The sequence below is a fragment of the Streptomyces sp. NPDC057428 genome (assembly GCF_042803195.1).
Lineage (GTDB): Bacteria > Actinomycetota > Actinomycetes > Streptomycetales > Streptomycetaceae > Streptomyces.
In genome coordinates, this window is sequence record NZ_JBHVCT010000022.1 from 1 (window position 1) to 55,956 (window position 55,956).

A 55,956-nucleotide genomic window follows, 5' to 3' on the forward strand; every position below is an offset into this window, starting at 1 on the left:
GCCTGAGGCTGCCGGGCAACGGGGCCATGTCCGCGCCCCGTCCAGGCCGCGGGACGTTCCGTCACGCCCGACGGTGGTATGCGGCCGTCGCTCAGGCCCGGCCGGTCAGGTAGCCACCCATCGAGGTGAAGTACTCCGTCGCGCCCAGTTCCCTGCCCTCCTGGACGCGGCCGACCGTGTTTTCGTCCTGGCCGACGGCGCGATCCCGCCGAGGACACTCACCGCAACCTCCCCGCCGACGACGAGGCCTACCGCCTCGCCGTGGCACCGTGAACCGAGGAGGCCGGGTGGGCCGAGGCCGCGCGCTGGACAGGGCGTGGCGGGCGGCTCCTGTGGTGCCAGGTGCTGCCAGAGGAAGGTGTGCACCAGCGCACGGTTGTGAGCCGCCTGCTCGTTGTCGGCCGCGCCCGCGTGGCCGCCGCCGACGTTCTCGTGGAACAGGACGGGCAGGCCGAGTTCGCGCATGCGCGCGGCCGTCTTCCGGGCGTGCCCGGGGTGGACACGGTCGTCGCGGGTGGACGTCTTCAGCAGGACCGGCGGGCAGGGGAGCCCGGCCGCCAGCCGATGGTAGGGGGAGAGCTCCCGCAGGTGGACCCGGTCGCTCTCGTCGTCCGGATCGCCGTACTCCGCGATCCAGGACGCGCCGGCCAGGAGCTTGTGGAAGCGCAGCATGTCCATCAGCGGAACGTCCGCGACCACAGCCCCGAACAGCTCCGGGTAGCGGGTGATCATCGCGCCCATGAGCAGTCCGCCGTTGCTGCCGCCCTCGGCCCCGAGCATGGCGGGGGTGGTGATGCCACGGGCTACGAGGTCGGCGGCGACCGCCGCGAAGTCCTCGAAGGCCCGGTGCCGGTCCGCGCCGAGCGCGGCCTGGTGCCACTTCGGGCCGTACTCACCGCCGCCCCGGATGTTCGCGATCACGTACGTACCGCCGCGCTCCAGCCACCCCCGGCCCGTCACCGCGCCGTAGTAGGGCGTGAGTGATACCTCGAACCCGCCGTAGCCGTAGAGCAGGGTAGGGCCTGGGCGGGAGCCGGCGGGGCCGATCACGAAGTACGGCACCCGCGTGCCGTCCTGGGAGGCCGCGAAGTGCTGGGCCACCCGCAGACCTGTCGTGTCGAAGCGTGCCGGGGCCTGCTTGAGGATCTCCATCCCGCCCCCGGTCTCACCGTGGTAGAGCGTGGAGGGCTGCAGGAACCCGGACACGTCGAGGAAGAACTCGTCCGACACGTCGGGGTCCGTGTCCACGACGGTCGCGTCGGACAGAGCCGGCACCTCGGCCAGCGGACTGCGGGCCCACGCGCCGTCGGAGGCCGGGGTGAGCACCTCGATGTGGGTGCTCACGTCGCGCATCGTCGTCAGGATCAGATGGTGACGGGTCCATGAGTGGCCGGACAGAGCCGTGCGCTCGTCCGGGGTGAACAGCACCTGTGGGGTACGGTCGCCCGCCCGGAACGCGTCGAAGCCGAACGCGAGCAGGGAGCCGGCCGGCCGGCCGAGCCAGGCGGACTTCAGCGTGACGACGAGATACCCGCGATGGGCGTAGGCGACGGCGTCGTCGGGAACGTCGATCCGGTCGAGCGTGCCGTCGGGGCCGAGCAGGTGGAGTTCGCTGCGGTAGAAGTCCAGCGTCCGGACGACGAAGTCCCGCTCGAAACCGGGAGTGCTGTCGTGCCAGCCGCCGGCCGAGACGTCACCCGCGTCCCCCTCGAAGACCACGGGGGCCTCGGCTAGCGGTGTTCCGCGCCGCCACCTGCGCACCGTGCGCGGGTAGCCCGAGTCGGTCAGTGAACCCGGCCCGGTGTCCGTGCCGACGAAGACGGTGTCGGCGTCGATCCAGCCGATCCGCGTCTTCGCCTCCTCCACCCGGAAGCCGTCCTCGACGAACTCCAGACTGCCGAGGTCGAACTCGCGCACCACGACCGCGTCACCGCCGTCACGCGACAGGCTCAGGAGCGCGCGGTCGTGGCCGGGATCGCGCACGCGCGCACCCACCCACACCCACTTCTCGCCCTCGGCCGACGCGAGCGCGTCGAGGTCGAGGAGTACCTCCCACTCGGGTGAGTCCTTGCGGTACTGCTCGAGCGTCGTACGCCGCCACACGCCGCGCACCCGCGTGGCGTCCCGCCAGAAGTTGTAGAGGTGCGCGCCCCGCCGAGTGGTGTAGGGGATGCGGTCCGACGCGTCCAGCACCTCCCGCAGGCGCGTTCTCAGTCCGGCGAAGCCGTCGCCGACGGCCAGCGCAGCTTCGGTTTCGGCGTTCCGCCGGGCCACCCACGAGAGAGCGGGCTCCCCCTCGATGTCTTCCAGCCACAGATACGGGTCCTGATCAGTCACACGCTGCATTGTGCAGGCCGAAGCGGCACAGGACCACATCCCGTCCGGCTCCGCGCACGCGGACCACGGCTCTGCTTGCCCGCCCTCCCCGGGGGTAGCAGCGAAGCAGAGTCCAGAAGAAGGAGCTTGTGGTGTCCGAAGCGCATGACGTGGTAGCCGAGATTCTTGCGGACCATCGCAGCATGGAGGAGCTGCTGCGGCGGATGAGGAGTGTCGAGGAGGACCGGCGGGCGGCTCTGAACGACTTCGCCGCGCTCCTGATCGCCCATGGCGAGGCGGAGGAGGCCGAGGTGTACCCCGCGCTCAAACGGTTCCGCGACGTGGACAACGAGGAGATCGAGCACGGGGAGGAGGAACACCACGAGGGAAACGAGGCGCTTCTCGCCCTGATGGAGGTCCGGGACGTCGGCTCCGACGAGTGGGACGAGAAGCTGGAGGAACTGGCGAAAGCGATCACGCACCACCTCGACGAGGAGGAACGCACGATCCTCAACGGTGCCCGGGAGAACGTGCCGGACGAGCGCCGCGCCGAACTCGGCGCCGTCTTCCTCCGCGACAGGGAGAAGCACCTGAAGGCCGGCTGCGGCAGCATCGAGAGTGTCCGCGCGGTCGTACGCGCCCACTGAGCTCCGCGGCTGTGCGCGGACCCGCTCCGGGGAGGCCGGTCGGGGGCCCGCCCCTGGCTGTGGCTCCTCCAGACGGCACAGGTGGAGGACGGTGCGTCGATCGCCGGTGCACCGCCCCCGCCGACGGTCGTGACGCCCGGGCGACGGGGCGGCGCCGGAACCGGGGCGGCTGCGGCTTCGCCCACGACCGTGCCTACCGGCCGGAAGAGCCTTCCGAACCGACGCCGGCCCGGACGCGGTCACCCGGAGAACGGGTGCCCGAGAGGGACACGGAGTCACTGGGAACCCCGGCCCCGGGGAGGGATACGGAGTCATCTGCGAGTGCGGATCCGGCCGGCTCGCGCCGGGTCCTGGCCGCGTGCAGCGCGAGCACGACCATCGCGAGGCCGAGGAAGCCGAACCCGCCCCCGATCGCCCCTGACCAGCCGTACGCGGCGAAGAGCGCCCCCGCGACCGCTGTCCCTGTGGCGCCCCCGGCGAACACCGAGAACATGTACAGGGTGTTGATCCGGGCGCGTACCTCGGGCCCGGCGGTGAAGACGCGGACCTGGTTGGCGATCTGGCCACTCGTCGTACCGAAGCCCAGCAGGTTGACGCCGATGAACAGGGCGACCAAGGAGTCGCCGGCGATCAGGAACAGGGCGAGGGCCAGTGCCACTGCGGTGAGCGAGGCGGCGTTGACGACCGTCGGCCCCCACCGGTCGGCCATCCGGCCGGAGTACCGGGCACCCAGCGCGCCGGGGACGGCGGCGATTCCGAAGAGCCCGACCGCGGCGGCCCCGAGTCCTATCGGCTGCTCGGTGAGGTGGAAGGCCAGCACGGCCCAGAAGCCCGAGAAGGCGGCGAAGACGAGTCCGCCCAGCGCTGCCGAGATGCGCAGTGCGGGGTAGCGCGGGAAGAGGGCCGGCAGAGACCTGAGGAGCCTGCGGTAGCCCAGGGTCTCACCGGTCCCCTGTCCGGCCTTTGCCGGCATGTACCGGGGGAGGATCAGGAGCATCGCCGCTGTGGCGAGTGCTGAGAAGAGGAACCCGGCGCGCCATGTTCCCGTGATCTCGGCGAGGACGCCGGAGACGCTGCGGGAGACCAGCGCACCCAGCGTCAGTGCGGTACCGATCGCTCCGAGGACACGGCCTGCCTGCCCCTTCGCGGCCATGGCCACGGCGGTGGGCATGATCACTTGGGGGATCACGGTCGTGGCGGACAGGATCAGGGCCGCAAGGCTCAGCAGTGTGATCGAGGGTGCGAACGCTCCGGCGACGAGTGCCAGGGTGGTCACCGTGAGCAGTACGGCGGACAGCCGCCGCAGCTTGGCTCCGTCGGCCAAGGGGACGATCGCCACGATGCCCAGGGCGTAGCCGATCTGGCCGGCGGTCGCCACGAGACCGGCGGCCGCGGCGGAGATGTGGAAGCTGCGGGCGATCTGCTCCAGCAGGGGCTGTGTGAAGTAGATGTTCGACACGGTCACGGCGGTGGCGGCGGCGAAGACGGGAATGGTTCCGCGCCTGGCGTTCGGCATGGCGGCTGCTGCTGTGGTCACGATTTCCTCTCTGCGGGGATCGGCTGGAGTGGCGGGCGCGTGCCTCGGCCCGCCCCCGCGCGGGGGCGGGCAGTGCGCCCGTGGGGCTCCGGCCGGCGTGCGGGGCCGGCCCGGGGACGGACACGATGGCTCGTGCCAACCTCCCGGCGCTTCAGTCCGTGGGGGAGGTGACGGGAGCGGTGGTGAGGGACGCCCGTGGCCTGTGGAGTATTTTCGTCATCCACAGTGAGGATGATGTACATCATCCAAAATGGCAAACGGTCCGGCCCGGACAATGGTGCGTGGAACGGCACCCCGCGAGCCATCCGGACCGTCCGGGCCCACCTCGGCCGGGCGCCGCCTGGAGGTACGCCTCGCCACGCCGAGGGGGCGCGGAGGGGCTTCGGTGAAGATCGCGCCCGCGCCGTCCGGCAGCCGGGTGGTCACCGGACGCCCTTCAGGGCGCGCCGACGACCTGGCCCCCGCCGCCCACCGCGTGGACCCGGACCGTGCGCCGCCCGCCCAGGTGCCCTCCGGCCCAGCGGATTCGCGCAGGCGGAACCGGAAGGACGTCGTCGGCGCCGACGGTGGGCCAGTACGGCTGGGGCGGCACGTCCGGGGTCCAGGCGATGGACCGGTCGCCGCCCTGGGTTTGAGGAGCACGGCCTGCCGGGATCGGGCGGGCGGGGACGGTGAGCACCTGATCGCTCAGGCGCCGACTGCCGCCGGCCGATCCGGAGCGCGATCCGGCGGGCTTCGGCCCGCGCGCTCCCGGGTGTTCAGGCGGAGGTGATCGCGCCGGCAACGCGTTCGGGGGGCGGCTACGCCACCCCCCGATGTGCCGGAGCGTCCTCAGGTCTGCGGACGGCTTCCGTGGTTCGCGCCGTTCTTGCGGCGGGCCTTCTTCTTGCGACGTCGCTTCGAGGACATCGAACCCTCCTCCTCTTCGTGTGCTCTTATGAACTTTCCGCCGGATTGTCACTTCCGGTGATCAAGGAGCCCCTTACCCATCAAGGCGTCGGCAAACACTCGATGTGCCCGCACACGAGTGGCGCACGTCACGCGGTGCTACGGCTGATCCACTCGGCGCGAAGGTCGCCTTCAGTCGCTCTTGCGCGTGCGGTGACCTCTCCATCGACAGCCGCCGACCTGCTGTGATGTGATCCGAGCGGCGAAACGGCCCTGTACTGCGCAGGCCACCGCATCAGGTGGCCGGCCTGCGCGCGGCGTACGCTCCTGCTCCGGCCGCCAGCAGGACGACGCAGCCCGTGAAGACCAGCCCGGCCTCACGCAGCCCGAGCCAGGTGGCGAGCGCGCCGACGCCCACCACGGGGACGGAGATACCGGCGTACGCGACGACGAAGAAGGCCGAGATCGTGCCGCCCCGGTGCTCCGGCGGCGCCGCTCCGCTGACCAGGGTGAGTGCCGCACGGAAGGCCAGCCCCTGGCCCGTACCGCCGCACAGGGCGCCCAGGACAAGCAGGAGCAGCGACTCGGCGACGAGCGACGACGCCACGAGGAGCAGGCCGACGACGAGGATGCCGCAGCCGGTGGGCAGCGCGCGGCGGGCGCTGATCCACTGCGTCAGCAACTGCCCGAAGGTCGACGCGAGGAACACCGAGAAGACCACAGCGCCGGACACGGCGAGGTTGTGCACGTCCAGCGTCTGCGCGGCGAAGCTCGGCGCGACCGCCGTGAACAGCCCGAGCAGCGCGAAGCCCGCGAACGCCGCCACCGAGGCGGACGCGAACACCCGCTTCACCTCCGGAGGCACCGCGACGCCCTGAGGCGTCAGCCGAGGCCACCGTTTCGGCGCCGCCACCGTCTCGGGGAGGAGCCAGGTGATCACGCATGCGACGGCCACGAGTCCCAGGTGGACCCAGAACGGCAGGGACAGCGGCCAGGGGGTGTACTGCGCGAGCAGGCCGGAGAGCAGCGGGCCGCAGCCGAGGCCGCCCATGTTGGCCGCCGTCGCCGCGAACCCCGCCCGTGCCTTCTGCCCGGGGCCGGCCAGCTCGATGACGGCCGCGGTCGCCGCACCGCTGAGCAGACCTGCCGCGCACCCGGACAGCACCCGCCCGGCGAAGAGCAGCGGCAGGCCCTTCTCCAGCAGGAAGCACCCGGCGCTCGCGGCCGACAGGGCCATGGCGCACAGCAGCACCGGTCTGCGGCCGACCGCGTCCGAGTAGTTCCCCGCCACCAGGAGCACCGTGATGACCGCCAGCGCGTAGACGGCGAAGACGATCGTCACCATCAGTTCGGAGAACCCGATCTGCTCCTGGTAGAGGCCGTACAGCGGTGTGGGCAGGGTGGTCCCGGCCATCCCGATGGCGAACACGACAGCCGCCGCCGCGTAGCCCGGCCGCCGGCGACCGAGCGTCCTCTTTCCGTCCTCGCGCACGTTCACGCAGGTCACCCTACGAGCGGCGCCTCGCCGCAGCGGCCCCCGCACCGCTCGGCGCGCCGCCCCACGCGAACGCGACCGGTCACCGCTCCGTGGGGTGTCCGGCAGGGCCGCCCGGACGTGGCACGGCCCCACGGGGCTCCGGGGCGTACTGCGCCGCCTGCGTGGTGAACATCGCGGCGTAGCGCCCCCGGGCGGCCATGAGTTCGTGATGGCTGCCGTGCTCGACGAGGCGGCCTCGGTCGAGTACGTAGATCATGTCCGCCTCACGGACACCGGACACGCGATGGGTCACGAGGACCACCGCCCGGTCAGGCCCGGCCAGTCGGCGGACCGCGTCGAAGGCGGCGATCTCGGCTTCGGGGTCGAGGGCCGATGTGGGCTCGTCGACGATGAGGACACTGTCTGCCCGGCCGCTCGCGGTGCGCCAGTGGGTCCGGGCCAGACCGTCTTCTGCCATTCGCCACCGGAGAGTTCGGAGGCCCCACGGAACACACGGGCCAGCAGACTGTCCAGGCCGCGGGGGAGTTTCGCGAGGAGCGGGGCGGCTCCCGCGTAGTCGACCGAGGGCAGCAGGTCCTGGTTTCCGGCGGGCCGGCCGGGGCGCCCGATGCGGATGTTGAGCCCGGCGCGTGACCGGCCAGCGCTGGAAATCCTGGGTGAGCAGCGCCACCCGGTCGAACACCTGTGAACGATCCAGGACGGACAGCTCCGCCGGACCCCAGTGCACCGTGCCGCTCTGCGGGAGCAGCAGTCCGGCGAGCACCTTCATCAGCGTGCTCTTGCCCGAGCCGTTCTCACCCACGACGGCAGTCACCGATCCCATAGGAAGGGTCACCGAGACGCCGTCCAGGGCCGGGTCGCCACGCTCCGGATGGCGGTAACTGACCTTGTCCAGCACGACCTGCCCCACCCGTTCCGGCGGATCCTCCCCGTCGTTCGGGATCGAGCGTCGTGCGGCCCCGGCCAGGAAGCGGTCGTGGTCCTGCACGTAGAGGCTCTCCTCGTGCAACTGGTTGATGTTCATGACGAGGGCGCCCAGGCTCGCCGACCCCGACCGCACGGCGATCACGGCGGTTCCGGCGACGGCCAGACCCATGTGGCCGGCCATGATCAGCCAGAGCGTCACGCCGTACGTGCAGCTCGTGGCCAGGCCGGACAGTGCGGCGGCCTGAATGGTCAGGGTTGGACGCGGCGTAGTGGGGCTGACTCGCCTGGGGCAGGCAGACGCGCCCCGCAGTCCAGAAATGAGCACGGACTGCCGCGCGATCCCCGTTCACACCGTGCGGTGGAGCAGGAATCCGAGCAGGGTCCCGATCTCGCGCGCGGCTTCCGAGGCGAGAGGCACGCTCCGCAGGCACGCCCGGGCGGCGTCGAGGTGGCGGCGGGCCTCCGCCACGGTGGCGGTGCGGCCGCCGCACGCCTCGACGAGTACCGCGGCGGCCTTCGCCCGGTCTCCGTCGAGGGGGCGCGAGGAGTTCAGGAGTGTGAGGAGGTCTGCGGCGTGGGCCGTGCCCGTGGCGAGCGCGGCGAGCACCGGGTAGGTCTTCTTGTGCTGTCGCAGGTCGCTGTGCACAGGCTTTCCCGTCACCTCGGGGTCGCCCCAGATGCCGAGCAGATCGCCGACGGCCTGGAAGGCCACACCGAGATGACGCCCCGCCAGGTCGAGCGTGGTGACGGTCCGCGCGGGAGCCCCGCCCAGCAGTGCGCCGAGAGCGGCCGCGCAGCCCAGCAGGGTGCCCGTCTTGAGCTCCGCCATGGCCCGGTACTCCTCGAGCCGGACCGCCTTGGGACCCGTCCAGGGGCGCGTCTCGAAGAGCAGGTCCTCCGCCTGGCCGCGTACGAGTTCGCCGAGTGTCCCCCACAGGCGTGCGACGGCCGCGCCCGTGTGCGGCGCCGGTACCTTGGCGAGGGTCTGCACGGCGAGGGTCTGCACGGCGAGGGCGAGGAGCGCGTCGCCCGCGAGCACGGCGGGCCCGGTGCCGTACGCCTCACACGGTCTCCCGGCGCCGCCGCGTGGCGTCCCCGTCCATGATGTCGTCGTGCATCAGCGAGAAGGCATGGACCAGTTCGACCGCGACCGCGCCGACGACGGCACTCTTCCCGGGAGCTCCGACGGCCTCGGCGCACAGCACGGCGAGAGCCTGACGGACGCCCTTGCCCTCGAAGGACGGATCCCTCGACGCGCCGCCGACCTCGCACCAACCGAGCGAGAAGGCCGCCATCTCGCCGGTCCACGGGTGGAGCCGTTCAGTCGCGGCGGACAGTGATGGCCGTACCAGCCGGCGGCAACGGGCCAGCGTGCGCCGGGCGTCAGCGGCGGTTGCCGACTGCGTGGCCCCCGGTTGCGTGTCCGAAGGGACGGTGGCCGGCCTGCTGGACTTGGCACCGGCACCGGCCCGCGCGGTCATCGGGGAGCTCATCGCGCCGCCGCCTCCTCGGCGCGCCTGTCCTCGCCCGGGAGGGGCCCCACCCCCAGTTCCGCCGTGGCCCTGTCCACCATGTCCCGTGCGTGCCGCAGGCCGATCCGGTCCAGGATCCCGCGCAGCTCGGCCAGTTCGACAGCCGTCTCGGCCGGATTCCGCCCGAGCCGGGCCAGAGACTTGGCGAGACCGAGCCGGGAGAGCGTGGTGCCGCGCGGTTCGTCCATCTCCCGGAACTCCGCGAGAGCCAGCGTATAGTCGTCGCGGGCCTGCGCGTACCGCCCGGCCCGGTAGCGCACGTTGCCGCGCATCTTGTGGTTGTACGCCAGCGCACTGGACAGGTTCATCTCACGGCACACCGACTCCGCCTCGGCGAGCAGCGTCAGGGCGCGCTCCACATTCCCGTCGCGTACGGACACCACGTCGGAGATTCCCCGCAGCGCCCATGCCCGCCCCCGGCGGTCGTCGGCCCGGCCCGCCGTGTCGGCCGCCTCCTCGAAGAGCGCCAGCGCCCGGTCGTACGAGCCGGTGTTCCGGTGCATCTGGGCTATGCCCTCCAGCGCCCACACCGTGTGCCTGGCCTCTCCGCGCTTCCGTGCCTCGGCGAGCAGCTGTTCGTGCAGTTCGCCGACAGCCTGGTAGTCGCCCTGGATGCGTCCGGTCTCGGCGAGACCGGCCAGCGAATAGCCGCGCACCACCACGTCACCCCCGAGTTCGCCGAGCTCGGCCGCGAGCCCGAGCAGCCGGTAGGCCAGTGCCAGCGATCCCCTCTGGCGTGCGAGTGTGCCCCCGCTCCACAGCGCCCACGCCATCGCCCCGGTGTCCCCGGCCGAGCGCGCCGCGCGATAGCTCGCCTTCCACGCCCGGTCCGCGTCCGTCACGCGCCCCAGCCGCCGGTACGCCTCCGCCACGGCGAGCCCGCAGCGTGCCACTTCCCCCGGCAGCCCCGCGTCCTCGGCCGCCCGCATTCCCCGATGCCCTTCGCCAGTACGTCGGTCAGCGAGGAGTTCACCGACAACGAGCCCAGCGCCCCCTGGTATTCGGGGGCGAATGCCTTGTCCGTCGGTCGCTGCCGCTGAGTCACCGGTGTCACCTGTTCCACTCGCCCGTCCTCGGAGTCGTCGTCCCGGCGGTGGTCGGCCGTCGGGACGATCACGACGCTACGAAGCGGCGCGGGGTAGCCGAATCCCTCTTCGTACGGGTCCTGCGCGTGGTACCTGAGTGCCAAGGGAGGCGTCCGGTCTCGTCAGCGCGGCGGACGACGGAGGGCCGCCGCCCGGTCGCCTCCGCTTTCAAGTGGGCGCGTGGCCAGGGCTGATACGGTCGGTCACCGGTGGCGAAGGGGCGGCGAACGGGGTGCGGTGGACACGACCGAGGTGGTGCCCGAGGTCCGTGAGCGGCTCGTCGTGCGCTTCGGACCGGACGTGCTCGGCTGGTGCGATCGGCTGCCGACGCTGGTGGACCGGCTGTCCGAGCGCTGGGGGCTTCAGGTCCGTGAGGCGGGAGGCGGCGGGACGTCCCGGGTATTCCGCTGCACACGGCACCAGGACGGAAGCGTCGTCCGGCTGAAGCTGACCCCGGATCCGGTCATCGCCGCCGAGGAGGCCGAGGCGCTCGAAGCCTGGGCCGGTACGAGGTCCGTCGTCACCCTCCTGGCGGAGGACCTCGACAGCGGCGCACTGCTCCTGGACGAGGTGCTGCCCGGGGCACCGGTGCGGCGGCCGGGCCGGAGCCTGCCGCAGGTGGCTGCCCTGCTGCGGGAGCTGCGGATGCCCGCTCCCGCCCCGCGGCAGGGCTCGGTGCTGGGCCCCCTCGCCCGCCGCGTGGAGTTCCTCTTCGAACTGACCCGTCGCAGGATGGTCCACGCAGGCTCGGCCGACGCGTACCGCGCGCTCGACCGGTCCGTGATCGAACGCTCCCGTGAAGCCGCTCTGGAGCTCGCGGCCGGCGGCACTGCGGGACTCGTGCACGGCGACTTCCACCCGGGCAACGTGCTGACGGGCCCCGGGGGACGCCTCGTCGCGATCGACCCACGGCCGGCCCTCGGCGATCCCGACTTCGACGCCGTGGACTGGGTACTCGCGGGAGCCGGGGAGATGGCCGGACTCACGGCCGGGATCGACAGGCTCGCGAAGCTGGTGCCCGGCCAGTCGCCTGACCGCGTCCTGGCCTGGTGCCGAGCCCTTGCCGTGGTGGAGGCGGTCCCGAGGCTGCGTACGGGGCGGGACGACCCGACGACCCGATTGCTGCTGAGCCTGAGCCGCTCCTGAACGGACCGCGCACTTCTGCGCGCTGCACGCCGGTGCCGGGACGCGGGTGGGCCTACTTGCCCGAGCCGACGGGCTCCACCGTGATGCGCGGCGCGGAGTCCTGGCCCGCGGGGATGCGGACGGAGAGGGACATGCGGTGCGAGTGCGTCTCGTTCGGCGGTGTCACGTCGGCCGAGGTGAACGTCACTCCGGAGCCGCCACTGTTGTCCGGCGGGAAGTGCACGGGGAAGTTGGTGCCCTCCCCGGGTGCCAGCGTGACCACGGGAACCGGCCGGTCCCCGCGCTCGGCGCTCACGATGCCGTCCTTGCTCCTCAGATCCAGCCCGGGGAACCCGTGCATCGTGCAGGAGGAGGTGCCGGCGTTCTTCAGGTTGATGAGCACCTCGCCCTCGGCCATGCCGCCGGAGCTGCTGAACATCAGCTGGGACGTCCGGCAGAAGCTGCCCTCGGCCGCCGAGGTGCCGGTGGCGGAGGCGGACACCTGAGCGTCTCCCGCTTCGGGCTCCTGGTTCCCGGAGGCTGTGGCGCCCCCCGGATCTCCGGAACCGTTCGGGCTCGCGCTACCACCCGGGCTCGCGGAGGCGCTCGGACTCGCCGGGACACCGGCGCCGGACGACACCCTCGCCGACGCACCCGCGGGCGAGCCGCTGTCGGCTCCACCACCGCTGCAGGCGGCGAGCGAAAGGGCCGCAGCAGCCGCGGCGACGATGACGGACGTCTTCTGAAGGCGCATGAGTTCCCTTTGACGAGGCACCGGCTACTCCGTTCGAGCGTGTACGTACATGTCTTATACACGTGTTCTTGCCGCGGCGGGTTGCCTGCCGGTCGAGATCACTCCGTGCGGAAGAACACCTGCCGGACCGCCACCACGGGTGGCTCGTGCCCGCCGGACGCCCCGCCATGTGCGTACGACCGCGGTTCGCCCGGATGCGGAGGGCCGCGCCGGCGGGCAACGTGGGGGAGTGTCGCAGCGCTTGAGAACCCAGTGGATCCCCGTAGGCCTTATCGTTCTGGCCGTGGTGATCGACCTGGTCACCCCGCACGACGTCACGTCCGCGCCGCTCCTGATGGCGGCACCGGTCGCCGCGGCGCCCCTCCTCGGGGTCCGCGGGATCATCGGGGTCGGAATCACGTCGATGATCGTCCACGCGTTCCTCGCGCGCGTCGACGGCACGTTCGGCTGGCGGGCGGGTCTGGCCAACCAGATCACCCTTGTGGCGGTCACCGCTCTCGCCGTGCTGATCCACCGCACGCTGCGCACCCAGGACGCCCGCGCGAGGCGGGCTCAGCACGTCGCAGCCGTTGCCCAGCACGCCGTGCTGCCCAGGCCGCCCTCACGCCTGGGTGACCTGCACATCGACGCACGGTACGTGCCGGCCGAGAGCGAGGCCCTGATCGGAGGAGACCTGTACGTGGTGCAGAGCACCCCGCACGGGATCCGCGTCATGGTCGGCGACGTACGGGGCAAGGGGCTCGGGGCGGTCAGCGCCGTCAGCGCGGACCTCGGCGCCTTCCGGTACGCGGCGGACGAGGCCGAGGATCTCCCGCAGCTGGTGACCAGGCTGGAACGGGCCCTCCTGCGGGAAGGCGGCCGCCGAGGCGGCCAGCAGCAGGAGGAGGGGTTCACGACGGCGCTGATCGTGGAGTTCTCCACGGACCTGGAGACCGTGCGCCTGGTCAACCGCGGCCATCCACCCCCCGTGCTGCTGGACTCCAAGGGCCGGGCCACGCTTCTGGACGCCTCCGAGGAGGCGCCACCGCTCGGTATGAGTGACCTGGGCGTCTGGTCCGCCCCGGTGGACAGCCACTCCTTCCCGGCCGGTTCCACCCTGCTCTGCTACACCGACGGCATCACCGAGTCGCGGGACGCCGCCGGAAGCTTCTACGACCCCGTGGCCCGTCTGCCCCTCGCCCTCAGCCGCCGGACTCGCTCCGGGGTCCACCTCGCCCCCGGACAGATCCTGGACGCGCTGATCCAGGACGTGAGGAACCACATCGGCGGCCGGCCCAAGGACGACCAGGCCCTCCTCGCTCTGCACCGCGCCCACGCCGGACGAGAACCTCCGCACGGCCGGCCCGCCCCCGCCGCCTCTCCAGGGTGAGGGCCGCGCCGGGCGGCCGTGGGATCCGACCTGTTTGTCCCGCTGCGGGATGGACATGATCCCGGTCGTGACGGAGAGTCCTGACGCATTGACATGGGCGCTGAAGAGCGAGCGCCCGGAGCCGGCCGGTTATCTGAGGGTGAGCTGTCGAACCTACGTCCAGCCCGACGGCAAGGATTCCCGGTGGGACGTCCTCCACGGCTCACCGACGGTCGCCCTCGTCGCGTTCACGGAGGACGGCAGAGGCGTTCTCGTACGCCAGTTCCGGCCAGGGCCCGGCAAGGTGCTGGCGGAGCTCCCGGGCGGCATGGTCGAGCCCGGTGAGGACGTGCTGGACGCGGCGGCGCGCGAGCTGCTGGAGGAGAGCGGATTTCGTGCGGGGACGCTGGAGGTCTTCATGAGGACGTACCTGGCGTCCTACGCGACCCACGTGCGTTACGGGGTGCTGGCGCGCGACTGCCGCAAGGTCGCCGAACCCACACCCGACGCCGAGGAGTTCGTCGAGCCCTTCACCCTGGACCAGGACGCGTACGTCTCCCACCTCCTGGGAGGTGAGTACACCGACGCCGACATGGGTCACGCGGGGCTCCTCGCCGCCGGTCTGCTCGTCAGGAAGGCCTGAGGCAGCGCCGTCGCCCGCAGAACCGCGCGGCCCTCCTGACGTGCGCGGGGGGCGCCCGTCCGGCTCACACTCGGATCATGCGCAGGCACTGCAGCCCTCCGGAGCCCGGCCCGGACGCTGCCGGTTCCCGTGCCCGACAGGGGGCGGCCAACCAGACGCTCGCCGGGTGTGCGTCGGCGGTCGCGGGGGAGGCGTAGCCCATGCACTCATGGACCCTCGACGACATGCCCGACCTCGCCGGCACCACGGCGGTGGTCACCGGCGCCAACAGCGGAATCGGAGCGGTGACCGCGCTCGCCCTGGCACGGTCCGGCGCAAGGACGGTGCTCGCCTGCCGTGATCCCGAACGTGGCCGACGTGCACTGGAGGCCGTACGACGGGCCGCGCCCCGATCGGACACCCGGCTGGTCGGGCTCGACCTGGCGGACCTGTCAGCCGTCGCCGAGGCCGCCGACCACATCGCCAAGGAGACCGACGGCAGGCTCGATCTCCTGGTGAACAACGCCGGCGTGATGGCGCTGCCCCTGATGCGCACGGCAGACGGATTCGAAATGCAGTTCGGCACCAATCATCTCGGCCATTTCGCGCTCACGCTGCACCTGATGCCACTTCTGGGAGCCGGCCGTCCCTCCCGGGTCGTGACCCTCTCGTCGCTGGCTCACCGCATCGGCCGCATCGACTTCGACAACCTCAACGCCGAACGCGGATACGACAAGTGGCGCGCCTACGCGCAGTCCAAGCTGGCCAACCTGCTCTTCACGGCGGAGCTCCAGCGCCGGGCGGACGCGGCGGACAAGCAGGTGATCGCGCTGGCCGCCCACCCCGGTCTGTCCGCGACGGAACTGGGACAAGCGGGGCCACGACTGGCCGGACGGACCTGGGCGGCGAAGATCGAGCGGGCCACACGCGTCTTCACACAGCCGGCTTCCGCCGGAGCACTGCCCACCCTGTACGCGGCGACGCTGCCGGGGGCGCTCGGCGGCAGCTACTACGGTCCCCGGCTGCTCGGAGAGACCAGGGGCGGGCCCGCACTCGCGCGCATGTCAGCACGCGCCCAGGACATGAACATGGCTCTGGCGCTGTGGCAGGAATCGGTCTGCCTGACCGGAATCGCCGGCGACGTCATCTGAGCGCGGGCCTCGGACGCGCCGGGGCCGGGGGCGTGGCTGGGCTCGGGGCACGACGAGGCCTCGGGCGTGACAGCGCTTCGGCACCCGGGTCCGGCCCGTGAGCCCGCCGAGTGAGGCGTGTCTCACCGGGGCCTCGGTGCTTGCTATGCAACGAGTTGCATAGAACGATCGAGGCATGGCGCTCGAACACGCGATCCTCGTCTCCCTGCTGGAGCAGCCGGGTTCCGGCTACGAGCTGGCCCGTAGGTTCGAGCGGTCCATCGGCTATTTCTGGACCGCCACGCACCAGCAGATCTATCGCGTCCTCAAGCGCATGGAGGGCGAAGGCCTGCTCGACGTCCGTGACGTCCCGCAGGAGCGCCGCCCCGACAAACGCGAGTACTCCGTCGCGGGCCCGGGCCGCACGGTGCTCTCCGCGTGGCTGCACGAGCCGATCGAACCCGAGAGTCTCCGTCACGACCTCGCCGTGAAGATCCGTGGGGCGGCCTTCGACGACCCGGCCACCCTGCTCCGCGAGGTCGAGCGCCACCACTCGGTGCACAGCGACCGCCTCGCCCACTACCTCGCCGGGGAACTGCGCGACTTCACCGGCCCCGACGCCCCCGAACCCCTCGACGCCGGCGCGGAGCTGCAGCACGTGGTGCTGCGCGGAGGCATCGCGTACGAGCGCATGACCGTGGCCTGGCTCGACGACGTGCTCGCCACCCTCCGGCGGCTCGACAGCACCCGGCCGCGTACCTGAACCGCCCCGCCCACTCCGTCCCCGACCATCCGGAAGGCGTATCACCATGGCCGACCCGCTGCTGTTCAACCCGCATGCCTACGACCCGGCGCACTTCGACCCCGAGACCCGCAGGCTGCTGCGCGCCACCATCGACTGGTTCGAGGACCGGGGCAAGCGCCGGCTCATCGAGGACTACCGCTCCCGCGCCTGGCTGGGAGACTTCCTCGCGTTCGCTTCGAAGGAGGGACTGTTCGCCACCTTCCTCACCCCCGCGTCCGCCGCGAGCCGGGACGGCCAGCGCTGGGACACCGCCCGGATCGCCGCGCTCAACGAGATCTTCGGGTTCTACGGACTCGACTACTGGTACGCCTGGCAGGTGACGATCCTCGGCCTCGGACCGGTGTGGCAGAGCGGCAACGCCGCCGCCCGCAGTCGGGCCGCTGAACTCCTCGCACAGGGAGAGGTGTTCGCCTTCGGCCTGTCCGAGAAGGCGCACGGCGCCGACATCTACTCCACGGACATGCTGCTGGAGCCCGACGGCGACGGCGGGTTCCTCGCGACCGGATCCAAGTACTACATAGGCAACGGCAACGCGGCCGGGCTCGTCTCCGTCTTCGGCCGCCGCACCGACGTCGAGGGCCCGGACGGCTACGTCTTCTTCGCGGCGGACAGCCGCCACGGCGCCTACCACCTGGTGAAGAACGTCGTCGACTCCTCCAAGTACGTCAGCGAGTTCCGTCTCGACGGCTACCCGGTCGCGCCCGACGACGTCCTGCACACGGGGCGGGCCGCCTTCGACGCCGCCCTCAACACCGTCAACGTGGGCAAGTTCAACCTCTGCACGGCCTCGATCGGCATCTGCGAGCATGCGATGTACGAGGCCGTCACCCACGCGCACACCCGCATCCTGTACGGGCGCCCGGTCACCGCCTTCCCCCACGTCCGGCGGGAGCTCGCCGACGCCTACGTCCGGCTCGTCGGCATGAAGCTGTTCAGCGACCGTGCCGTCGACTACTTCCGGTCGGCCGGGCCCGACGACCGCAGGTACCTCCTGTTCAACCCGATGACCAAGATGAAGGTGACCACGGAGGGCGAGCGCGTCATCGACCTCATGTGGGACGTCGTCGCCGCCAAGGGGTTCGAGAAGGACACCTACTTCGCCCAGGCCGCCGTGGAGATCCGTGGCCTGCCCAAGCTCGAAGGCACGGTCCACGTCAACCTCGCGCTCATCCTGAAGTTCATGCGCAACCACCTTCTGGATCCGGCCGGTTACGAGCCCGTCGCGACGCGCACGGACGCCGCCGACGACGCGTTCCTCTTCCGGCAGGGGCCCGCCCGCGGGCTGGGTTCAGTACGCTTCCACGACTGGCGGCCCGCTTTCGACGCCTGTGCGGAGGTGCCCAACGTCGCCCGCTTCAGGGAGCAGGCCGACGCCCTGTGCGACTTCGTCGCCCACACCGCACCCGACGACGAACAGAGCCGCGACCTGGACTTCCTGCTCTCGGTAGGACAGCTCTTCGCCCTCGTGGTGCACGGGCAGCTCATCCTGGAACAGGCCCGCCTGACCGGCCTGGACGAGGACGTGCTCGACGAGCTGTTCTCCGTGCTCGTACGCGACTTCTCCGCGAACGCCGTCGAACTGCACGGCAAGGACTCGGCCACCGAGGCACAGCAGAACTGGGCCATGGCCGCCGTGCGGCGCCCCGTCGTCGACGACGCCCGCTCGGCGCGGGTCTGGGAGCGCGTCGAAGCGCTCGCGGGGGCGTACGAGATGGCTCCTTAGTCAGCCGCGGTCCTCGGCAGCCGGACGCGCCCGCCGCGGCCCGGCCGCACGACCAACCGGCCGACACCGCTTCCGTCCCCGCGCTTCGGCCGCGCTCTGCGGGGCATATGGAAGGTCCGGCGGCCGGAACGGTCGGCTGCCAGGAGGAGGCGACAATGAACACCGTCTGGGCATGTCCGGCAGAGCTGAACCGTTCCCTGGGCGACGACGTGGTCGAATACGGTGTGGAAGCGCCCGACGGGAGCGTCGGCACCGTCGTCAGGCTCTCGCCCGTCCCGGGCTACGACCACCTGGTGATCGATGCCGGGGTCTGGAAGTTCGGCAGGAGCGTCGTCGTCCCGGCCGGCATGGTGACCGCCGTCGACGACACCGAACGGGTGATCAAGGTCGGGTGCACCAAGGACCAGATCAAGGAAGCCCCGCGCTTCGAGCGGGATCAGGACACGGGTGACCTCTTCTACCTGCGGAAGCTGGGCGCGTACTACGAATCCCTCGCCGTCGCCCCGGCGTGACGGCCGCACGGAGGGTCGCGTGACGGAGGCCTGCGCCGAGTGGCGCCGGCCTCCGTCGGGTCCGGCCCGGGGCCCGGGACCGTGCCGGAATGCGTCAGCCGGCCCGCGGGCCGGGGATCCTGCGACTCAGGATGATCTTGGCCGGCAGCAGGGCCAGCCAGGACCACAGGGCGACGTCGGTCGAGAAGCCGTAGGCCAGGGGCACGCTGACCGCGAAGACCGCGGCTGTGCAGATCAGGTCCGCTGACACCGACCGGGCCGTGTACTGCGTGGCTTGATCGCGGGACCTGGGATTCTTCAGGCCTGTCCTGAGCACCGTGAGTTCCAGCAGGTTGGTGACGCACACCGTGCCCGCGTACACCGCGACGGCCAAGGGCTGATCGGCGTACTCGGAGAGCAGTGAGGTCGGGAAGGGGATGAGCGCGATGGCGCCGAGCCAGATGAGCGCGAACCCGAGCGGCACCTTCTCGATGGGCGGAACCAGCCGCACGATCCGTCGGTGGTCACGCCAGAAACCGGCCAGGATCCAGAAGCTCAGGGCATAGGCCCCCAGGTCCGGAAGCACGTCGACGAAGGCTTCTCTGAAGCCGTCGGCGCTCAGCCCCGGAGGGACTCGGACGTCGAGGACCAACAGGGTCATGGCGATCGCGAAGATGCCGTCGGACAGGGTCGTCAGACGTTCCGCGCTCTTCTCCTCGCCGCCCCCGTGCAGGGTGTCGTCCACCCGTTCAGAGTCCCCGTGCCGAGTCTTCGCGGGCCGGGATTAGGCCGACGGCGGGCAAGCCGGGGCCGACCGTGGCCCCGGCCACCTCGGCTTTCCCGTAACCGTGCTGACGGTATCTCAGGCAGCCTGGAGGGATTCGCCCTGCTGGAGACCGTCCGGCGGACGGACCGCGGGGGAAGCCGGGGTCCGCATGCCGAGCATGGTGTCGGCGATGTGGAGCGCCTGCGAGACGTCCCGGGTCCCGGTCATCACGCAGAGCGTGTACGTCGCGTCCTCCACGGCACGTGCGGTGGCGTCCGTGGAACCACGCGCGTCCTCGATGCGGGCGTCGGCGTAACGCGCGAGGGCCACGCGCAGGTCCTGAGGACTGGGTGTCAGCACAGCAGGGTTCTCCTCTGGTGGGATCCAGGTCCGGTGCCGGACACGCGTCTTCGGGTGGGCCGGCATCACGCGCCTACCCGCTCGAAGGCGGAATACGTCCCGAGGAGGCGGACTTGTCCCGAGGGGTGCGGACGAGGTGCCTGTGCGGCAGGTTCAGCGGCGCGTCCATGTCCTGCGGGGAGGCACGCGAGGTGCCCGGCACGAGCATCTGCCGTTTCGAGCGAGACCCTCATGTCCTGCCCTGCTTCGCCGTACGTTTAAAGACGGCTCTCGGGCGCCCGCGGGGCCCGAGAGCCTCTCGGCTGAAGGACACGCCGTCGACAGCCTGGGCAGGCTGTGAGGTGCATCCCGGTCAGGCCGACTATCCGGCGGGCGGGAAGTCGGTTGAGGCTGTCAGCTCGGCCCACGTCTCCATGTCGGCCCGCAAGCGTCGCTGACCCTGCTCGATGACGTTGACCGCGTCGGTACCGAGTACCAGGTGGACGGGAGGGGCCTCTGCTTCCAGCACCGTCATAAGGGCCTTGGCCGCACGGTCCGGATCACCTGTCTGGTTGCCGTCCTTGGCGTTTCGGGCGGCACGGATGGGATCGAAGACGGTGTCGTAGTCCGGGATGGTGCGCGGAACACGGACCATGGAGCGCCCGGCCCAGTCCGTGCGGAACGAGCCGAGAGCGAGAGAGGTGACGTGGACGCCGAACGGCGCGACTTCCTGTGCCAAGGAGGCGGAGAAGCCCTCGATGGCGAACTTGCTGGCGCCGTAGAAGGCGACGCCGGGGAGCGCCGTGAGGCCCGCCATGGACGAGAGCGTGACGATGTGGCCACTCCGGCGGCGCCGCATGGAGGGGAGGACGGCCTTGACGACCGCGACTGTCCCGAAGACGTTGACGTCGAACTGGCTGCGGAGGTCGTTCAGCGACGATTCCTCGACGGTTCCCTCGACACCGTAACCGGCGTTGCTGACCAGGACGTCGGTCGGGCCGATCTCCTGTTCGATCCGCCTGACCACGGCGTCCACCTCGTGGTCGTCGGTGACGTCCAGTAGCATCCCGGTGGCGCGGTCCGGGGCCAGGGATTCGAACTCGGGGATCTGGCCGGGCTGGCGCACGGTCCCAACTACCCGGTGGCCGGCCGCCAGCGCCTCCGCGGCGAAGGCGCGCCCCAGGCCGGTGCTGACACCGGTGATGAGAAAGATTCTGCTCATGGCTGCTTCCGTAGGGGTTGGGGCGGGCTTGCCTGGAGCCCGCCGCTATGGGGGATCGATCAGCGACCGGCGCTCCGGCCCCCCGTCGACGTGCAGGATCTCGCCGGTCATGAAGGGGGGTTCTCTCGGTAGACGGCGGCGTCGACGACATCGCCGACCTCGCCTGTCCGCCCGACCGGGTGAAGTGCGGCGAACGCCTCGTGGTGCTCTTCGCGATGCATCGGCGTCTTGATTATGCCGAGGGCCACGGCATTGCTGCGGACGGCTCGGCCGACGTACTCGATGGCGCCGACGAAGCTGCCCCGACGCACTGCGACGCACCGGTGATGCCGGCGATCTTCTGACCGGACGTGCTCATGTAACGGGTCTCCAAGGAGGCGGTTCGAACCGGTCGGCTGCAACCGGCATTCCGGGAAGCAGCTGACCGGTCGACTATATTCCCATGGCGCATTCGGGATCGTTCTCCGGCAGTCCGTCGATATCGATGTTGATGTAGTCGATGACGCGTTGCCGCTGGTCACGGCGGATCATCGGGCCGCCGGAGGTGTCGGGGGCTGAGGGGTCGGGGGGCGCCATGAGACCTCCCGCGCAGATCCGCTCGGACTGATCGATGTTCCCGCCAGCGTGTGCACCCCGCCAGCGTGTGCACCCGGCCTTGCGGGTCCCGGCGATCTAACGTTTCCCGATGCGATCTGTCCCCTGGTGGGTCCTCTTCTCCTCGGTGTGCGCTCCCGTCCTCCTCGTCGGAGGCTGGTCCGTCTCGGCGGAGCTGCACGGGCCCGGGTACGACCCGGCCACCACGACGATCAGCATCCTCGCCGCCGCCGGGGCCGGCGGTTACTGGGTGATGACATCGGCCCTCGTCGCCCTGGGTGTCTGTCACGTGGTCACCGCCTGCGGGCTGCGTCCCGCCGCGCTCGTCGGACGGGTCGCGCTGGCGGGCGGCGGCCTCTCCGCGATGCTGCTCGCGTTCTTCCCGGCGCCGAGCAGCGGCGGTTCCCTCGCCCACGGCGCGGTGGTCGCGGTGGGATTCTCGCTGCTCGCGGTCTGGCCGGTCCTGGCGGTGCGCCGCCGCACCGCCCGGCTGCGAAGCGAAGCGGAGGGAGCGGTGGTGCCGCTTCGGCCGCCGGCGTCACCGCCCGGTGGGACCGCGCCGTGGGGTCTGCGCCCGGGGCCGTCCACCGGGGCGACCGTGTTCATGTGGCTCGGTGGGGGGTGGTTCCTGCTCGCCCTGTTCCTGCTCGACACCGCCGGGGCGGCCGAGCGTGTCATCACGTTCGCCCAGTCGTTCTGGCCGCTCGTCGTGGTCGTCTCCTGTGTCCGGTGGAACGGTGACGACAGGCAGACGGCCTGAGCCGACGTCATACCGGCACACGGCCCCCGCGGTCTGCCGGTGCGCGGCACTTCGAGGCGTCCTTACCGACGGCACCACCGAGACCCTCGCGGTCGCACCCGCGGATACGGTCGACAGCGCCTTGCCGGCAACCGTCGGACCGCCGACCCTCGGAGGCACGAGGTCCCGGTCGCGCTGTCCCGGCCGTACGGTGGCGGGCGGCAGGGCAGGGCTGCTCGCTACGACGTGCGGCCCACCGCCACGTAGCCGGCGCTGATGACGTCGTCCTGGCCGGGGACCGGCTCCCCGAGCTCCGGGTGCCAGGCCTCCGCCGCCACGATGCCGGGCTCGACGATGTCGAGACCGTCGAAGAAGCGGGCGAAGCGCTCGCGGGTCCTGGGCGCCAGTGTCAGCGTGTTGGCCTTGTACAGTTCGTCGACCTTGCCGGCCGCCGCCGGATGGAAGTCGGCGGTGAGGTGCGAGATCACCAGGTGGCTGCCGGGTGCGAGCACGCCGGTCAGCCGTTCCACCAGTTCGTAGGCGCCGTCCTCGTCGCTCACGAAGTGCAGCAGAGCGATCATCGACAGCGCGACGGGCCTGCTGAAGTCCAGTGTTCTGCCCGCGCGTTCGAGGATGGAGTCGACGTCGCGTGCGTCCGCCTGGACGTAGTCGATCGCACCCTCAGGGGCGCCCTTCAGCAGGGCCTCGGCGTGTGCCAGCACGATCGGGTCGTTGTCGCAGTAGACGACGCGCGTGCTGGGCGCCGCCTGCTGGGCGACCTGGTGGAGGTTGGGCTCGGTGGGTATCCCGGTACCGATGTCGAGGAACTGCCGGATGCCCTGGTTCGTCAGCCAGCGCGTGGCACGGTGCATGAAGGCCCGGTTCACCTTGGCCATGACCGGTACACCGGGTTCGACCGCCAGCATCTGTCGGCCCATCGCCTCGTCCACCGGGTAGTTGTCCTTGCCCCCGAGGAACCAGTCGTACATCCGGGCGGGATGCGGTCGGCTGGTGTCGATGCGCAGGCCGGGTGCATCGTCGTCGGGTCTGGACATCGTGAACTCCTGTGCGTGTAGCTACGGATGATCAGTTTGCGACCACAATAGGGAACTTGTGTGCCGATGATGTCGAGTCCGCGGCAACTCGGCTGCCGTATGCGACAACGCGGGGGCCATCTTGTCTTCCGGAGTGACCTCGGCGAGGAAGCCGTCGAACGTGCGGTATTCCTGGCCGGTCCTATTCCCCGACGTCCCGCCCGCGGAAGTCGTCGAGGGTTTCCCGCCGTACGAGCAGCCGGGCGGCGCCGTCCCCGACCGCCACCACCGGAGGCCGGCCGACCATGTTGTACCCGGAGGCCATGGACAGGTGATACGCGCCCGCCACGGGCACGGCGATCAGGTCCCCCGGGCGTGTGTCGCCGGGCAGTTCGACGTCGGCGGCCAGGATGTCGCCCGCCTCGCAGTGCCTGCCCACGACGGTGGTGCGCGTCGGTGCGGCGGACGAGCGCCGGCCGACCATGCGCGGGACGTAGCGAGCGCCGTAGAGAGCGGGCCGGGGGTTGTCGCTCATGCCGCCGTCGACGGCCACGAACACCTGGGCGCCCGTGTGTTTGACGGCCAGGACGCGGTAGAGGGCCACCCCGGCAGGTCCGGCGATCGCACGCCCGGGCTCGAGGAGCAGCCGGGGTACGTCCAGGCGTGCGGCGGCGCAGCTCGCCACGAGTTCCGCGCGCAGGGCGCGGGCGAGGGCGGGGAGCGCCATCGAAGGCTCGCCCGGGCGGTAGGCGACGCCGTGTCCGCCGCCCAGGTCGAGTTCGGGCAGGACCAGGCCGTGGGTGTCGCGGATCCTGGCCATCAGCCCGACCATGCGGCGCAGAGAGGTGACGTACGGTCTGATGTCCGTGATCTGGGATCCGATGTGGCAGTGCAGTCCGGTCAGTTGCAGCTGCGGCTGGTCCAGGACGCGGGCGATCGCGTGCTGCGCGGAGCCGTCGGTCAGGCTGAGCCCGAACTTCTGGCCGTCCCTGCCCGTACGGATCTTCTCGTGGCCGCCCGCGGAAATCCCCGGCGTCACCCGGACCAACACGCGCTGGTGCCCGTGCGGTCCCACGGCGGCGGCCAGTCGCGCGATCTCCGACGCGCTGTCGATCACGATCCTTCCCACCCCGAGCCGCAGTGCGGTCTCCAGGTCGCGCGGGGACTTCGCGTTGCCGTGCAGGAGCATGCGCTCCGGCGGGAATCCTCCGGCTGCCGCCAGCTCCAGCTCGCCGGCCGAGCACACGTCCATGCCGAGCCCCTCCTCGTCGACCCAGCGGGTGACGGCCCGGCAGAGCAACGCCTTGGCGGCGTACAGCACTTCGGCACCAGGAAAGGCGTCCCGGTAGGTCCTGCACCGGGTCCGCAGCTCGCCCTCGTCCAGCACGTAGACCGGAGTCTCGAAGCGCCGGGCGACCTCGGTCAGGGAGACCCCTCCGACGGCGAGGTCACCATGGGGCAGGCGGCTGGTGGAGGAGGGCCAGACGGACAGGTCGTCGGTGCCCGCGACTGTCCCGGGCGGTGTGATGACGGTCATGGAAGTAGCTCCCCTTCAGGCGTTGCGGACCGGGGCGCGGCCCGGGCGAGGGATGGAGGCGGTGACCGCAGGCGCCGACAGAGCCGGGTCGACCGTCACCAGGTACGCCCCGAGCGGCTCGCACAGGGTGCGCAGCAACGCTTCCGACAGCCGGACGAAGCGCTGACCGGTGCCGAGCGTCGCGGTCAGGCGCGCAGCGCTCGTGAAGCCGACGGCGGTGCGGGTGCCCAAGGGGGTGCGGAACAGCCGGATGGCCGCCTCCGCACCCCTTCCCGGCCGGACGGGCACGTAGAGGGGCCCGGCCGGGAGCGGTTCTTCGGGCTCGGGTTCACTTTCGTACGACATCAGACACATGGGCCCCTCCTGGGGATTCATGGTGGGTGGTGGCGCCCGGGAGCGGGAGGTGACCCGACGCGCGACACCGAAGCTATCCCCGCCCCGAAGCCCTGCGGGACCGTCCCTGACACCTCTTTGACGTCGGCCTCCCAGGTCCATACAGGTCACTGACGTCTGAGAGGAAGCTGAAGTGATTAGGAATTTGCCTAGGATAGCTAGGTAGTCGCATAATTGCATTCGTCGATGAGGATGGTGCCCATGGTGCGAGCAGGACTGACCGCGGAACGACTGGCGCAGGCCGGAGCCGAACTGGCCGACGAGGTCGGGTTCGACAAAGTCACCGTCGCGGCACTCGCCCGGCGGTTCGGTGTCAAGGACGCGAGTCTGTACTCGCACGTGAAGAGCTCCCAGGACCTCAAGACCAGGATCGCCCTGCTGGCGCTGGCGGAACTCGCGGACCGCGTCGCCGCGGCGCTGGCCGGCCGGTCCGGCAAGGACGCCCTGGAGGCGTTCGCGAACGCCTACCGCGACTACGCCGGGGAACACCCGGGCCGTTACGCCGCGGCGCAGCTCCGTCTGGACCCCGAGGCGGCGGCCGCCAGCGCCGGAGTGAGGCACGCCCAGATGACGCGGGCGATCCTGCGCGGCTACGACCTGACGGAGCCGGACCAGACGCACGCGGTCAGGCTGCTGGGCAGCGTCTTCCACGGCTACATCAGCCTGGAGAGCGGGGGCAGCTTCAGCCACAGCTCGCCCGGCACCCAGGAGACCTGGTCACGGGTTCTGGACGCCTTGGACGCCCTGCTGCGGAACTGGCCAGGACCCGCGGCCTCCTGACAAGGGCGGGCCCTCTCGAACCCCGTCAGCCACACACGACCGGACAGGCGGTATGGAATGAGCACCCACCACGACAGCGCGCACGACGAGCTGACCGATGTCCCACTCACCGGGGGACTCCTGCGCGGCGCCCTCGATCAGGAGCGTACGGAGCGCGGCTTGCTGCCGCACCGGCTTCCCGCCCGTGCCCGGGCCCAGAACACCGACGCGCAACTGGCCATGGCCGAGGCGCAGCCGTCCGGGGTGCGGCTCGCCCTGCGTACCCGTGCCACAGTCCTGGAGCTGGAGACCCTGCCGACCAAGCGTGCGTACGTGGGTGCCCCGCCCCGGCCGGACGGGGTTTACGACCTGCTCGTCGACGGCAGCCCCGCCGGCAGCGCCACTGTGGCGGGCGGCGACGTGCTGACCATCGACATGACCACGGGGTCCACCGAGACCCTGACGGGGAGCACGGGTACCGCCCGTTTCTCCGGTCTGGCCGCGGGCATGAAGGACGTCGAAATCTGGCTCCCGCACAACGAGACGACCGAACTCGTCGCCCTGCGCGCCAACGCCCCCGTCGAGCCCATGCCCACCAGGGGACGCAAGGTATGGCTGCATCACGGGAGTTCGATCAGCCAGGGATCCGACGCCGCGAGCCCCACGGCCACCTGGCCCGCCCGCGCCGCCGCTCTCGGCGGTGTCGAGCTGATCAACCTCGGGCTCGGCGGCAGCGCCCTGCTCGACCCCTTCACGGCTCGGGCGATGCGTGACACCCCGGCCGACCTGATCAGCGTCAAGATCGGCATCAACCTGGTCAACACCGACCTGATGCGCCTGCGCGCATTCGCCCCGGCCGTCCACGGCTTCCTCGACACGGTCCGTGAAGGTCACCCGACCACACCGCTGCTGGTGGTCTCGCCGGTCCTCTGCCCCATCCACGAGGACGCCCCGGGGCCAAGTGCTCCCGACTTCACCACGCTGGGCGAGGGAAGGCTTCGGTTCCGTGCCGCGGGCGATCCGGCGGAGACCGCCGCCGGGAAACTCACCCTGAACGTCATCAGGGACGAACTCGCGCGCATCGTCAAGCAGCGTGCGGCGGACGACCCCCACCTGTATCACCTCGACGGCCGCGAGCTCTACGGCGAGGCGGACTACGCCGAACTCCCGCTGCCCGACGAGCTCCACCCCGACGCCGCCACGCACCTGCGCATGGGTGAAAGGTTCGCGGGCCTGGCTTTCGCCGCGGACGGCCCACTCGCGGTGACGGGCGACTGATCCGGTCGAGGCGCCGGTGCTGTCCGCCGGCCTGCCCACGCAGCGACCTCGTCAGGTCCACCTTCGCGCCCGGCGTTCCCGCACGGCCCGGCGCTTCGGCGCCGAGTTCCACTAAGGGCTTTCCGTCACTGAGGTCGCCCCAGCGCCCAGCCCGAGACGTCGGCCAGCCGGCCGCGCCACAGGGGAAGCCGCAGCGAACCCGCGCCGCCGAACAGCAGTGTGGCGCCCCGGAGGTGAATCCAGCGGGGCAGCTGCGAGGCCCCCTCGCCGGTCCCCAGTTCCCTGATCCCCTGGTCGACGGTCTCCGGGAACTCCGCGATGAGGTTCGCGCCCTCGCCCTCGACCTGGCGCAGGCTTCTGGCCCAGTCCGCCTTCCAAGCCTCGTGCCCGATCACGTCGCCGTGCAGTACGCCGCCCGTGAGGGTGAGGGTGATCGGAAGGCTGGAACGCATCTCCCTGTCCAGCAACTGGATGAGCAGCTGCAGTTGCAGGTCGGGCACAGGCTCCGTCGTCACCGCGGACGCACCCGGCTGTGCTTCGACAGACTCGATCATGGATCCATTCCCTCTCACCCGTTGAACAGCAGGTGAATGCCCGTATGCCCCGCAGGCGGGCCGCCACACCCCGGTGACCGGGTGACCGGACGAACCACGGCCGGCCCCCGCCTCAGAGCCAGCGGCGGATCGGCAGGATCGCGGTCTCCCGCATCCGCTGCCCCACGGAGCGGCGCTTCCAGCGGCCCTCCTCGATGAGCACGCTTCGCTGTACGTCCGCCTCGAAGTGCTCGTCCAGGGTGGCGGTGAACGCCGGATCCAGGACGGTGAGCATGACTTCCTCGTCGTGGTCGAGGGAGCGGCGGTTGAAGTTCGTCGACCCGATCAGCGAGGCGACGCCGTCCACCGTGAGCGCCTTCGTGTGCAACATGGTGGGCTGGTACTGGTAGATCTTCACGCCGCAGGCGGTGAGGTCCTGGTAGTGGTGCTGTCCGGCCAGCTGGCACACCCGCTTGTCGGTGTGCGGGCCGGGCAGCAGGATCTCGACGGTCACCCCCCGCCGGGCGGTGGCGCAGAGCAGTTCGATGAAATACGTGTCCGGGGCGAAGTACGCCGTCGTCAGGCGCACCCGCTCCTCGGCGGACTCCAGCACGACGCGGAGCAGGGTCTGCATGTCCTGCCAGCCGAAACTGGCCGAACCCCGCACCACCTGCACGACGGCGTCGCCGTGGTGCGTGGCGTCGACGAACCTGTCCTGGTCGGTGAAGAGCTCGTCATGGCACTCGGCCCAGTTCTGGGCGAACGCGGCGGCCAGACCGTCCACGGCCGGGCCCTTCACCCGCACATGGGTGTCCCGCCACTCGTTCTCGTTGCGCGCGTCGCCGCACCACTCCTCGGCGATCCCCACGCCACCGGTGAACGCCACCTCCTCGTCGGTGATGAGGACCTTGCGGTGGCAGCGGTGGTTCTGCTTCAGCGGCGAGAGGTACAGCGGCTTGCGGAACCACGCCACCTCCACCCCGGCCTCCTCCATCATCGCCAGCTGGTCCTTCTCGATCAGCCGGCTACCGAACCCGTCGAGCAGCAGCCGCACCCGCACACCCGCACGCGCCCGCTCCGACAACGCCTGCGCGAAATCCCGCGCTATGTCACCACGCCAGTACACGAACGTCATCATGTCCACGGTGTGCTCGGCAGCACGGATGGCACCCAGCATCGCGGCGAAGATCTCGTCCCCGTTGCGGAGCGGGACGAGTTCGTTGCCTTCCGTCGCCGCGATACCGATCAGGCGCTCCAGCCGGCGCCGGAGCCGCCGCGTGCGCTCGGTGTGGAGCGCGTCGCCGGATCTGGAGGGGGTGGGCTTCTCGCTGGGCTTTTCGTCTATGTGGCTGGTCATCTCTCACCTGGTCGACGGGGGTGTGGGGCAGGGCACTGCCCTCCCGGGTCTTCTCGTACCCCAGGGGCGTCCGCCGAGCCACCTTTCGGGTTCCGCTGGTCCGCGGACCGACCGCCCGGCGCCGGTCACGCCCGGTCGGGGTCCACCTCAGTCACTGTCCCGAGCAGCGCCGACCATGCCTCGCGGCGTGCGTGTACCGCGTCACTTCCCGGCGGTCGCGGCGAGGAACGCGCGAGCGGGGCGGCGCCCGCCCCGGCCGCGCGGGTGCCATGTGGCTCGCGGGCGCGTCAGATGTGGCTCAGCACGTTGATCACCCGGCCGTTGGGGTCCCGGACGAAGAACCGGCGCACCCCCCACTCCTCGTCCCGTAGCGGGTGGACGATCTCCGCGCCGCTCGCCCGCACGGCCGCGTAGGCCGCGTCGACGGCCTCTTTGAGGATGTGCCACTCGGTTCTGGTCAAGTCGGGACGTCATTCAAGAACGCGACGACGGCCGTGCACTCCGGGGCGTGGCGGCCGGAAAGCATGGTCGTTCAAGAGGCGGGTCGGGCAACTGCGCCCGGCGCAGGCGCACTCGGTGCGTGCCGTCCGGAACCTGGGCGAGCGGCGCTCGGGCCGCCCGGTACGGCTGTCGGCCCCGGCGCATACCGGGGCCGAAGACCCGCAGGGTCAGACGGCTGGAGCCGGGTAGGTCGGGTACTCCACGCCGGAGACGTGCTGGACGACCCGGATGACCTGGGAGGAGTATCCGAACTCGTTGTCGTACCAGAGGTAGAGGATCGCGTTGTCGCCCTCGACCTTCGTCGCACCCGCGTCCACGATCGAGGCGTGGCGCGAGCCGATGAAGTCGCTGGAGACCGCGTCGGGTGCGGTGATGAAGTCGATCTGGCGCCGGAGCGGCGAGGTCAGCGAGACGTTTCGGAGGTGTTCGAGCACCTCCTCGCGGTCGGTGCCACGGGCGAGCTGCAGGTTGAGGATCGCGATGGAGACGTCCGGCACCGGAACACGGATCGAACTGCCCGTGATCTTCGCCTTCAGGTCGGGCAGTGCCTTCGTGACGGCCGAAGCGGCGCCCGTCTCGGTGATGACCATGTTGAGGGGCGCCGAACGGCCGCGACGGTCGGAGTCGTGGTAATTGTCCAGCAGGTTCTGGTCGTTGGTGAACGAGTGGACGGTCTCCACGTGTCCGCGCAGTACGCCGTACTCGTCCGCCATCGCCTTCAGCGGCGGGACGATCGCGTTGGTGGTGCAGGAGGCGCAGGAGATGATCTGCTCGTCCGGCTTGATCGTCTCGTGGTTGACGCCGTGGACGATGTTGGGGACGTCCCCCTTGCCCGGCGCGGTGAGCACGACCTTCGAGATGCCGGGGATCAGGTGCTTGGACAGGCCCTCGCGGTCGCGCCAGCGGCCGGTGTTGTCGATGAGGATGGCGTCCTTGATCCCGTGTGCCGTGTAGTCCACGGAGCTCGGGTCGTCGGAGTAGATCACCTTGATCTCGTTGCCGTTGGCGATGATCCTGCTGTTCGCCTCGTCGACGGTGATGGTGCCCTGGAACTGTCCGTGGATCGAGTCTCGGCGGAGCAGGGAGGCGCGCTTGACGATGTCCTGCCCGGCTCCCCGGCGTACGACGATGGCGCGCAGCCGCAGACCGTTGCCCGAGCCGGTCTTCTCGATGAGCAGGCGGGCCAGCAGGCGGCCGATGCGGCCGAAGCCGTAGAGGACGACGTCACGTGACTCGCGGCGCTCGGTCTTGTTGGCGCCGGTGGCGCCTGCCACGGCGTCGGCGGTGAACTCCTCGACCGACAGGCCGTGGTCGTCGCTCCGGTAGGTCGCGGCGAGCATCCCGAGGTCGATCTGGGACGGGCCGAGGTCGAGGCTGCTCAGCGCGTGGAGGAAGGGCAGCGTCTCGGTGACCGAGAGCTCCGCGCCGGCTATCTGCCGGGCGAAGCGGTGGGTCTTGAGAATGCTGACCACCGACTTGTTCACCAGGGAGCGGCTGTGGAGCAGGACCGTGACGTCCCGCTCCCGGTGCAGCTTCCCGATGATCGGGATCATCGACTCCGCGATCTCCTCACGGGTCTTCCAGTTGGTGAACGAGTCCTCGGTGGCAGTCACAAGTCCATCTTTCGAGCTAGGCGGTGCTCATATGTTAACCACACTGGAAAACGCTCGTTCACTGGGTGCCGTACCCGGCTCCGGAGGGACTTCTGGCGCGCCTCGACCGGGTTTCCGACGGGTCCCGCCCCGCCCGGTCTCTTCACCGTCCTGCAGCGGGAGCCCGTGCGCCTCGCTGCCGTGTCGCAGTGCGCCACCGGCTGTCCCGCGGGAGCCGAGGCGCGCCCGCCGGAGGGCTTCTCGCCAGAACGCGGCCCGGCCCGCCGAATACATCGGCGGGCCGGAGAGCGGCAGGGTGCGCGCGGACGAGGACGGTTCAGCTCGCAGCCCGTCGACGGCCCTTCGCCGCTGCGACCAGTTCCGAAGTCGTCGCCAGCTTCACCCTGCGCCGACCGTCCCGGCGGCGCACGTCCTGTTCGCCCCGTGGCTTCTATGGTCGTGCGCGCTGTCGTGACGCGCCGGGCGTGACCTATGGGCCTGTCACGCGATTCCCGTGCCCTGCGCCAGGAGTAGTGCGACATCCGCCGAGGCCACGGCGACCGTCCCCGCCAGGGCGGTCTTGCGCCAGGCCCCGTCGGGACGCGGGACTGCCCCCACGGCCGTTGCCGCCGTCCCGCAGAGGGCGACGACCGCGAGGGCGACGACGGTCCGGCCGCCGGGCCGGCCCGGCGGGCCGAGCGCCAGCACGGCGGTGGCCGCGACGAGGGGGAGGGGCAGCAGGAGCCGCGTGCGGGCCGCGCCCCAGCGCTGGGGCAGGCCGCGGACACCCGCTCTGAGGTCCTCCTCGATGTCGGGCAGTACGTCGCACAGATGGGCCGCCACCCCCAGTAGCGCACCCGCCGACACCGCCCACCAGGCGGGCCAGGGGCTGCCGGGCAGGCTCAGGGCGACCAGGCAGGGGAGGGCGGCGAAGCCGGTGGCGTAGGGGAGCCAGGACAGTGCCGTCTCCTTCAGCTTCAGGTTGTACGCCCACGCCGCCGCGACCCCGCCCAGATGCACCGCGCCCGCCACGGCCCCGCAGGCGAGCGACAGTGCCGCGCACAGGAGGAGAGCGCCGGCCGCCGCCCCCCACGCCGTGCCCCGGTTCACCAGGCCGAGGGCGACCGGCTTCCCCGTCCGGCCGGCGTCGGCGTCCCGACGGGCGTCGAACGCGTCGTTGCACCAGCCCACGGAGAGCTGCCCTGCCAGCACCGCCGCGGCGACGAGCAGACAACGGCCGCCGCGCAGACCGGAACTGACGGCCAGTACGGCGATCAGCACGGTCACCGCGCCGGAGGGCCCCGGATGGCAGGACAGCAGAAGCCCCCGCGCCGCGCGTGGCAGGCGGACGGCGGGGGAGGACGCCGAAGGCCGGTCCGTGGTGTCCACCCGGCGATCCTAGACAGTCCGGCACGCACGAACACGGCTGCCACGAACCGCATGTGCGCCGTTTTGCCCCGGTCTGCCGTCAGGATGTACGCATGACCCTTCCGAAGCGGTGGCCAGGATGACCCGGATCGCGGCCGTTCACGGGGTCCTGCCGCCGCACCGACACACACAGCGGGAAGTCACCGACATGACGGCGAGCGTCTGCCTGCCCCCGGGGGCGGACAGACGCCTGCTCGACCGCATCCACGCGAACGCGGGAGTGCGCACCAGGAACACGGTGCTGCCCCTGGAGCGGTACGCCGGACTGGACGGCTTCGGGGCGGCGAACGACGTGTTCATCGGCGCCGCCGTCGAGCTGGGAGCGGAAGCCGTCCGCGGCGCCCTGCGCAAGGCGGGGCTGCGGCCCGCCGACGTGGACCTGCTCATGTTCACCTCCGTCACGGGCATCGCGGCCCCCTCCATCGACGCACGGCTCGTCGGGCGCCTCGGCCTTCGCCCCGACGTGAAGCGGCTCCCCGTCTTCGGACTCGGCTGTGTCGCGGGAGCCGCGGGGATCGCCCGGCTGCACGACTTCCTGCTGGGCCGGCCGGGACAGGTGGCTGTACTCCTCTCGGTCGAGCTCTGCTCCCTGACCTTCCAGCGGGACGACCCGACGCCCGCCAACCTCGTCGCCACAGGGCTGTTCGGCGACGGCGCGGCTGCCGTGGTCCTCGTCGGTGCCGACCACCCGGCTCCCGCTGAAGGACCGGAGGTGCTTGACACCCGCAGCCGCCTCTACCCGGACACCGGCCACGTCATGGGATGGGACATCCGCGGCTCGGGCTTCACCGTGGTGCTCGACCCCGCGGTCCCCGACGTCGTACGCCGGTATCTCGCCGAGGACGTCGGCGGCTTCCTCCAGCAGCACGGGCTGAAGCCGAAGGACATCGCCCGCTGGGTGTGCCACCCCGGAGGCCCCAAGGTCCTGGAAGCGGTCACCGAGGCGCTGGCCCTGCCCGAGGGGGCCCTGGACGTCACCCGGCGTGCCCTGGCCGAAGCCGGCAACCTCTCCTCGTCATCGGTCCTGCACGTCCTGCGCGACACCATGGAACAGCGGCGGCCCGAGCCCGGATCGCCCGGCGTGCTGATGGCCATGGGCCCAGGCTTCTGCTGCGAACTGGTGCTGCTGCGCTGGTAGTCCGGAGGAACACATGATCTGGTACACGGCCCTGGTGGCGGCGGTCGCGGCCGAACGCTTCGCCGAGCTGGCGCTCGCGCTGCGCAACACGCGCTGGAGCCTGGCCCAGGGCGGCACGGAGGCCGGTCGCGGCCACTACCCGGCGATGGTCGCCCTCCACACCGGGCTGCTCGCCGCCTGCCTCGCCGAGACCTGGCTGGCGGGCCGGGAATTCCTCCCGGTGCCTGGCTGGACCATGGTGGCGGTGGTGGCCGCCGCGCAGGGACTGCGCTGGTGGTGCGTCCGCACGCTCGGCCGGCGATGGAACACCCGGGTCATCGTCGTGCCCGGCCTGCCCCTGGTGACCGGCGGGCCCTACCGCCTGCTCCGCCACCCCAACTACGTGGCGGTCGCGGCCGAAGGGGCCGCCCTGCCGCTGGTGCACGGTGCCTGGGTCACCGCCGTCCTGTTCACCGTGCTCAACGCGGCCCTCATGGCCGTACGCATCCGGTGCGAGGACGGCGCCCTGGCCCGCGTGCCGGAAGCCGCGGTGCGCGCGTGATCGACATCCTGGTCGCAGGCGGCGGGCCGGCCGGTCTCGCGGCCGCGATCGGGGCGGCCGCGGCGGGCCGCGAGGCCGTGGTGGTCGAGCCCCGCGCGGCTCCTGTGGACAAGGCCTGCGGCGAGGGCATCATGCCCAGCGGGGTGGCGGCCCTGAGGGGGCTGGGAGTCGCTCCGTCCGGCCGGGAACTCCGCGGGATCCGGTACGTCCAGGGTGACAGGCGTGCCGAGGCGTGCTTCCGCGGGAGCACCGGACTCGGCGTGCGGCGGACCGAACTGCACACCGTGCTGCACCGGCGCGCGGCGGAGCTCGGTGTGCGCTTCGTCCCCGGCCGGGTGGACGAGGTGAGTCAGGGCGACGACCGCGTCACGGCGGCGGGGCTGACGGCCCGCTGGCTGATCGCCGCCGACGGTCTGCACTCGCCCACGCGCCGCGCGCTCGGGCTCGAACGCCCCTCCGCCCCACCCCGCCGGTACGGGCTGCGCCGCCACTACCGGGTCGCACCCTGGACCGACTTCGTCGAGGTGCACTGGTCGCGGCACGGTGAGGCGTACGTGACCCCCGTCGGGGACGGACTGGTCGGGGTCGCCGTGCTCAGCGGCCACCGGCGCTCCCACGAGGAGCACCTCGACGCGTTCCCCGCGCTGGCCCGCGCGCTGCGCGGACTGGAGGACGGGGCCGTACGCGGCGCGGGTCCCCTGCGCCGGACCGTGAGCACGCCGATAGCAGGCCGGGTCCTGCTCGTCGGTGACGCGGCCGGGTACGTCGACGCCCTCACCGGTGAGGGCGTCGCCCTGGCGGCGGCGACCGCGGCGGCGGCCGTCGCCTGCCTCGTCGCCGGCCGGCCCGAGGCGTATCCCGCGCGATGGGCCCGGCTGACCCGCCGTCATCGCCTGCTCACCCGGGCGCTGGTGGGGCTGGCGGGGCATCCGGTCACCGCCGGGATGATCGTGCCCGCCGCCCAGCGACTGCCCCCGCTCTTCGGCGCCGCCGTGCGCGCACTGCAGTGAGACGTTCGCCGGGCGCGCCGTCCGGGTCGACGCTGCCGCCGCCGCGCACACCGTGACCCCTCTGCCATTCTGGGTGGGTGCCGCCCACCCCCCGTACACCGCAGGCCGTCACCCCCGACCCGCCGGACCCGGCGATGAGACCGCTGATGACGCAGTCCTGGCTGGACCTCGCGTTCCTGCACTGGGCCGCCGACCCGGCCGACGTGGCGCCCCTGCTCCCCGCGGGGACCGAACCGGACACGCTGAACGGCGTCACCTACGTCGGACTGGTCGCCTTCCGCATGTACCGCGTCGGATGGCTGCGCCTGCCCGGCATCCCCTACCTCGGCACCTTCCCCGAGACCAACGTCCGGCTCTACTCGCGGGACGCGCACGGCCGGCGCGGGGTGGTCTTCCGCTCGCTGGACGCCTCGCGGCTGATCCCCGTGGCCGTCGCCCGCGCCACGTTCGGGCTTCCGTACGTCTGGTCCCGCATGGCTGTCCGGCGCGAGGGCGACACCCTCACCTACACCAGTACGCGGCGCGCCCCCGGCCCCCGGGGTGCCCGCAGCCGGATCGTCCTGCGCACCGGCGCCCGCATCGGCACCCCCAGCGCACTCGAACACTTCGTGACGGCACGCTGGGGCATGCACAGCACCTTCCACGGGCGCACGATGTACCTCCCGAACGCGCACCCCCGCTGGCCCCTGCACCGGGCGCGCCTCGTCGAGTGCGACGAGAACCTCGTCGCGGCCGCGGGGCTTCCCGCACCCGTGGGGGAGCCGCAGAGCGTGCTCTACTCGCCCGGCGTCCCGGTGCGCTTCGGGCTGCCGGCCCGTCCGCGGTAACCGCCGATGGTCCGACCGTGGCTCCCGTGAACCGGCCACGGCATGTCGTGTCCCCGCCCGCCGAGCCCCCCTCTACTCTCGCCGCCAAAGCACAGGACGAAGCGGCGGGAGCGGCATGCAGTCAGTGGCCCGGCTTGTGTGCGGAGGCCGCACCAAGTGGCTCGTCGTCGTGTTCTGGATCGTCGTCCTCGTCCTGGCCGCGCCGCTGGCCGGGAAACTCACCGGAGCCCAGGACAACGACGCGGCGTCCTGGCTGCCGAGCAGCGCCGAGTCCACCCGGGTCTGGGAGGAGTCCAAGGAATTCAGGCCCGAGGTCATCACGGCCGTCGTCGTGTACGCGCGCGACAGCGGCCTGACCGGCGCCGACCGTGCCCGGATCGCGGAGGACGAGCGGCAGCTCACGGCCCTGCGCGCCCACGGTGTGCGCGGCCAGGAGGTCCGCGGCCCGCTCTACGACAGCAGGACCGCACCCGCCGCCGCGCAGATCTTCGTGCCGATCACGATGGACGAGAAGGGCTGGGAGCGGATCGGCCCGGCCGTCGACTCCGTGCGGGATGTCGTGGGGAACGGCGGGGCAGGACTCGCCGTACACATCTCCGGGCCCGGGGGAGTCGCAGCCGACTCCGCCGACGCGTTCTCCGGCATCGACTCGACCCTGCTCCTCGCCGCGCTCGCCGTCGTGATCGTGATGCTGCTGATCACCTACCGGAGCCCGACGCTGCTCGTGCTGCCCGTGGTCTCGGTGGTCGCGGCCCTCCTCACCGCACAGGCCCTGATCTACCTCCTGGCGGCGCACGCCGGTCTCACCGTGAACGGGCAGAGCGCCGGCATCCTGACCGTCCTCGTCTTCGGCGCGGGTACCGACTACGCCCTGCTCCTCGTCGCCCGCTACCGCGAGGAACTACGGCGCCACGAGGACCGGCACGAGGCCATGGCCCGTGCACTGCACCGCGCGGGGCCCGCCGTGCTGGCGAGCAGCGGCACCGTGGTGCTGAGCATGCTCGTCCTGCTGGCCGCCGAGATGAACTCGACCCGGGGCCTCGGCCCCGTGGCCGCGATCGGCGTGGCCGTCGCCCTCGTCGCCATGCTCACGCTGCTGCCGGCGCTGCTGGTGATCTTCGACCGGTGGGTCTTCTGGCCGGTGGTCCCGCACCACGGCACGCCCGAACCCACCGAGCGCGGATTCTGGGCACGGGCCGGGCGGCGGCTCGCCGCGCACCCGCGAAGGGTCTGGGTCGCCACGGCGCTGGTGCTGGCCGCACTGTCCCTGGGCCTCCTCCAGTTGCGCGCGGCGGGCCTCAGCAACGCCGACTCCTTCCCCGACAAGCCGGACTCCGTCTCCGGACAGGAGATCCAGAACCGCTACTTCCCGGCCGGGAGCGGCAGCCCGCTCGTCGTGATCGCGGCGGCGGACCGGAGCGCCGAGGTGAGGGTGGCGGTCCAGGGGACCCGGGGCGTCGTACCTGGCTCGCTCGTCGTACCGCCCGGCGCCCGCCCGGTGCAGGACGGCCGCGCCATCTTCGAGGCCACCCTCACGGACGCGGCGGACAGCGACCGGGCCGAGCGGACCGTCGAGCGCGTCCGTGAGGCCGTACACGGAATTCCGGGCGCGGACGCGCTGGTGGGCGGTGACGCGGCGGCCGCGCTCGACATGGACGCCGCCACCCGCCACGACAACCTGCTCATCATCCCCCTGGTGCTCGTGGTCGTGCTGATCGTCCTGGCGCTGGTGCTGCGCGCCCTGCTGGCGCCCCTCCTCCTGATCGCGACGGTGGTCCTGTCGTTCGCCGCCGCGCTCGGTGTCAGCGCGCTCGCCTTCCGGTACGTCTTCGACTACGCGGGCGAGACGACGGACTTCCCGCTCTTCGTGTTCGTCTTCCTGGTGGCGCTCGGCATCGACTACAACATCTTCCTGACCACCCGGATCCGCGAGGAGGCCCTGCACCAGGGCACCCGAGCCGGCGTCGTGACCGGGCTCGCCGCGACCGGGGCGGTGATCACGTCCGCCGGCCTCGTCCTGGCCGGCACCTTCGCGGCGCTCGGCACCCTTCCCGTGGTCGCCTTCGCCGAGATCGGCTTCACCGTGGCCCTGGGCGTACTCCTGGACACGTTCGTCGTACGGTCGGTCCTGGTCACGGCCCTCTTCCTCGACATCGGCCCGCACGTGTGGTGGCCGCACCGGATGGCCCGGGAGGACGGCGCGGCCGGGCGGGAGCCCGCTCGCGCGCGATGACCGTTTCCGGCCGCCGGTGCCGCCCTGCCCGTCACGCACGGCTCGCCCGGCGTATGGCCAGGGTGTAGAAAGGGGGACATGGCCGGACGCGACGGCCGCCCGCGCTCGTTTCTCGGCATGAGAAGCCTCGCCGGTCAGGTCTTTCTCCTCCAAGTGGCGATCGTGGTGTTGCTCGTCGCAGCCGCCGTGGCGGCGCTCGTGCTGCAGTCCCGCGCGGACAGCGAGCGCGAGGCCCGCAACCGCTCGGTCGCCGTGGCCGAGACCTTCGCCAACTCCCCGGGCATGGAAGCCGCCCTGAAAAGCCCCGACCCCACCGCCGTGCTCCAGCCGAAGGCAGAGGCCGCGCGCAAGCGCTCCGGGGTCGACTTCATCGTCGTACTCAACCGGGACGCCATCCGCTTCACGCACCCGCTGCCCGACCGGATCGGCAAGAAGTTCGTCGGCGAGGTCGGACCGGCGCTGGACGGCCATGTCGTCACCGAGAAGATCACCGGGACCATCGGGCCGCTGATCCAGGCCGTGGTGCCCGTGTCCGGCGCCGACGGCAAGGTGATCGGTCTGGTGTCCGCCGGGATCACCGTCAAGAACGTCAGCGGGGTCGCCGAGCACCAGTTCCCCCTCCTGTTCGGCTCGGCCGCCGGGATCCTGCTGCTCACCATGGGCGGTACGGCCCTCGTCACCCGGCGGCTGCGACGCCAGACCCACGGCCTCGGCCCCACCGAGATTACCCGGATGTACGAGCACCACGACGCCGTTCTGCACTCCGTGCGGGAGGGAGTGGTCATCGTCAGCGGCGACGGGCGCCTGCTGCTGGCGAACGACGAGGCACGCAGGCTCCTGGCGCTGCCCCCGGACGTCGACGGCGTGCCCGTCACGGAGCTCGGTCTCGACCAGGCCATCACCGGGCTGCTGGCCTCCGGACGGACTGCGACCGACGAGGTGTACTCCGTCGGAGACAGGCTCCTCGCCGTCAGCCAGCGTCCCACCGACAGGGAAGGAGGCCCGCCGGGCAGCGTGACGACCCTGCGCGACACCACGGAACTGCAGGCCCTGTCCGGCAAGGCCGCCATGGCCCGCGGACGGCTCAAGCTGCTCTATGACGCGGGCACGGAGATCGGCACCGCGCTGGACGTCATCCGGACCTGCGAGGAGCTGGCCGATTTCGCCACCGCCAGATTCGCCGACTACGCCACAGTCGACCTCGTCGAGGCCGTCCTGCGCGGCGAGGAGCCGACCGCGGCCGGCGCGACCTCCAGCGGACTGCGGCGGTCCGCCTTCAGTGGGCCCCGCGACGACACCGGACTCCACCCGCTGGGCTCGGTGGTCCGCTTCCTGCCGAACACGGACCTCGGGGCGGGTCTCCTCAGGGGCGAGGCGGTCCTCGTACCCGACCTGGCACAGCACTCCGGCTGGCAGCAGGCGGACCCGGAGCGCGGCGCCCGGATCGTCGAATGCGGCCTCCACTCGCTGATCGCCGTCCCCATGCGGGCCAGGGGCGTGATCCTGGGAGTGGCGATGTTCTGGCGGGCCGAGCGGCCCGAACCGTTCGAGGACGAGGACCTGTCGGTCGCCGAGGAACTGGTGGCCCGCGCGGCGGTGAGCATCGACAACGCGCGCCGCTACTCGCGCGAGCACAACGTCGCGGTCACCCTGCAGCGCAGTCTGCTCCCGCGCGGACTTCCCGACCAGACCGCGATCGACGCCGCCTACCGCTACCTTCCCGCACAGGCCGGGCTGGGCGGGCTCGGCGGAGTCGGAGGCGACTGGTTCGACATCATCCCGCTCCCCGGCGCCCGGGTCGCGCTCGTGGTCGGCGACGTCGTGGGGCACGGCCTGCACGCGGCCGCCACGATGGGGCGCCTGCGTACGGCGGTCCACAACTTCTCCACCCTGGACCTCCCACCGGACGAGCTGCTGTGGCACCTGGACGAACTGGTCGCCCGGATCGACCAGGACGAGTCGGCCGACGGCTCCGAGGGCGGAGGCGTCACCGGGGCCACCTGCCTCTACGCGATCTACGACCCGGTGTCCGGGCGCTGCAGCATGGCGCGGGCGGGCCACCTCCAGCCCGTGATCGTCAGCCCCGAGGGCGACGCGCAGTTCGCCGACGTGCCCGGTGGGCCCCCTCTGGGGCTGGGCGGCATGCCCTTCGAGACCCTCGACGTGCAGCTCGCCGAGGACAGCCGGCTGGTGCTGTACACGGACGGACTCGTCGAGGACCGTCACCGTGACATCGACGAAGGTCTGGAGCTCCTGCGTTCCACGCTCGCAGGGCACGGTGAGCGGACTCCTGAGGAGACCTGCGAGGTCGTCCTGCGGACCCTCGTGCCCGCCCGCGCCCGCGACGACGTCGCGTTGCTCGTCGGCCGCACCCGCCGGACGGCACCCGAGAACGTGGCGGAGTGGGAGGTGCCCTCCGATCCCTCGGCGGTCGCCCGGGTACGTGCCGACGTGTCCCGCAAGCTCACCGAGTGGAATCTGGCCGAAGAGGCGTTCACGACCGAACTGATCCTCAGTGAACTGGTCACCAACTCCATCCGCTACGCCACGGGCCCCATCCGCGTACGGCTGCTCCGCGACCGGACGCTGATCTGCGAGGTGTCCGACCGCAGCAGCACCTCCCCCCACTTGCGCCAGGCGGCCAGCATGGACGAAGGGGGCCGGGGGCTCTTCCTCGTCGCCCAGTTGGCGGAGCGCTGGGGGACCCGCTACACGGACGACGGAGGCAAGGTCATCTGGACGGAACAGCTCCTGCAGCCTTGAGGCCCCTCGTCCGGATCATGCCGGGCTCGGGCGCGCGCGTCGTCACACCGGCTCCCGGCGGCAGTGGAGAAAGAGGTGCGGCTCGGGTACGGCTCCGGGGTGGGCCGGGGTGAACACCGCGTCGTCCTCCCGCGTGACGGTGAGCCCGGCACCGGTCACGAGCGTCCTGCATCCCGCAGGGCCGAAACTGGTCACCTCCACCTCCTGGCCCATGAAGACGGCGCTCACCCCCTCGACGTCCAGCGGAACCGTGGCCAGGACCAGGTGGCCGCCGGGCCGGAGCGCCCCGGCGAGCCGCCGGAGCACCGAACGCTGGTCCTCGCGGGACATCTGCAGCAGCGAGAAGTAGACACACACCGCGTCGAAGCCGGTCTGCTCCAGCGGGACCTCACGGATGTCGGCGTTGCGGAACGTGGCTCCCGGGACCCGGCGGGCCGCCAGTTCCACCATGACCGCTGACACATCGACGCCCAGCACCTCGTGCCCGGCCGCGGCCAGTGTGCGGGCGGTCGGCCGGCCCGTGCCGCTGCCGACGTCCAGGACCCGGCTGCGCGGGGCCAGTTGCCCCAACAGCCGCTCCAGGGAGGCATGATGGGCCTGCGAGCCGGCGAAGGCCGTCTCGTAGTCGGCACCGATGGCGTCGAACGCCTCGGCTGCCGGGTGCCGCCGGTCCTCGGTCATGAGGACGTCCCCTTCCGGACGGTTACGGGATGCGGGCCACCGCGACGTACACGCCGCTCATCTCGGGCCGGGGGGCCGGCGTGTCGCGGAACCACTCGGGAGCCGTCACCAGCCCGGGCTCGACGATGTCCATGCCCTCGAAGAAGCGCTCGAACTCCCCTCGGGTGCGCAGGGCGAGCCGGATACCGCCCTTGCCGTACTCCGCCTTGCCCTGCTCGCCGCGCTCGGGATTCACGTCCGACGCGCCCTGGGACAGGACCACGTAGCTGCCCGGGCTCAGAGAGGCCGTCAGGATGCGCACGATCCCCACGGGGTCCAGGTCGTCGGGCAGGAAGTGGAGGAGCCCCAGCAGCGAGAGGGCGATGGGCCGGTCGAAGTCCAGGACCTTCCGGGCCGCGTCGATGATCGTCGCGGGTTCGAGCACGTCCGCGTGGACGTAGTCGGTCGCCCCCTCAGGACGGCTGATGAGGAGGGCCTCCGCGTGCCGCAGCACGATCGGGTCGTTGTCGCAGTAGACGACCCGGGCGTCGGGCCTGATCTCCTGGGCGATCTGGTGCAGGTTCGGCGCCGTCGGGATGCCCGTGCCGATGTCGAGGAACTGGCCGACTCCCTCAGCGGCCAGCCAGGCCGTCGCACGGTTCATGAAGGCGCGGTTCTGGAACGCTCCGGCCTTCGCCTCGGGCGGCAGCTGCTCCGCCACCGCCTGGTCCACCGGGTAGTTGTCCTTGCCGCCCAGCAGCGAGTCGTACACACGCGCCGAGTGCGGCTTGCTGGTGTCGATGGGGGGCTGAGGTATCCCGGTCGTCATGACGCGCTCCGTTGCAGATGGGTGAACCGCTCCACCTGCGAAGTCTGCCACAGCAACTCGCCGCCCCGACGCACTCATTGGGGTGCCGCGGCAGGCCCAGGGGAGCTCCCCACGGGCCTGCCGCGGCCCGCTGTCAGTTGCCCCCGACGAGGCCGTGCGCGGGCACGGTCACCGTGCGCGCCCTGGGCCTGCCGCCCAGGACGACCTTGCGCAGGGCGCTGTTGTTGGTCAGGTCGGCCTCCTCGAGCCGCTTCTCCGGGTGGGCCAGCACCTGGACGTAATGTTCCCCGGCCACGACGGCGTCACGATCACCTTCGGCCAAGCGGGGAGCCCCGACCGCTCGCAGGGGTCCTCGGGCGAAGGCTCGCCGAGGTCCTCGGACGAAAGCGCACCGGGGGTGGAGCTCGGGTCGCCTGCGGAGCCCACCGCCGTTCCGTACCGGCCGGTGGCCCTGGCCCACGCAAGATCAGGGATGGAGCAACTGGCCGACGCCTAACCCGGCATCCCCATGGGCGCCAGTGTCGGCGCCCGCGCCTTCCTGCCGCTCATCGCCTCCGGCCGCCCCGTCGGCTCGTGCATCCTCGGCGGGCGCGGACATCGACGAGGGCATAGAGCGCCTGCGCGGCACCCTGACCGAGGTCGGCCACCTGCCCCTCGCCGAGACCGCGGACCGGGTCATCGCGCAGGCCCGGCAGGACGACGACCGCCCCGACGACATCGCGCTGCTCATGGCCGCGCGGCGCGCGCCGTCCCGCGGACTTCGGCGGTGACGGCCCGGTGCGGTGTCCGTCATGCGGAACCCGCCCGGTGCGGAGTGCGCCCACGGGGTACGGGTGAGGCATCCTCTGCTGGTCGGGCAGAACGGGTCCGTGGCGGAGCGTGTGATCCCGCCGCGGTCTGTGACGGAGAAGGATTCGGAAACCAGATGGCAGAGAACTCGGACCTGTTGGTCTTCGTGCGGGCGCGCCTCGCCGATGAGGAACGCATCGCGCGGGAAGCGGGAGGGGACGGCTGGCGTACACCCGCCGAGGCGCCGGGCGAGGTGCACGACCGCACCAGCGGCATCGCGTTCGTCGTGCGGTCGCGCGCGTACGACCGCCACATCGCCTACCAGGACCCGGCACGCACCCTGCGCCGCATCGAGACCACGAGGGTCCTCCTGGACGAGTACGAGGAGATCGCGGAGCTGGACACGGACCGCCCCGCCCAGGACTTCACCTCGGGACGGTCCGTCGGTCTCGGGTTCGTCGTCCGTCAGATGGCCGCGGAGCACGCGGGCCACCCCGACTACCGGGTGAAGTGGCTGCCGCGGTTCTCCCACTGGGGTCCGTCCGCGGATCCGGAATAGGCCGGAGCGGGGCGTACGGGGCCGACCGGACCGCACAAGCGCCCGGCCGGCTGAGTACGGGGTCCGGCACGTCTGAGTACGCGACCCGATCCCGGCTCGGCCTCCTCGCTGGTCGAATGGGGGCATGGCCCTCGACGCGCCGACGCGCCTCCGCATCCAGACGCTGACCACTGCCGGTACGGCACTGGCGTTGACCCTGCTCCCGCTGGCCGCAGGCGTCCTGCTGGCCAGGTCCATGGCCCTGGATCCCTTGGCGCCAGTGAACGCGCTGGTCATCAACGGCGGACAGCGTGCCCGTCTCGCCCCGTCCCGCCGGGTCCTGAAGGCTCGAACGCGCGAACTCCTTTCCAGGCGGTAATGGAACTTTTGTCCAGGAAAGCGCTGTCCCTTTTGTTACACGCGTCTGCCCTGGGTGGATATGGGTACTCGGGGAGCGGGGCGGGCGTGAGCGGGGCGCCGCGAACAGGTGGACGGGGTCCGGAACGGGTCGGTGCAGCGATCAACGGTTGACAGGTCTACGACCGGTGGCATCCGTGCCGAGTGCAGTCGTGTGTGACAGAAATGTCCGCACTTTGTCACACGAACCAGGGCGCCTTCCGGTCACCGCGAAAGCCGGACAAAGTTTGCGTTCCCGGCACCGACGCCGGGGTCGAAAAACGCCCGGCACCTTCGTTCCGGGCCTGCAAGATGAGGGGTTTCCATGTCCCGTTCCGCACGACGGATCACCGCCACCGTTCTCGCCTCCGGCGCCCTGCTCGCCGCAGCGGCCCTCCCGGCTTCGGCCGATGGCCGGGACCACGGCCACAACCGGCCGGCTCAGCGCTCGGCGGTCGTCCTCGGAGCGATCCAGTACGACAGCCCCGGTCGCGACAACGGTTCCAACCGCAGCCTGAACGCCGAGTGGGTCACGGTCACGAACACCGGCCGTCACTCCGTCAACCTCCGTGGCTGGACGCTGCGCGACGAGAGCGACCGCACGTACCGGTTCGACCTGCGGCTCCCGGGCCGTTCCTCCGTCCGGGTCCACACCGGAGTGGGCCGCGACACCACTCGCGACGTCTACCAGGACCGTCGCAACTACGTGTGGGACAGCCGGGACACCGCGACGCTCCGCGACAACCGCGGTCGCAAGATCGACTCGGAGTCCTGGGGGCGCCACCACGGAGGCAGCAACGGTCACCACGGCGGCATGAACAACGGTCACCACGGCGGCATCTTCAACGGTCACCACGGTGGCAGCAACCACGGTGGCGGCCCCCGCGGCAACCGCTGATCGGCACCCGTAGGGGGATACGGCATACCCCCCGAATGACACCTCAATGACACCGATGCGGCGCACCACGGCTCATGCCCGTGGTGCGCCGCACCCGTTCGGGCCGCCGCAGGGCCTCCGAGCGGCGTCGGGCGGGGTCTGTGCAACGGAGGACCCCCGGTGATGTCAGGATGGCCTCATGACCATCAAGGCGTATTTCGACATCACCATCAACGACGAGCCCGCCGGGCGGATCGTGTTCAACCTGTTCGACGACGTTGCACCCAAGACCGCGGAGAACTTCCGCGCGCTGGCCACCGGTGAGAAGGGCTTCGGCTTCGCCGGCTCGCCGTTCCACCGTGTCATCCCGGACTTCATGCTCCAGGGCGGCGACTTCACCCGCGGCAACGGCACCGGCGGCAAGAGCATCTACGGCGAGAAGTTCGCCGACGAGAACTTCACCCTGAAGCACGACAAGCCGGGTCTGCTCTCGATGGCCAACGCCGGCCCGAACACCAACGGCTCGCAGTTCTTCATCACCACCGTCCTGACCCCGTGGCTGGACGGCAAGCACGTGGTGTTCGGCGAGGTCGCCGACGAGCCCAGCATGGAGCTCGTCCGCAAGATCGAGTCCTACGGCACCCCGAACGGCAGCACGAAGGCCGCGATCGCCGTTTCCGCCTCCGGCGTTCTCTGACCTACGCGACGCGGCCCCGGCCGGATCCGCTCCGGCCGGGGCCGCGCGCGTCGCGTCTTCGACGGACGGGTCCTCGCGAGCCGCCGTAACGCGGCCCGGCGCGGCGCCCGCGCCGTGTCCTGACGGGCGTCCCCGTCCCGGAGTGCCAGGGTGTAGACGACTTGTCCACCGCTGACACGGGACGAAGGGATCGCACCATGCGTATCGCTCTTGACGGCAGGACCGCGGTCGTCACCGGCTCCTCCCAGGGCATCGGGCTCGCCATCGCCACAGGGCTCGCCGACGCCGGAGCACAGGTCGTCCTGACCGGACGCAGCAGGGAGCGGCTCGACGCGGCAGCCGGGGTCCTGAGGCACGGCGTGCCGGACGCCGACGTCCTCGCGGTCGCCTGTGACCTCGCGACCGAGCAGGGGGCGGTGGAACTGTACGACGCCGTGCCTGCCACGGACATCCTCGTCAACAACCTCGGCATCTTCGGCTCGCGGCCGCCGCTGGAGATCACCGACGAGGAATGGCGCACCTACTTCGAGACCAACGTCCTGAGCGCCGTACGCCTGATCCGCCACTACCTGCCGGGCATGACCGGACGGGGCTGGGGACGGGTGCAGAACATCGCGAGCGACTCGGCGATCGTCATTCCCGCCGAGATGATCCACTACGGGATGTCGAAGACCGCGCTGCTCGCCGTCTCCCGCGGCTTCGCCAAGGAGGCCGCGGGAACAGGGGTGACCGTGAACTCGGTGATCGCCGGGCCCACCCAGACGGGCGGGATCGAGGACTTCGTCCACGAACTGGTGGGCGGGGACCTCCCCTGGGACGAGGCCCAGCGCGAGTTCATGCGCCTGCACCGCCCGCAGTCCCTGCTGCAGCGGCTCATCGAGCCCGAGGAGATCGCCAACCTCGTCGTCTACCTCAGCTCCCCCCAGGCCTCGGCCACCACGGGCGCGGCCGTGCGGGTGGACGGCGGATACGTGGACTCGATCGTGCCCTGAGCCCTGGGGCTGGCATGATCAAGGGCATGGACGAGCGCATCATCGCCGCGTGTGACGGGGCATCGAAGGGCAATCCGGGACCTGCCGCCTGGGCATGGGTCGTGGCCGATGACCAGGGAACCCCCCGGCGGTGGGAAGCGGGGCCGCTCGGCACCGCCACCAACAACGTGGCTGAGCTCACCGCCCTGCTGGAACTGCTGAGGTCGACCGATCCTGCGGTGCCGGTCGAGGTGCGCATGGACTCGCAGTACGCGATGAACGCGGTGACGAAGTGGCTGCCGGGCTGGAAGCGCAACGGCTGGAAGACATCGGTCGGCAAGCCCGTGGCGAACCGTGCGCTGGTCGTCGGCATCGACGAACTGCTCAGCGGGCGCAGCGTGAGCTTTTTCTACGTCCCGGCACATCAGGTGGACGGCGATCCGCTCAACGCGCTCGCCGACCAGGCCGCGAGCGAGGTCGCGGTGTCGCAGCAGGCGGCGGGAACGGCGCACGGCGCGGCAGGCATGCCGGTGCCCGCGCCGGCCCGTTCGACGAAGAGCAGAACGGCCGGGGCGTCATCCTCCGGCGGGCCCGCGAGCAGGTCGCGCTCCGGCGGTTCGACGATCAGGGCCAGATTCGCCGGCCGGTGCCACTGCGGGAAACCGTACGCGGCCAAGGAGATGATCGCGAAGAATCCGGACGGATGGGGCCACCCCGAGTGCAGGGCCGCCCTTGCCTGAGCCGTCGCGCAGAGGAGTCCGGTAGGCCTTCGGCGGGCGGCCCAAGCCGGCGTAGTACGGGGCGCCGGCCCCCATGGAGACCCGCTTCAGAGATCGGCCCAGACCAGTCGGCCGGAGAGGCTGGTGCGGGTGCCCCAGCGCGTCGCCAGCGAATCCACGAGCATCAGCCCCCGGCCGTTCTCGGCCACCGACGCGAGGTCGAAGCTCTCCTCGGGCCCCCCGGTCCCGTCCAGGCCGGTGAAGGCCACAGGGCCGGGACCCTCCACAGGGCCGGGACCCTCCACAGGGCCGGGACCCTCCACGGGGCCGGCCACCATGTGAGGCCGGTCGCTCGCCACGCGGTACGGCTCGGGGCGGCGTGGCACCGGGCCGCGGGTCGAGTGGGAGACCCTGACGGGATCCCTGGGGCGCGGCAGGGCCGACATGCTCCGCCGCCCGCGGTTCCACACACAGATGCGGACTCCGCCCGGGGAACGCAGAAGGCGGCATCGGATACGCCGGCCGGCGGTGTGCTGCACCGCGTTCGTGACCAGCTCGGTCACCACCAGGGCAGCCGTCTCGATGCGCTCATCGGGTTCTCCCCAGCCGCGCATGGTCTTCTGCACCCGGTGCCTGGCTTCCGGGACACCACGGGGGAGGCGGGGTATCCACCAGGTATGTGCGCTACGCCCATTCGCATCCTCCGGCGCCAGGCGTGCGCACGTGACTATTTCCGACATGTTCGTACTCTCCGTGCAAAGTGCATGCTTTGCAAGCGACAGAATGTCCAAATAGTTCGGTATCGACGAAGAGTCTGTACGGCATGGTGCGAACGGATCCCGAGTTCGCGCCCTCGCGTGCCCGCACGCTCCGGAGCGTGCGAGGAAGGGACGTACGAGGCCCCGGTACGGTCCCGCGGTCGAGCACTGCGTCCTGGCTCCGCACTCGCGGGAACCCTGCCGGAAGCCCCTCGGAGGGTCGCGAACGGCTGAGCTCCTGGGTTTTCCGGGTTTCGATCGCCCGATGCCGGTCACGCGCTCAGTACGGAACGTCAGGAGCGACTCGGAAATCGCCTCGAAGAGGAGTGAGAGAGATGGACAACTGGCGCATGCACGCCGCGTGCCGCGAAGAGGACCCTGATCTTTTCTTCCCGATCGGCAGCAGTGGCCCCGCTCTCGTGCAGGCGGAGGAGGCCAAGGCGGTCTGCGGGACCTGCCCGGTGCGTGAACAGTGCCTCGACTGGGCCTTGGAGAACGCACAGGACGCGGGCGTATGGGGAGGCATGGACGAGAACGAGCGGCGTGCCCTCAAGCGCCGCCGCGCCCGCCGCCACGCGAGGAGCGCCGGATGAGGCCTACGGGCTCCGGCCCGCGCCGCGGGAGACGATGAGCCATGGACACCTCGGTCTGGTTCGTCGTCGGTGCGCTCGCCCTCCTGCTCACGGCGGGTGTCGCCGCCGTGCTCCTGGTACGTGTGATCAGGGCCCGGAGGCTGCTCGTCGACGCGGGAATCCCCTTGCGTAACAAGGCTCTCGTCTGGGCCGCGGTGATCTACACCGTGTCGCCCGTCGACCTGCTGCCAGACCCCGTCTACCTCGATGACATCGGCTTCCTGCTGCTCGCCCTGCGCTCCCTCCATGCCGCGGCGCACGCGGTCGGGGCGGGGCGCGGGCGGACTGCGGTGGATCCCGTGAAGCCGGGCGGCGACCTCTCGGCCTCGGGCAGCAACTGATGGCGCGTAAGCCGTTCCTTGCCCCAGAACGCCCAGCGTGGAGCTTCCGCGTCCCCGTACCGAATCCCGCCCTCGCTGCATCACCCGCGCCCGCGCGCTGACGGCGGGACTTCTCGCCGCACGCCACGGCGCGGCCGGCCCAGAGACTCGACCGAGGTGTCGTGCGTGCATATCGGCGGCGGAGCATCAGGCACCGCCGGGGCACCGACCCCGACGCTCCGGTTACGGACGCGACACATCCGTACAACGACGTGGGCAGGGTCGACGCGCGGCCCGTGGAGAGGTTCTGGGCGGAGGTCCCACCGGTCACCATGGAAGTGGCGCCACGCTGCTCGGCGCGCGCGGCCTGCTGCTCGCCATCACCGACGAGGGCGCCACCACCTACCTGGTGCCCAAGGACTCGGCCTTCGGTGAACTCGGCCTGCCCGTCGCCCGCACCAAGATCCTCGTCTACACGCTCAGCGGCCTGCTGGCCGGTCTCGCCGGAGCGCTCAACGCCGCCAGGCTGTCCTCCGGCGTCACGATCGTCGGTGTCGGTATGGAACTCGACGCGATCTCCGCCGTCGTCATCGGCGGCACCCTCCTCGTCGGCGGCGCCGGCTCGATCAGCGGAACCCTCTGGGGAGTCCTGCTGCTGGCCGTCATCCAGAACCTCATCAACCAGATCGGCTCGCTCAACTCCTCGTACCAGTCGGTGGTCAGCGGCGGTTTCCTTATCGTTGTCGTGGTGGCGCAGCGCTATCTTGCGCGCAGCCGAAGAAGCACCTGACGACGATCCGCTTGCCGACAAGAGCCATCGAGTCCAGCCGAACCAAGGAGTGCCGTGGGCGTCAGCCTCAAGGACGTTGCGCAACGGGCGGGCGTGTCCATCAAGACCGTGTCGAACGTGGTGAACAACTATCAGCACGTCACACCCGCCATGCGCGCCAAGGTGCAACAGGCGATCGACGAGCTCGGCTACCGGCCGAACCTCACCGCCCGTCACCTGCGCAAGGGCCGTACCGGCATCATCGCGCTCGCCGTCCCCGAATTCGGCAACCCGTACTTCGCGGAACTCGCGGGAGCGGTGATCGACGCGGCGGCCCGGCACGAATACACCGTCCTGGTCGACCACACCGCCGGCCTGCGCGACAAGGAGCTCCTGGTCAGCCAGGGGTTCCGGTCCCACGTGATCGACGGGCTCATCCTCAGCCCCATCCACCTGGAGACCGAGGACCTGATGGCGCGGACCGAGACGGCGCCGCTGGTCCTGCTGGGGGAGCGCGAGTACGAAGCCCCGTACGACCACATCGCCATCGACAACGTGGCGGCAGCCCGTGCCGCCGTCCGCCACCTCGTCGGCCGCGGCCACCGGCGGATCGCCTTCCTCGGATCGCGCACCGGCCGGGAACGCCAGCCGGCGCACCTGCGGCTGCGGGGCTGGCGCGAGGAGCTCGTGGCCTCCGGGATCACCCCGGACGAATCCCTCGTCGTCGTCACCGACGGCTACGGCCGTGAGGACGGCGCCGTGGGCATGGCGGCCCTCCTGGACCGGGGGGACCGTCCCGACGCCGTGTTCGCCTACAACGACCTCATCGCCATCGGGGCGATGCGGGCCGTCACCGAACGCGGACTGCGGATCCCCGAGGACGTCGCCGTCGTCGGCTTCGACGACATCGAGGAGAGCCGCTACACCACCACCACACTCACCACCATCGCGCCCGACAAGGAAGCCATCGCCCGCCTCGCCGTCGACAGCCTGGTCGAGCGGCTCTCGGGGGAGCCGTTCACCGAACCCAGGCGACCGCGCCCCGGCTATCGCCTCGTCATCCGCGAATCCACCACGCCCGGGTCCGACTCCGGCCACACCGAGGACCTCTGATGCCGCGCCCCACCGTGCACAGCACCCCGTTCGGCTCCGTCCACGGCACGCAGACCCACCTGTGGACCCTCGACAGCGGTAGCGGAGTCCGGGCCGAGGTGCTGACCTACGGAGCCTCCCTGCACCGCCTCACGGTGCCGGACACCGCGGGAGCGTCCGCCTCGGTCGTCCGGTCGCTCCCGGCGCTCGACGACTACGCGGCGAAGCATCCGTACTTCGGCGCAGTCGTCGGCCGCTACGCCAACCGCATCGCCCACGGCCGCTTCACCCTCGACGGGGCCGAGCACCACGTCCCCGCCAACGACCGCGGCCACGCCCTGCACGGGGGACCCGACGGCTTCCACACCAAGGTGTGGGACGCGGCCCCCGGTCACGGCGACGGCACCGCGTCCGTCCGGCTGTCCCTGCACAGCCCCGACGGGGACATGGGCTTTCCAGGCGCTCTGGACAGCACCGTCACCTACACCATCGACACGGCCGGGACCCTGGCCGTCGACTACGCGTCGGTCACCGACCGGCCCACCGTCGTCAACCTGACGAACCACGCCTACTTCGACCTCTCCGGCGACGGTGACGTCCTCGGCCATCTCCTCGAGGTCGACGCCGACACCCATCTTCCGGTGGACGACGACGGCATCCCGCTGGGGCGGCAGGCGGAAGTCGCCGGCACGCCGTTCTCACCGCGCCGCGCGTGCTCGGGGAGCGCCTCGGCATCGAGGACGGTCAGCTGCGGGCGGCCGGCGGGTTCGACCACTGCTGGGTGCTGAGGGACGCCGGCTCCGGTCTGCGCCGTGCCGCACGTCTCAGCGCCCCCGGCTGCGCCCGTGTCCTGGAGGTCTGGACGACCGAGCCGGGTATCCAGGTCTACACCGCCAACCAGCTCGACGGCTCCTACACCGATGGAAGCGGCCGCCGCCACGAACGGCACGGCTCGGTGTGCCTGGAGACCCAGCACCTGCCCGACTCACCCAACCGGCCCGACTGGCCCAGCACCGTGCTGCGCCCCGGCGAAACCGGCCGCAGCCGGACCGAGCTGCGGTTTCCGCATCTGCGCGGCTGAGGCCGGCCGCGCCACTCCCCTCACTCGTTTAACCCATTGGCCCATGCCCACGGTCCTCTCATGCCGTACTGGCACGACTGCGTGCCCTGCCGGGACCACCCGTCACGCACGGCGACGTCTGCACGGTGGAGGGTGTCATGCCCGCCGCCCGGGTCCACGAACTGCAGCGGCTGCTGCCGCAGATGACACGTGGCGAGGGCGTGCTGGAGACCTCCTTCGAGGACTTCAGGCGGGTCGCGGGTGCCGTTCCGAGCAGGCCGAGGACGGACCGCGATCCGCTGCACCGCAAGGCGTACCTGCTGCGCACCCTGCGCCGGGTCGGCAGGGGCGGAGGGAACGGACGGACGTGACGGACGCGTGGGTGCTCGCGTCCGTCACGCCGCGGTCACTTCAGGCAGGGACCCGCCGCCCCGATCTTCCCCCGGGGCGGCGTTCCCGCTCTCGAGGCCGAGGATTGTGCGGGATGCCGGTGCAGGTCGCCCCGCCCGCGACCGTCACCAGCGCGAAGCCGTCGGTGCCGATCACCGTCATCAGGCCCGCGAAGCCGCTGACCGGCTCATGACGGGGGCCTGTCCGGGGCGGCCCGTTTCCCGCACCCGGTGACCCACCTCGCTCAGCCGCCCCCCTCGTCCGGCGCGGGCTCCGCAGTCATCCGGTCGAGCCGAGCCGCCCTGAGCTCGGGGGACCGGGCCCGCAGGAGCTGGAGGATCAGGAGATACCGGTCGGTCCGGCCCAGCCGCTCGAAGCGTTCCGCCGCCCTGGGGTTCGCGGCGAGCGCCGCCGCGAGGTCGGACGGCACGGTGGCCTCCTTCTGCGAGGGATACGCCGCCGCCCAGCGCCCGTCGGCCTGCGCGGCCCGCACCTCGGCCAGGCCGGGTTCGCGCATGCGCCCCGCCTCCGTCAGTTCCCCGACCTTGCGGACGTTGACCAGGGACCACTGGCTGCCTCTGCGGCGGGGCGAGATCCTCTGCAGGTAGTACGTCGCGTCGAGGGACCTGCGCTGCCCGTCGATCCATCCGAAGCAGAGCGCCACTTCGATGACCTCGGCGGCGGTGACGGACTCGATCCCCGAGCTCTTCTTCGCGAGCTTCAGCCATAGTTCCGACCGCTCGCCGTGGTGCCGCTCCAGCCAGGACTCCAGGCGCGAGATCCGTTCGCAGAACACCGGATCCGCAGCGTCGCCCGCGTCCGGCCCGCTGTTCGGGCTCTTCCTCGATGGGGTCATGGTGACCACGGTAGGGACGCAACAGGTCAGGTGTGGTCCTGTAGGACCCGGCGCGCCGGTCGCGTCCCCGCGCACGGCGATGCGAAGTGTCCACCGGGTGCGGTCACGGGCGGGGTGGCGGCGCCGTGCTGGCACGGACCACCAGCCGCGTCGGGAGCCGACACCGCGGCGAGCGCGGCTGCGGCGGCGGTGGTGCTGAGCAGTCGTCTTCTGCTGATCACGAGAAGGATCTCCGTAACGACGCGACAATGAATCGTTTCAGGCACGTGAAGCTAGAGTCCTGACTGTGCCCTGTCAATAGATCTGTCGCGATGAGGGTGCTTTCGGGGTCATGTTGGCAAGGTTGCTGTGTGCGGCATTGACGGCCTCGCTGAGGCCGGTCTATGTTCGGCCGCGATGCCGAGTTGAAACCTTTCATGTCGTGGGCTGAATGGGCCCACCCCGTACCGATCGTTGCGCTGTCCGGCTGACGTGGCTCAAGGCCCTCCCGGGATGTGGACGAAAGGTCAGGTGTTCGCACGTCGCGGGCCCGACGCGGCCCGCGATCCGCCTCCACCTCAAAGGGAGACCGCATGCGCCTGCGCGCCCGCTGGGCACCTGCCGCTCTACTGCTGATCGCCCCCCTGATCGGCACCACCACGGCCACGGCCGACACCGGCGAGGCCCTCGTTCCGGTGCAGAAGTCGCCCCAGGCCGTGCCCGGGCAGTACATCGTCACCCTCGCCGCCGAGCAGGCGCCGGAGGTCATGGCCGAGCAGCTCGGGGTCAGCACCCTGTTCACCTACAGCAAGGTGCTGCACGGCTTCGCGGCCTCGCTCACGCCCGCACAGCTCGAGCAGGTGCGTGGCGCGGCGGGCGTATCGGCGGTCGAGGAGAACAGCGAGGCCTCCGTCTCGCCGCCTGCCGCGTCGTCTGCCGCCGGCCTGGTCGCGGCCTCCAGCTGGGGACAGGACCGCATCGACCAGCGGAAGCTGCCGCTGGACGCCACGTACACCGCGGCCGGCCGGGGTGAGGGCGTGACCGCGTACATCCTCGACACCGGGATCGAGGCGGGGAACACCGAGTTCGGTGCCCGGGTGGGCTTCGGTTACGACGCGGTGGGCGACGGCCGCAACGGTGAGGACTGCAACGGCCACGGCACCCATGTGGCGGGGACCGTGGCCGGTGCGACGTACGGTGTCGCCCCGGATGCCTCACTCGTGCCCGTGCGGGTGCTCAACTGCGAGGGTTCGGGCACCTGGGCCGGGATCATCGCCGGCCTCGACTGGATCGCCCAGAACGCCGAGCAGCCGGCCGTGGTCAACGCCTCCCTCGGGGGGCCGGCGTCGTCGGCGGTCGACGACGCTTTCGACGCGCTGGCGGCGGGGGGCACCCTGCCCGTGGTCGCGGCGGGCAACGAGAACCAGGACGCCTGTGACGTCTCCCCGGCCCGTGCCGACGGTGTGCTGGCCGTGGGCGCGAGCGACAAGCAGGACCGGCAGGCGGCGTTCAGCAACTGGGGCACCTGTGTGTGGATGTACGCCCCCGGTGTGAACATCGTGTCCGCGAAGCTCGGCGGCGGGTCCACCGCGCTGAGCGGTACGTCCATGGCCAGCCCCCACGTCGCCGGTGTCGCCGCCCTGTACAAGGAGCGGAACCCGGACGCGACGCCGCAGGAGGTGGCCGACCGGCTCGCCGCCGACGCGACCCCGGACGTCCTGACCGGCCTCGGGTCCGGCTCGCCCGACCGGCTCCTGTACACCGGCGGTCTCTGACCCCGTCCGACACCACGAGAGCGGGGCCCGCGTCACGCGGACCCCGCTCTTCGCCGTGCCGTGGACGTGTCGTGGCCGTGCCGCGGAGCAGCGGCTTTTCGGCACCTTGCGGCTGCACGCAAAAGACTTGCGTTTTTTGCGTAGGCCTCCGGGTGGTCCAATCCATCGTTTCTGTTCACAAGTAGGCGTCCGGGCATAGGCCTTTGCTGCGACATGGACGCGGGCTTCTATGTTCCGGTTTCTGCCGCAGCAGTGGACGCTCTCGCAGTTGTCTGCAACTCTCTGACCGCTCTACGCAAAATAGAGCTCAGTACATGCAGGAAATGGCGCCACTGAACCGCGCAGACAGAGCCGAGCTCTCGGCGCCTCCCGCGCCGAGGCCGAAGCTCGGGGACTTATGAGAGCCCAACGCTGGAGACTGCGGGCCCTTTCCGCCGTGGTCACGACCAGTCTTCTGATGATCGGATGGTCGGCGCTCACCGCGTCGGCGGCCGACGGACCCAACGTCGCCTCGGGCCGGCCCGCGGCGGCGAGCAGCGCAGGCGAGTACGTCGCCCGGAACGTGACGGACGGCAACCAGGCGACGTACTGGGACGGCACGGGCGGCGCGCTGCCGCAGTGGGTGCAGACCGACCTCGGATCCACGGCGCGGGTCGACGAGGTGAGACTGAAGCTCCCCGCGGGCTGGGAGAGCAGGCAGCAGACCCTGTCGCTGCAGGGAAGCGCCGACGGCACCAGCTTCTCGACCCTCAAGACCTCCGCCGCGTACACCTTCAGCCCCGGTGCCTCCAACGAGGTGCGGATCTCCTTCCCGGCCACGCAGACGCGGTTCGTCCG

Annotated in this window: 53 protein-coding genes and 7 pseudogenes (1 of these 60 only partly in view); 34 read left to right on the top strand and 26 right to left on the bottom strand. The window is 71.3% G+C overall.

The window, feature by feature from the left end; all coding sequences use genetic code 11:
• Positions 1 to 105: 105 nt before the first annotated feature.
• A complete protein-coding gene (locus ACFU5K_RS11640; protein ID WP_384059364.1) occupies positions 106 to 2,346 on the bottom strand; it encodes a prolyl oligopeptidase family protein in 2,241 nt (746 codons plus the stop codon).
• Positions 2,347 to 2,468: 122 nt separating this feature from the next.
• On the opposite strand from ACFU5K_RS11640, the gene ACFU5K_RS11645 reads away from it, so the two are divergent.
• Positions 2,469 to 2,963, top strand: a complete 495-nt coding sequence (locus tag ACFU5K_RS11645) for a hemerythrin domain-containing protein (protein WP_384059367.1) — start codon at positions 2,469 to 2,471, stop codon at positions 2,961 to 2,963.
• Between the two features lie 193 nt (positions 2,964 to 3,156).
• Here ACFU5K_RS11645 and ACFU5K_RS11650 read toward each other — a convergent pair whose 3' ends face one another.
• The 7 genes and pseudogenes from ACFU5K_RS11650 to ACFU5K_RS11680 form a co-directional block, all read right to left on the bottom strand.
• Positions 3,157 to 4,500, bottom strand: coding sequence for an MFS transporter (locus ACFU5K_RS11650; protein WP_384059369.1), 1,344 nt, complete (start codon positions 4,498 to 4,500; stop codon positions 3,157 to 3,159).
• Between the two features lie 448 nt (positions 4,501 to 4,948).
• A pseudogene (locus ACFU5K_RS11655) lies at positions 4,949 to 5,137 on the bottom strand (enterochelin esterase); the annotation flags it as partial.
• A 194-nt stretch (positions 5,138 to 5,331) separates the two neighbouring features.
• The gene (locus tag ACFU5K_RS11660; RefSeq protein ID WP_371604899.1) at positions 5,332 to 5,409 is read right to left on the bottom strand and encodes a 50S ribosomal protein bL37; all 78 of its coding nucleotides are present in this window, start codon (positions 5,407 to 5,409) and stop codon (positions 5,332 to 5,334) included.
• Positions 5,410 to 5,683: 274 nt separating this feature from the next.
• Positions 5,684 to 6,886, bottom strand: a complete 1,203-nt coding sequence (locus ACFU5K_RS11665) for an MFS transporter (RefSeq protein WP_384059371.1) — start codon at positions 6,884 to 6,886, stop codon at positions 5,684 to 5,686.
• 79 nt (positions 6,887 to 6,965) lie between these two features.
• Entirely contained in the window at positions 6,966 to 8,012 is a 1,047-nt protein-coding gene (locus ACFU5K_RS11670) for an ATP-binding cassette domain-containing protein (RefSeq protein WP_384059374.1), read from the bottom strand.
• 147 nt (positions 8,013 to 8,159) lie between these two features.
• Positions 8,160 to 9,294 (bottom strand): annotated as a pseudogene (locus ACFU5K_RS11675) (polyprenyl synthetase family protein).
• Positions 9,295 to 9,302: 8 nt separating this feature from the next.
• Positions 9,303 to 10,399 (bottom strand): annotated as a pseudogene (locus ACFU5K_RS11680) (tetratricopeptide repeat protein).
• Positions 10,400 to 10,667: 268 nt separating this feature from the next.
• On the opposite strand from ACFU5K_RS11680, the gene ACFU5K_RS11685 reads away from it, so the two are divergent.
• Entirely contained in the window at positions 10,668 to 11,576 is a 909-nt protein-coding gene (locus tag ACFU5K_RS11685) for an aminoglycoside phosphotransferase family protein (protein WP_384059376.1), read from the top strand.
• Between the two features lie 52 nt (positions 11,577 to 11,628).
• Here ACFU5K_RS11685 and ACFU5K_RS11690 read toward each other — a convergent pair whose 3' ends face one another.
• The gene (locus tag ACFU5K_RS11690; protein WP_384059378.1) at positions 11,629 to 12,057 is read right to left on the bottom strand and encodes a DUF4232 domain-containing protein; all 429 of its coding nucleotides are present in this window, start codon (positions 12,055 to 12,057) and stop codon (positions 11,629 to 11,631) included.
• Positions 12,058 to 12,097: 40 nt separating this feature from the next.
• Here ACFU5K_RS11690 and ACFU5K_RS11695 point away from each other — a divergent pair, with 40 nt between their 5' ends.
• The 7 genes from ACFU5K_RS11695 (at position 12,098) to ACFU5K_RS11725 (ending at position 18,449) form a co-directional block, all read left to right on the top strand.
• Positions 12,098 to 12,301, top strand: a complete 204-nt coding sequence (locus tag ACFU5K_RS11695) for a hypothetical protein (RefSeq protein ID WP_384059381.1) — start codon at positions 12,098 to 12,100, stop codon at positions 12,299 to 12,301.
• A 237-nt stretch (positions 12,302 to 12,538) separates the two neighbouring features.
• Complete coding sequence (locus ACFU5K_RS11700) at positions 12,539 to 13,678, top strand: PP2C family protein-serine/threonine phosphatase (protein WP_384059384.1); 1,140 nt, start codon at positions 12,539 to 12,541, stop codon at positions 13,676 to 13,678.
• Positions 13,679 to 13,745: 67 nt separating this feature from the next.
• Positions 13,746 to 14,300: an NUDIX hydrolase gene (locus ACFU5K_RS11705; RefSeq protein WP_384059386.1), complete on the top strand. Its 555-nt coding sequence runs from the start codon at positions 13,746 to 13,748 to the stop codon at positions 14,298 to 14,300.
• 200 nt (positions 14,301 to 14,500) lie between these two features.
• Positions 14,501 to 15,430 carry an oxidoreductase gene (locus tag ACFU5K_RS11710; RefSeq protein ID WP_384059389.1) on the top strand — a complete coding sequence of 310 codons (930 nt, stop codon included), beginning with the start codon at positions 14,501 to 14,503 and terminating at the stop codon, positions 15,428 to 15,430.
• 175 nt (positions 15,431 to 15,605) lie between these two features.
• Positions 15,606 to 16,172, top strand: coding sequence for a PadR family transcriptional regulator (locus ACFU5K_RS11715; RefSeq protein WP_384059392.1), 567 nt, complete (start codon positions 15,606 to 15,608; stop codon positions 16,170 to 16,172).
• Positions 16,173 to 16,218: 46 nt separating this feature from the next.
• A complete protein-coding gene (locus tag ACFU5K_RS11720) occupies positions 16,219 to 17,937 on the top strand; it encodes an acyl-CoA dehydrogenase family protein (protein WP_384059395.1) in 1,719 nt (572 codons plus the stop codon).
• Positions 17,938 to 18,092: 155 nt separating this feature from the next.
• A complete protein-coding gene (locus ACFU5K_RS11725) occupies positions 18,093 to 18,449 on the top strand; it encodes a hypothetical protein (protein WP_384059398.1) in 357 nt (118 codons plus the stop codon).
• A gap of 94 nt (positions 18,450 to 18,543) precedes the next feature.
• Here the strand turns inward: ACFU5K_RS11725 and ACFU5K_RS11730 are convergent, their stop codons facing one another.
• The 3 genes from ACFU5K_RS11730 to ACFU5K_RS11740 form a co-directional block, all read right to left on the bottom strand.
• Positions 18,544 to 19,173: a TMEM175 family protein gene (locus ACFU5K_RS11730; RefSeq protein ID WP_384059401.1), complete on the bottom strand. Its 630-nt coding sequence runs from the start codon at positions 19,171 to 19,173 to the stop codon at positions 18,544 to 18,546.
• 117 nt (positions 19,174 to 19,290) lie between these two features.
• The gene (locus ACFU5K_RS11735; RefSeq protein WP_384059404.1) at positions 19,291 to 19,554 is read right to left on the bottom strand and encodes a DUF5133 domain-containing protein; all 264 of its coding nucleotides are present in this window, start codon (positions 19,552 to 19,554) and stop codon (positions 19,291 to 19,293) included.
• Between the two features lie 361 nt (positions 19,555 to 19,915).
• Complete coding sequence (locus ACFU5K_RS11740; protein WP_384059407.1) at positions 19,916 to 20,755, bottom strand: oxidoreductase; 840 nt, start codon at positions 20,753 to 20,755, stop codon at positions 19,916 to 19,918.
• Positions 20,756 to 20,955: 200 nt separating this feature from the next.
• Here ACFU5K_RS11740 and ACFU5K_RS11745 point away from each other — a divergent pair, with 200 nt between their 5' ends.
• Positions 20,956 to 21,099: a hypothetical protein gene (locus tag ACFU5K_RS11745; RefSeq protein ID WP_384059410.1), complete on the top strand. Its 144-nt coding sequence runs from the start codon at positions 20,956 to 20,958 to the stop codon at positions 21,097 to 21,099.
• Positions 21,100 to 21,187: 88 nt separating this feature from the next.
• On the opposite strand, the gene ACFU5K_RS11750 is transcribed toward ACFU5K_RS11745, so the two are convergent.
• Complete coding sequence (locus ACFU5K_RS11750; protein ID WP_384059412.1) at positions 21,188 to 21,331, bottom strand: hypothetical protein; 144 nt, start codon at positions 21,329 to 21,331, stop codon at positions 21,188 to 21,190.
• Between the two features lie 109 nt (positions 21,332 to 21,440).
• On the opposite strand from ACFU5K_RS11750, the gene ACFU5K_RS11755 reads away from it, so the two are divergent.
• On the top strand, positions 21,441 to 22,109 hold the full coding sequence (locus ACFU5K_RS11755) for a DUF998 domain-containing protein (protein WP_384059415.1): 669 nt from the start codon (positions 21,441 to 21,443) through the stop codon (positions 22,107 to 22,109).
• Between the two features lie 218 nt (positions 22,110 to 22,327).
• Here ACFU5K_RS11755 and ACFU5K_RS11760 read toward each other — a convergent pair whose 3' ends face one another.
• From ACFU5K_RS11760 to ACFU5K_RS11770, 3 genes are all read right to left on the bottom strand, one after another.
• Positions 22,328 to 23,143 carry an SAM-dependent methyltransferase gene (locus tag ACFU5K_RS11760; RefSeq protein ID WP_384059417.1) on the bottom strand — a complete coding sequence of 272 codons (816 nt, stop codon included), beginning with the start codon at positions 23,141 to 23,143 and terminating at the stop codon, positions 22,328 to 22,330.
• Between the two features lie 181 nt (positions 23,144 to 23,324).
• Positions 23,325 to 24,659: a diaminopimelate decarboxylase gene (gene lysA, locus ACFU5K_RS11765; protein WP_384059420.1), complete on the bottom strand. Its 1,335-nt coding sequence runs from the start codon at positions 24,657 to 24,659 to the stop codon at positions 23,325 to 23,327.
• Positions 24,660 to 24,674: 15 nt separating this feature from the next.
• A complete protein-coding gene (locus ACFU5K_RS11770) occupies positions 24,675 to 25,013 on the bottom strand; it encodes an SAV_915 family protein (protein WP_384059423.1) in 339 nt (112 codons plus the stop codon).
• Between the two features lie 240 nt (positions 25,014 to 25,253).
• On the opposite strand from ACFU5K_RS11770, the gene ACFU5K_RS11775 reads away from it, so the two are divergent.
• Both ACFU5K_RS11775 and ACFU5K_RS11780 read left to right on the top strand, forming a co-directional pair.
• The gene (locus ACFU5K_RS11775) at positions 25,254 to 25,832 is read left to right on the top strand and encodes a TetR/AcrR family transcriptional regulator (protein ID WP_384059426.1); all 579 of its coding nucleotides are present in this window, start codon (positions 25,254 to 25,256) and stop codon (positions 25,830 to 25,832) included.
• Between the two features lie 57 nt (positions 25,833 to 25,889).
• Positions 25,890 to 27,089, top strand: coding sequence for a GDSL-type esterase/lipase family protein (locus tag ACFU5K_RS11780; RefSeq protein ID WP_384059428.1), 1,200 nt, complete (start codon positions 25,890 to 25,892; stop codon positions 27,087 to 27,089).
• A gap of 125 nt (positions 27,090 to 27,214) precedes the next feature.
• Here the strand turns inward: ACFU5K_RS11780 and ACFU5K_RS11785 are convergent, their stop codons facing one another.
• From ACFU5K_RS11785 to ACFU5K_RS11805, 5 genes and pseudogenes are all read right to left on the bottom strand, one after another.
• Complete coding sequence (locus tag ACFU5K_RS11785; protein WP_384059431.1) at positions 27,215 to 27,643, bottom strand: hypothetical protein; 429 nt, start codon at positions 27,641 to 27,643, stop codon at positions 27,215 to 27,217.
• A 112-nt stretch (positions 27,644 to 27,755) separates the two neighbouring features.
• Complete coding sequence (locus ACFU5K_RS11790; RefSeq protein WP_384059434.1) at positions 27,756 to 28,979, bottom strand: phosphatidylserine/phosphatidylglycerophosphate/cardiolipin synthase family protein; 1,224 nt, start codon at positions 28,977 to 28,979, stop codon at positions 27,756 to 27,758.
• A gap of 287 nt (positions 28,980 to 29,266) precedes the next feature.
• A pseudogene (locus tag ACFU5K_RS11795) lies at positions 29,267 to 29,404 on the bottom strand (VOC family protein); the annotation flags it as partial.
• Between the two features lie 243 nt (positions 29,405 to 29,647).
• On the bottom strand, positions 29,648 to 31,093 hold the full coding sequence (locus ACFU5K_RS11800) for a glyceraldehyde-3-phosphate dehydrogenase (protein ID WP_384059437.1): 1,446 nt from the start codon (positions 31,091 to 31,093) through the stop codon (positions 29,648 to 29,650).
• 480 nt (positions 31,094 to 31,573) lie between these two features.
• The gene (locus ACFU5K_RS11805; protein WP_384059440.1) at positions 31,574 to 32,461 is read right to left on the bottom strand and encodes a UbiA family prenyltransferase; all 888 of its coding nucleotides are present in this window, start codon (positions 32,459 to 32,461) and stop codon (positions 31,574 to 31,576) included.
• A 118-nt stretch (positions 32,462 to 32,579) separates the two neighbouring features.
• Here ACFU5K_RS11805 and ACFU5K_RS11810 point away from each other — a divergent pair, with 118 nt between their 5' ends.
• The 6 genes from ACFU5K_RS11810 (at position 32,580) to ACFU5K_RS11835 (ending at position 41,012) form a co-directional block, all read left to right on the top strand.
• On the top strand, positions 32,580 to 33,638 hold the full coding sequence (locus ACFU5K_RS11810; protein ID WP_384059443.1) for a type III polyketide synthase: 1,059 nt from the start codon (positions 32,580 to 32,582) through the stop codon (positions 33,636 to 33,638).
• 13 nt (positions 33,639 to 33,651) lie between these two features.
• Complete coding sequence (locus tag ACFU5K_RS11815; protein WP_384059446.1) at positions 33,652 to 34,179, top strand: isoprenylcysteine carboxyl methyltransferase family protein; 528 nt, start codon at positions 33,652 to 33,654, stop codon at positions 34,177 to 34,179.
• Positions 34,176 to 35,189: an NAD(P)/FAD-dependent oxidoreductase gene (locus ACFU5K_RS11820; protein ID WP_384059449.1), complete on the top strand. Its 1,014-nt coding sequence runs from the start codon at positions 34,176 to 34,178 to the stop codon at positions 35,187 to 35,189. The genes ACFU5K_RS11815 and ACFU5K_RS11820 overlap by 4 nt, the downstream gene beginning before the upstream one ends.
• 134 nt (positions 35,190 to 35,323) lie before the next feature.
• The gene (locus tag ACFU5K_RS11825) at positions 35,324 to 36,016 is read left to right on the top strand and encodes a YqjF family protein (RefSeq protein ID WP_384059548.1); all 693 of its coding nucleotides are present in this window, start codon (positions 35,324 to 35,326) and stop codon (positions 36,014 to 36,016) included.
• A 115-nt stretch (positions 36,017 to 36,131) separates the two neighbouring features.
• Positions 36,132 to 38,249 (top strand): MMPL family transporter, encoded by a 2,118-nt coding sequence (locus tag ACFU5K_RS11830; RefSeq protein WP_384059452.1) that lies wholly within the window; start codon positions 36,132 to 36,134, stop codon positions 38,247 to 38,249.
• A 78-nt stretch (positions 38,250 to 38,327) separates the two neighbouring features.
• On the top strand, positions 38,328 to 41,012 hold the full coding sequence (locus tag ACFU5K_RS11835; protein WP_384059455.1) for a SpoIIE family protein phosphatase: 2,685 nt from the start codon (positions 38,328 to 38,330) through the stop codon (positions 41,010 to 41,012).
• Between the two features lie 42 nt (positions 41,013 to 41,054).
• On the opposite strand, the gene ACFU5K_RS11840 is transcribed toward ACFU5K_RS11835, so the two are convergent.
• The 3 genes from ACFU5K_RS11840 to ACFU5K_RS11850 form a co-directional block, all read right to left on the bottom strand.
• Positions 41,055 to 41,693 carry a class I SAM-dependent methyltransferase gene (locus tag ACFU5K_RS11840; protein ID WP_384059457.1) on the bottom strand — a complete coding sequence of 213 codons (639 nt, stop codon included), beginning with the start codon at positions 41,691 to 41,693 and terminating at the stop codon, positions 41,055 to 41,057.
• A 22-nt stretch (positions 41,694 to 41,715) separates the two neighbouring features.
• Positions 41,716 to 42,501 (bottom strand): SAM-dependent methyltransferase, encoded by a 786-nt coding sequence (locus tag ACFU5K_RS11845; RefSeq protein WP_384059460.1) that lies wholly within the window; start codon positions 42,499 to 42,501, stop codon positions 41,716 to 41,718.
• 133 nt (positions 42,502 to 42,634) lie between these two features.
• The gene (locus ACFU5K_RS11850; RefSeq protein ID WP_384059555.1) at positions 42,635 to 42,796 is read right to left on the bottom strand and encodes a hypothetical protein; all 162 of its coding nucleotides are present in this window, start codon (positions 42,794 to 42,796) and stop codon (positions 42,635 to 42,637) included.
• Positions 42,797 to 43,019: 223 nt separating this feature from the next.
• Between ACFU5K_RS11850 and ACFU5K_RS11855 the strand changes: the two genes are divergently transcribed.
• The 7 genes from ACFU5K_RS11855 to ACFU5K_RS11885 all read left to right on the top strand — a co-directional run bounded on the left by ACFU5K_RS11855 (position 43,020) and on the right by ACFU5K_RS11885 (position 47,509).
• A complete protein-coding gene (locus ACFU5K_RS11855) occupies positions 43,020 to 43,271 on the top strand; it encodes a hypothetical protein (protein ID WP_384059463.1) in 252 nt (83 codons plus the stop codon).
• A 155-nt stretch (positions 43,272 to 43,426) separates the two neighbouring features.
• The gene (locus ACFU5K_RS11860; RefSeq protein WP_384059465.1) at positions 43,427 to 43,849 is read left to right on the top strand and encodes a DUF6221 family protein; all 423 of its coding nucleotides are present in this window, start codon (positions 43,427 to 43,429) and stop codon (positions 43,847 to 43,849) included.
• A 124-nt stretch (positions 43,850 to 43,973) separates the two neighbouring features.
• Positions 43,974 to 44,207, top strand: a complete 234-nt coding sequence (locus ACFU5K_RS11865) for a hypothetical protein (protein WP_384059468.1) — start codon at positions 43,974 to 43,976, stop codon at positions 44,205 to 44,207.
• 342 nt (positions 44,208 to 44,549) lie between these two features.
• On the top strand, positions 44,550 to 45,122 hold the full coding sequence (locus tag ACFU5K_RS11870) for a lamin tail domain-containing protein (protein ID WP_384059471.1): 573 nt from the start codon (positions 44,550 to 44,552) through the stop codon (positions 45,120 to 45,122).
• A gap of 178 nt (positions 45,123 to 45,300) precedes the next feature.
• Positions 45,301 to 45,798, top strand: a complete 498-nt coding sequence (locus tag ACFU5K_RS11875) for a peptidylprolyl isomerase (RefSeq protein ID WP_384059473.1) — start codon at positions 45,301 to 45,303, stop codon at positions 45,796 to 45,798.
• 197 nt (positions 45,799 to 45,995) lie between these two features.
• The gene (locus ACFU5K_RS11880; protein WP_384059476.1) at positions 45,996 to 46,790 is read left to right on the top strand and encodes an SDR family NAD(P)-dependent oxidoreductase; all 795 of its coding nucleotides are present in this window, start codon (positions 45,996 to 45,998) and stop codon (positions 46,788 to 46,790) included.
• A 26-nt stretch (positions 46,791 to 46,816) separates the two neighbouring features.
• Complete coding sequence (locus tag ACFU5K_RS11885) at positions 46,817 to 47,509, top strand: ribonuclease H (protein WP_384059479.1); 693 nt, start codon at positions 46,817 to 46,819, stop codon at positions 47,507 to 47,509.
• Positions 47,510 to 47,595: 86 nt separating this feature from the next.
• Here the strand turns inward: ACFU5K_RS11885 and ACFU5K_RS11890 are convergent, their stop codons facing one another.
• A complete protein-coding gene (locus tag ACFU5K_RS11890; protein ID WP_384059482.1) occupies positions 47,596 to 48,228 on the bottom strand; it encodes an ATP-binding protein in 633 nt (210 codons plus the stop codon).
• Positions 48,229 to 48,581: 353 nt separating this feature from the next.
• Here ACFU5K_RS11890 and ACFU5K_RS11895 point away from each other — a divergent pair, with 353 nt between their 5' ends.
• From ACFU5K_RS11895 to ACFU5K_RS11920, 6 genes and pseudogenes are all read left to right on the top strand, one after another.
• Positions 48,582 to 48,839, top strand: a complete 258-nt coding sequence (locus ACFU5K_RS11895; protein ID WP_384059484.1) for a WhiB family transcriptional regulator — start codon at positions 48,582 to 48,584, stop codon at positions 48,837 to 48,839.
• 41 nt (positions 48,840 to 48,880) lie between these two features.
• Complete coding sequence (locus ACFU5K_RS11900; protein ID WP_384059487.1) at positions 48,881 to 49,219, top strand: YkvA family protein; 339 nt, start codon at positions 48,881 to 48,883, stop codon at positions 49,217 to 49,219.
• Positions 49,220 to 49,541: 322 nt separating this feature from the next.
• Positions 49,542 to 49,988 (top strand): annotated as a pseudogene (locus ACFU5K_RS11905) (ABC transporter permease); the annotation flags it as partial.
• A gap of 54 nt (positions 49,989 to 50,042) precedes the next feature.
• Positions 50,043 to 51,080: a LacI family DNA-binding transcriptional regulator gene (locus ACFU5K_RS11910; RefSeq protein ID WP_384059490.1), complete on the top strand. Its 1,038-nt coding sequence runs from the start codon at positions 50,043 to 50,045 to the stop codon at positions 51,078 to 51,080.
• Positions 51,080 to 52,140 (top strand): annotated as a pseudogene (locus ACFU5K_RS11915) (aldose epimerase family protein). Before ACFU5K_RS11910 ends, ACFU5K_RS11915 begins: the two are co-directional and overlap by 1 nt.
• Positions 52,141 to 52,226: 86 nt before the next feature.
• A complete protein-coding gene (locus ACFU5K_RS11920; protein ID WP_384059550.1) occupies positions 52,227 to 52,490 on the top strand; it encodes a hypothetical protein in 264 nt (87 codons plus the stop codon).
• Between the two features lie 263 nt (positions 52,491 to 52,753).
• Here ACFU5K_RS11920 and ACFU5K_RS11925 read toward each other — a convergent pair whose 3' ends face one another.
• A complete protein-coding gene (locus ACFU5K_RS11925; protein ID WP_384059493.1) occupies positions 52,754 to 53,365 on the bottom strand; it encodes a YdeI family protein in 612 nt (203 codons plus the stop codon).
• Between the two features lie 572 nt (positions 53,366 to 53,937).
• On the opposite strand from ACFU5K_RS11925, the gene ACFU5K_RS11930 reads away from it, so the two are divergent.
• Positions 53,938 to 55,119, top strand: a complete 1,182-nt coding sequence (locus tag ACFU5K_RS11930) for a S8 family peptidase (RefSeq protein ID WP_384059495.1) — start codon at positions 53,938 to 53,940, stop codon at positions 55,117 to 55,119.
• Positions 55,120 to 55,516: 397 nt separating this feature from the next.
• Positions 55,517 to 55,956 (top strand): annotated as a pseudogene (locus tag ACFU5K_RS11935) (discoidin domain-containing protein) (it continues 3,850 nt past the right edge of the window).

Coding starts and splice junctions, on each gene's coding strand:
- ACFU5K_RS11640 (WP_384059364.1), bottom strand. CDS start 2,346: ATGCAGCGTGTGACTGATCAGGACCCGTATCTGTGGCTGGAAGACATC.
- ACFU5K_RS11660 (WP_371604899.1), bottom strand. CDS start 5,409: ATGTCCTCGAAGCGACGTCGCAAGAAGAAGGCCCGCCGCAAGAACGGC.
- ACFU5K_RS11710 (WP_384059389.1), top strand. CDS start 14,501: ATGCACTCATGGACCCTCGACGACATGCCCGACCTCGCCGGCACCACG.
- ACFU5K_RS11715 (WP_384059392.1), top strand. CDS start 15,606: ATGGCGCTCGAACACGCGATCCTCGTCTCCCTGCTGGAGCAGCCGGGT.
- ACFU5K_RS11720 (WP_384059395.1), top strand. CDS start 16,219: ATGGCCGACCCGCTGCTGTTCAACCCGCATGCCTACGACCCGGCGCAC.
- ACFU5K_RS11725 (WP_384059398.1), top strand. CDS start 18,093: ATGAACACCGTCTGGGCATGTCCGGCAGAGCTGAACCGTTCCCTGGGC.
- ACFU5K_RS11740 (WP_384059407.1), bottom strand. CDS start 20,755: ATGAGCAGAATCTTTCTCATCACCGGTGTCAGCACCGGCCTGGGGCGC.
- ACFU5K_RS11750 (WP_384059412.1), bottom strand. CDS start 21,331: ATGGCGCCCCCCGACCCCTCAGCCCCCGACACCTCCGGCGGCCCGATG.
- ACFU5K_RS11755 (WP_384059415.1), top strand. CDS start 21,441: ATGCGATCTGTCCCCTGGTGGGTCCTCTTCTCCTCGGTGTGCGCTCCC.
- ACFU5K_RS11760 (WP_384059417.1), bottom strand. CDS start 23,143: ATGTCCAGACCCGACGACGATGCACCCGGCCTGCGCATCGACACCAGC.
- lysA (WP_384059420.1), bottom strand. CDS start 24,659: ATGACCGTCATCACACCGCCCGGGACAGTCGCGGGCACCGACGACCTG.
- ACFU5K_RS11770 (WP_384059423.1), bottom strand. CDS start 25,013: ATGTGTCTGATGTCGTACGAAAGTGAACCCGAGCCCGAAGAACCGCTC.
- ACFU5K_RS11775 (WP_384059426.1), top strand. CDS start 25,254: ATGGTGCGAGCAGGACTGACCGCGGAACGACTGGCGCAGGCCGGAGCC.
- ACFU5K_RS11780 (WP_384059428.1), top strand. CDS start 25,890: ATGAGCACCCACCACGACAGCGCGCACGACGAGCTGACCGATGTCCCA.
- ACFU5K_RS11785 (WP_384059431.1), bottom strand. CDS start 27,643: ATGATCGAGTCTGTCGAAGCACAGCCGGGTGCGTCCGCGGTGACGACG.
- ACFU5K_RS11790 (WP_384059434.1), bottom strand. CDS start 28,979: ATGACCAGCCACATAGACGAAAAGCCCAGCGAGAAGCCCACCCCCTCC.
- ACFU5K_RS11810 (WP_384059443.1), top strand. CDS start 32,580: ATGACCCGGATCGCGGCCGTTCACGGGGTCCTGCCGCCGCACCGACAC.
- ACFU5K_RS11815 (WP_384059446.1), top strand. CDS start 33,652: ATGATCTGGTACACGGCCCTGGTGGCGGCGGTCGCGGCCGAACGCTTC.
- ACFU5K_RS11825 (WP_384059548.1), top strand. CDS start 35,324: ATGAGACCGCTGATGACGCAGTCCTGGCTGGACCTCGCGTTCCTGCAC.
- ACFU5K_RS11830 (WP_384059452.1), top strand. CDS start 36,132: ATGCAGTCAGTGGCCCGGCTTGTGTGCGGAGGCCGCACCAAGTGGCTC.
- ACFU5K_RS11835 (WP_384059455.1), top strand. CDS start 38,328: ATGGCCGGACGCGACGGCCGCCCGCGCTCGTTTCTCGGCATGAGAAGC.
- ACFU5K_RS11840 (WP_384059457.1), bottom strand. CDS start 41,693: ATGACCGAGGACCGGCGGCACCCGGCAGCCGAGGCGTTCGACGCCATC.
- ACFU5K_RS11845 (WP_384059460.1), bottom strand. CDS start 42,501: ATGACGACCGGGATACCTCAGCCCCCCATCGACACCAGCAAGCCGCAC.
- ACFU5K_RS11860 (WP_384059465.1), top strand. CDS start 43,427: ATGGCAGAGAACTCGGACCTGTTGGTCTTCGTGCGGGCGCGCCTCGCC.
- ACFU5K_RS11865 (WP_384059468.1), top strand. CDS start 43,974: ATGGCCCTCGACGCGCCGACGCGCCTCCGCATCCAGACGCTGACCACT.
- ACFU5K_RS11870 (WP_384059471.1), top strand. CDS start 44,550: ATGTCCCGTTCCGCACGACGGATCACCGCCACCGTTCTCGCCTCCGGC.
- ACFU5K_RS11875 (WP_384059473.1), top strand. CDS start 45,301: ATGACCATCAAGGCGTATTTCGACATCACCATCAACGACGAGCCCGCC.
- ACFU5K_RS11880 (WP_384059476.1), top strand. CDS start 45,996: ATGCGTATCGCTCTTGACGGCAGGACCGCGGTCGTCACCGGCTCCTCC.
- ACFU5K_RS11885 (WP_384059479.1), top strand. CDS start 46,817: ATGGACGAGCGCATCATCGCCGCGTGTGACGGGGCATCGAAGGGCAAT.
- ACFU5K_RS11890 (WP_384059482.1), bottom strand. CDS start 48,228: ATGTCGGAAATAGTCACGTGCGCACGCCTGGCGCCGGAGGATGCGAAT.
- ACFU5K_RS11895 (WP_384059484.1), top strand. CDS start 48,582: ATGGACAACTGGCGCATGCACGCCGCGTGCCGCGAAGAGGACCCTGAT.
- ACFU5K_RS11900 (WP_384059487.1), top strand. CDS start 48,881: ATGGACACCTCGGTCTGGTTCGTCGTCGGTGCGCTCGCCCTCCTGCTC.
- ACFU5K_RS11925 (WP_384059493.1), bottom strand. CDS start 53,365: ATGACCCCATCGAGGAAGAGCCCGAACAGCGGGCCGGACGCGGGCGAC.
- ACFU5K_RS11930 (WP_384059495.1), top strand. CDS start 53,938: ATGCGCCTGCGCGCCCGCTGGGCACCTGCCGCTCTACTGCTGATCGCC.